The organism is Chitinophaga sp. (genome assembly GCF_039596455.1).
Lineage (GTDB): Bacteria > Bacteroidota > Bacteroidia > Chitinophagales > Chitinophagaceae > Chitinophaga.
On sequence record NZ_JBCNJR010000001.1, the window covers coordinates 115,344 to 173,014 of the forward strand.

General features: G+C 53.7%; 40 protein-coding genes (2 of these 40 cut by a window edge). 11 read left to right on the forward strand and 29 right to left on the reverse strand.

Features of this window, described 5'->3' with window-relative positions:
• Nucleotides 1–1,028: the 5' portion of a Fic family protein gene (locus ABDW36_RS00445; protein WP_343699911.1), read on the reverse strand. It extends 73 nt beyond the left edge of the window; 1,028 of the gene's 1,101 nt are visible here — the first part of the coding sequence; it begins with the start codon at nt 1,026–1,028; the stop codon falls past the left edge of the window.
• A 108-nt stretch (nt 1,029–1,136) separates the two neighbouring features.
• On the opposite strand from ABDW36_RS00445, the gene ABDW36_RS00450 reads away from it, so the two are divergent.
• The gene (locus ABDW36_RS00450) at nt 1,137–1,547 is read left to right on the forward strand and encodes a hypothetical protein (protein WP_343699912.1); all 411 of its coding nucleotides are present in this window, start codon (nt 1,137–1,139) and stop codon (nt 1,545–1,547) included.
• A 1-nt stretch (nt 1,548) separates the two neighbouring features.
• On the opposite strand, the gene ABDW36_RS00455 is transcribed toward ABDW36_RS00450, so the two are convergent.
• Nucleotides 1,549–3,999 carry a gliding motility-associated C-terminal domain-containing protein gene (locus ABDW36_RS00455; protein WP_343699913.1) on the reverse strand — a complete coding sequence of 817 codons (2,451 nt, stop codon included), beginning with the start codon at nt 3,997–3,999 and terminating at the stop codon, nt 1,549–1,551.
• A 340-nt stretch (nt 4,000–4,339) separates the two neighbouring features.
• A complete protein-coding gene (locus tag ABDW36_RS00460; protein WP_343699914.1) occupies nt 4,340–5,416 on the reverse strand; it encodes a Tat pathway signal protein in 1,077 nt (358 codons plus the stop codon).
• 135 nt (nt 5,417–5,551) lie between these two features.
• Here ABDW36_RS00460 and pncB point away from each other — a divergent pair, with 135 nt between their 5' ends.
• Nucleotides 5,552–6,727 carry a nicotinate phosphoribosyltransferase gene (pncB, locus tag ABDW36_RS00465; protein WP_343699915.1) on the forward strand — a complete coding sequence of 392 codons (1,176 nt, stop codon included), beginning with the start codon at nt 5,552–5,554 and terminating at the stop codon, nt 6,725–6,727.
• Between the two features lie 56 nt (nt 6,728–6,783).
• Here pncB and ABDW36_RS00470 read toward each other — a convergent pair whose 3' ends face one another.
• The 6 genes from ABDW36_RS00470 to ABDW36_RS00495 all read right to left on the reverse strand — a co-directional run bounded on the left by ABDW36_RS00470 (nt 6,784) and on the right by ABDW36_RS00495 (nt 19,378).
• Nucleotides 6,784–9,843, reverse strand: a complete 3,060-nt coding sequence (locus ABDW36_RS00470) for a glycosyl hydrolase (RefSeq protein WP_343699916.1) — start codon at nt 9,841–9,843, stop codon at nt 6,784–6,786.
• Nucleotides 9,844–9,850: 7 nt separating this feature from the next.
• Nucleotides 9,851–12,133, reverse strand: a complete 2,283-nt coding sequence (locus tag ABDW36_RS00475) for a family 78 glycoside hydrolase catalytic domain (RefSeq protein WP_343699917.1) — start codon at nt 12,131–12,133, stop codon at nt 9,851–9,853.
• Between the two features lie 75 nt (nt 12,134–12,208).
• Complete coding sequence (locus ABDW36_RS00480; RefSeq protein ID WP_343699918.1) at nt 12,209–13,924, reverse strand: RagB/SusD family nutrient uptake outer membrane protein; 1,716 nt, start codon at nt 13,922–13,924, stop codon at nt 12,209–12,211.
• A gap of 18 nt (nt 13,925–13,942) precedes the next feature.
• Complete coding sequence (locus tag ABDW36_RS00485) at nt 13,943–17,263, reverse strand: TonB-dependent receptor (protein WP_343699919.1); 3,321 nt, start codon at nt 17,261–17,263, stop codon at nt 13,943–13,945.
• Nucleotides 17,264–17,533: 270 nt separating this feature from the next.
• Nucleotides 17,534–18,721, reverse strand: coding sequence for a FecR family protein (locus ABDW36_RS00490; protein WP_343699920.1), 1,188 nt, complete (start codon nt 18,719–18,721; stop codon nt 17,534–17,536).
• A 72-nt stretch (nt 18,722–18,793) separates the two neighbouring features.
• Entirely contained in the window at nt 18,794–19,378 is a 585-nt protein-coding gene (locus ABDW36_RS00495) for a sigma-70 family RNA polymerase sigma factor (protein WP_343699921.1), read from the reverse strand.
• A 266-nt stretch (nt 19,379–19,644) separates the two neighbouring features.
• Between ABDW36_RS00495 and cfa the strand changes: the two genes are divergently transcribed.
• Complete coding sequence (cfa, locus tag ABDW36_RS00500; protein WP_343699922.1) at nt 19,645–20,754, forward strand: cyclopropane fatty acyl phospholipid synthase; 1,110 nt, start codon at nt 19,645–19,647, stop codon at nt 20,752–20,754.
• 118 nt (nt 20,755–20,872) lie between these two features.
• Here cfa and ABDW36_RS00505 read toward each other — a convergent pair whose 3' ends face one another.
• The 6 genes from ABDW36_RS00505 to ABDW36_RS00530 form a co-directional block, all read right to left on the reverse strand.
• Nucleotides 20,873–21,463: a hypothetical protein gene (locus tag ABDW36_RS00505; RefSeq protein ID WP_343699923.1), complete on the reverse strand. Its 591-nt coding sequence runs from the start codon at nt 21,461–21,463 to the stop codon at nt 20,873–20,875.
• 46 nt (nt 21,464–21,509) lie between these two features.
• Nucleotides 21,510–22,826: a DUF4302 domain-containing protein gene (locus tag ABDW36_RS00510; protein WP_343699924.1), complete on the reverse strand. Its 1,317-nt coding sequence runs from the start codon at nt 22,824–22,826 to the stop codon at nt 21,510–21,512.
• A gap of 18 nt (nt 22,827–22,844) precedes the next feature.
• A complete protein-coding gene (locus ABDW36_RS00515) occupies nt 22,845–23,753 on the reverse strand; it encodes a putative zinc-binding metallopeptidase (RefSeq protein ID WP_343699925.1) in 909 nt (302 codons plus the stop codon).
• 16 nt (nt 23,754–23,769) lie between these two features.
• The gene (locus ABDW36_RS00520) at nt 23,770–25,221 is read right to left on the reverse strand and encodes a RagB/SusD family nutrient uptake outer membrane protein (protein WP_343699926.1); all 1,452 of its coding nucleotides are present in this window, start codon (nt 25,219–25,221) and stop codon (nt 23,770–23,772) included.
• Nucleotides 25,222–25,232: 11 nt separating this feature from the next.
• A complete protein-coding gene (locus ABDW36_RS00525; RefSeq protein ID WP_343699927.1) occupies nt 25,233–28,625 on the reverse strand; it encodes a SusC/RagA family TonB-linked outer membrane protein in 3,393 nt (1,130 codons plus the stop codon).
• 316 nt (nt 28,626–28,941) lie between these two features.
• Nucleotides 28,942–29,367, reverse strand: coding sequence for an SRPBCC family protein (locus tag ABDW36_RS00530; RefSeq protein ID WP_343699928.1), 426 nt, complete (start codon nt 29,365–29,367; stop codon nt 28,942–28,944).
• A gap of 173 nt (nt 29,368–29,540) precedes the next feature.
• Between ABDW36_RS00530 and ABDW36_RS00535 the strand changes: the two genes are divergently transcribed.
• Nucleotides 29,541–30,437 (forward strand): glutamate--tRNA ligase family protein, encoded by an 897-nt coding sequence (locus ABDW36_RS00535; protein WP_343699929.1) that lies wholly within the window; start codon nt 29,541–29,543, stop codon nt 30,435–30,437.
• 10 nt (nt 30,438–30,447) lie between these two features.
• Here the strand turns inward: ABDW36_RS00535 and ABDW36_RS00540 are convergent, their stop codons facing one another.
• The 5 genes from ABDW36_RS00540 to ABDW36_RS00560 form a co-directional block, all read right to left on the reverse strand.
• On the reverse strand, nt 30,448–31,779 hold the full coding sequence (locus tag ABDW36_RS00540) for a HAMP domain-containing sensor histidine kinase (protein ID WP_343699930.1): 1,332 nt from the start codon (nt 31,777–31,779) through the stop codon (nt 30,448–30,450).
• 2 nt (nt 31,780–31,781) lie between these two features.
• Nucleotides 31,782–32,456 carry a response regulator transcription factor gene (locus ABDW36_RS00545; RefSeq protein ID WP_343699931.1) on the reverse strand — a complete coding sequence of 225 codons (675 nt, stop codon included), beginning with the start codon at nt 32,454–32,456 and terminating at the stop codon, nt 31,782–31,784.
• A 4-nt stretch (nt 32,457–32,460) separates the two neighbouring features.
• The gene (locus tag ABDW36_RS00550; protein WP_343699932.1) at nt 32,461–33,312 is read right to left on the reverse strand and encodes a hypothetical protein; all 852 of its coding nucleotides are present in this window, start codon (nt 33,310–33,312) and stop codon (nt 32,461–32,463) included.
• A 22-nt stretch (nt 33,313–33,334) separates the two neighbouring features.
• Nucleotides 33,335–33,628: a hypothetical protein gene (locus tag ABDW36_RS00555; RefSeq protein WP_343699933.1), complete on the reverse strand. Its 294-nt coding sequence runs from the start codon at nt 33,626–33,628 to the stop codon at nt 33,335–33,337.
• A 63-nt stretch (nt 33,629–33,691) separates the two neighbouring features.
• Nucleotides 33,692–34,480 carry a hypothetical protein gene (locus tag ABDW36_RS00560; RefSeq protein WP_343699934.1) on the reverse strand — a complete coding sequence of 263 codons (789 nt, stop codon included), beginning with the start codon at nt 34,478–34,480 and terminating at the stop codon, nt 33,692–33,694.
• Between the two features lie 139 nt (nt 34,481–34,619).
• Here ABDW36_RS00560 and ABDW36_RS00565 point away from each other — a divergent pair, with 139 nt between their 5' ends.
• Nucleotides 34,620–37,532, forward strand: coding sequence for a VIT domain-containing protein (locus tag ABDW36_RS00565; protein ID WP_343699935.1), 2,913 nt, complete (start codon nt 34,620–34,622; stop codon nt 37,530–37,532).
• Between the two features lie 68 nt (nt 37,533–37,600).
• Here the strand turns inward: ABDW36_RS00565 and ABDW36_RS00570 are convergent, their stop codons facing one another.
• From ABDW36_RS00570 to ABDW36_RS00595, 6 genes are all read right to left on the reverse strand, one after another.
• Nucleotides 37,601–39,364 carry a redoxin family protein gene (locus ABDW36_RS00570; RefSeq protein ID WP_343699936.1) on the reverse strand — a complete coding sequence of 588 codons (1,764 nt, stop codon included), beginning with the start codon at nt 39,362–39,364 and terminating at the stop codon, nt 37,601–37,603.
• Nucleotides 39,364–40,764, reverse strand: a complete 1,401-nt coding sequence (locus ABDW36_RS00575; RefSeq protein WP_343699937.1) for a RagB/SusD family nutrient uptake outer membrane protein — start codon at nt 40,762–40,764, stop codon at nt 39,364–39,366. Before ABDW36_RS00575 ends, ABDW36_RS00570 begins: the two co-directional genes overlap by 1 nt.
• Before the next feature lie 19 nt (nt 40,765–40,783).
• Nucleotides 40,784–43,978, reverse strand: coding sequence for a TonB-dependent receptor (locus ABDW36_RS00580; RefSeq protein ID WP_343699938.1), 3,195 nt, complete (start codon nt 43,976–43,978; stop codon nt 40,784–40,786).
• Nucleotides 43,979–44,159: 181 nt separating this feature from the next.
• Nucleotides 44,160–45,293, reverse strand: a complete 1,134-nt coding sequence (locus tag ABDW36_RS00585) for a FecR domain-containing protein (RefSeq protein WP_343699939.1) — start codon at nt 45,291–45,293, stop codon at nt 44,160–44,162.
• Between the two features lie 143 nt (nt 45,294–45,436).
• Nucleotides 45,437–46,036 carry an RNA polymerase sigma-70 factor gene (locus ABDW36_RS00590; protein WP_343699940.1) on the reverse strand — a complete coding sequence of 200 codons (600 nt, stop codon included), beginning with the start codon at nt 46,034–46,036 and terminating at the stop codon, nt 45,437–45,439.
• A gap of 58 nt (nt 46,037–46,094) precedes the next feature.
• Nucleotides 46,095–47,060: a D-glycerate dehydrogenase gene (locus ABDW36_RS00595; protein ID WP_343699941.1), complete on the reverse strand. Its 966-nt coding sequence runs from the start codon at nt 47,058–47,060 to the stop codon at nt 46,095–46,097.
• A gap of 38 nt (nt 47,061–47,098) precedes the next feature.
• Here ABDW36_RS00595 and ABDW36_RS00600 point away from each other — a divergent pair, with 38 nt between their 5' ends.
• Nucleotides 47,099–48,049, forward strand: coding sequence for an aldo/keto reductase (locus tag ABDW36_RS00600; protein ID WP_343699942.1), 951 nt, complete (start codon nt 47,099–47,101; stop codon nt 48,047–48,049).
• Between the two features lie 29 nt (nt 48,050–48,078).
• Here the strand turns inward: ABDW36_RS00600 and ABDW36_RS00605 are convergent, their stop codons facing one another.
• The 3 genes from ABDW36_RS00605 to ABDW36_RS00615 form a co-directional block, all read right to left on the reverse strand.
• Nucleotides 48,079–49,590: a sulfatase gene (locus ABDW36_RS00605; protein WP_343699943.1), complete on the reverse strand. Its 1,512-nt coding sequence runs from the start codon at nt 49,588–49,590 to the stop codon at nt 48,079–48,081.
• A gap of 18 nt (nt 49,591–49,608) precedes the next feature.
• Nucleotides 49,609–51,126: a sulfatase-like hydrolase/transferase gene (locus tag ABDW36_RS00610; protein WP_343699944.1), complete on the reverse strand. Its 1,518-nt coding sequence runs from the start codon at nt 51,124–51,126 to the stop codon at nt 49,609–49,611.
• A gap of 74 nt (nt 51,127–51,200) precedes the next feature.
• On the reverse strand, nt 51,201–51,377 hold the full coding sequence (locus tag ABDW36_RS00615; RefSeq protein WP_343699945.1) for a hypothetical protein: 177 nt from the start codon (nt 51,375–51,377) through the stop codon (nt 51,201–51,203).
• A 172-nt stretch (nt 51,378–51,549) separates the two neighbouring features.
• Between ABDW36_RS00615 and ABDW36_RS00620 the strand changes: the two genes are divergently transcribed.
• The 5 genes from ABDW36_RS00620 to ABDW36_RS00640 all read left to right on the forward strand — a co-directional run.
• The gene (locus ABDW36_RS00620) at nt 51,550–51,945 is read left to right on the forward strand and encodes a response regulator (RefSeq protein WP_343699946.1); all 396 of its coding nucleotides are present in this window, start codon (nt 51,550–51,552) and stop codon (nt 51,943–51,945) included.
• A gap of 86 nt (nt 51,946–52,031) precedes the next feature.
• Nucleotides 52,032–54,683: a T9SS type B sorting domain-containing protein gene (locus ABDW36_RS00625; protein WP_343699947.1), complete on the forward strand. Its 2,652-nt coding sequence runs from the start codon at nt 52,032–52,034 to the stop codon at nt 54,681–54,683.
• Between the two features lie 31 nt (nt 54,684–54,714).
• Entirely contained in the window at nt 54,715–55,041 is a 327-nt protein-coding gene (locus tag ABDW36_RS00630; RefSeq protein WP_343699948.1) for an ankyrin repeat domain-containing protein, read from the forward strand.
• Between the two features lie 173 nt (nt 55,042–55,214).
• Entirely contained in the window at nt 55,215–56,948 is a 1,734-nt protein-coding gene (locus tag ABDW36_RS00635; RefSeq protein WP_343699949.1) for a hybrid sensor histidine kinase/response regulator, read from the forward strand.
• Nucleotides 56,949–57,062: 114 nt separating this feature from the next.
• Nucleotides 57,063–57,671, forward strand: partial view of an ATP/GTP-binding protein gene (locus ABDW36_RS00640; RefSeq protein ID WP_343699950.1) — the 5' portion only. 249 nt of this gene lie beyond the right edge of the window; the window shows 609 of its 858 coding nt (coding positions 1–609); the start codon lies at nt 57,063–57,065; the stop codon falls past the right edge of the window.

The window sequence follows — 57,671 nt, forward strand, 5'->3', positions numbered from 1 at the left end:
CTCAGGTCTCGTGTAGCGGTTGCTTTGGCTACTTTTGTAATAGACATATATTTCTGGGCGGTCATCCCGCCTTTAAACCCTTCCGGCCCGGCATCCAGCATCTTCATAACCGCCTTTAGCCGGCGATTGTCCAGTTGCTCTTTATAACGGTCAAGGAACTTTGCTTTTTTCAGCGTAAAGTCTATGCGTTCTCCGGCATCTTTTTGGGCCTGAATAACGGCGCCAACAAAGTAGTTGATCCAGGGAGTGATTTCATTGTTTTTCTGTGACCTTTCAAGTGCAGCGTAATAAGCGGCCTTACCGGCCTCTATTGTACGTGACAGGCTGAGTAAAACCGGGCGGCCAACGGTTTGTGACAACGCTTTTTCCGCAATAGCCCGGCCGATACGGCCGTTACCGTCTTCAAAAGGGTGAATGGATTCAAAATACAAGTGGGCTATGGCAGCCCTGACGGGAGCTTTTTTAATTTCATGGCTGCCGCCGGGGCCGGATTCATTAAACCATGCAATAAACCGGCTCATTTCTGCCGGTACTTTTGCCGAAGGAGGCGCTTCAAAATGCACTCTTTCTTTCCCCGGCCGCCCGGAAATTACCTGCATTGGGGCCCTGCCCTTCCGCCAATGGCCGGCCTTTATGCCTTTACTCCCTTTCATCAGCAAACGGTGCCATTCAAACAGGTGCTGCTCCGTCAACCATTCCGCAAATGTGTTACGCACATCTACCATCAGCTCTCCCGCCCCTTGCGATCTTTTATCTTTCACCTTGTCTGCATGCGTATTGAGCCCCAGTTTATTGCGGATAGAAGAAATTACGTCCTGCCTGCTCAGGAACTCACCTTCAATGGCAGACGTCTTAATAGCTTCTGCCACCATAGTGCTGACTATAGCTTCCCACTGTGTGTTTTCCGGCAGTGCTTTCAATATACCGCTGATATGCCCGGTTTCTTCTGCAAATGCATACAGGTCCTCCTCAACAGTTTCCAGCGAATACTTAAAATCCGGCCAGTCAGGTAATTGCCAATTATACATATGAGCCGATTATTTAGGCTATTCGGCTCAAATATACGTAAAAAATGAGCCGAATAAGCCCGATATTCGGCTCATGACCAAATTCTGCTATTTTTACAACTGCTGACTATGATAGAAGAAACAGACATCCGCATCGGCAACATGGTTTGGTATTATGACTACAACATGATTGAAACGGTATTCCGGGTAGAGGGGATAGCGGAGGGCTTCGTATACAACTCAGGCCTCCCCAAAAGCAAGCTGCCGCTGGAAAAGGTGCACCCCCTTGCCCTGGAGGCAGATCATTTGCTGAAATTCGGGTTTCTGCCGGGAGAGGTGGAGTATGGCGAAGACCCGGATACTTACAGTTATAAATACAACCGTGCAGATAGTGTGTACATCCGGGAAACGAACGGCGGCTTTCAACCGCTGGCCGCGTCCAAAAACGGGCTGGTGCCTTATGGGCGGCCGCTGCATCATGTTCACCAGCTGCAGAACCTGTTTTATGATCTTACGCGGGACGATGTATTTACCGGGTAACTTACCGCACGATCATCACCTTTCCCCGCATCACTATCACTACACCGCTCTGTACCTTTACACGCGCCATATAGGCATAAACGCCCATGGGCAGCGCACGCCCGTCTACAGTGCCATCCCATCCCTCGCTCCAGTCTTTTGACACATATACCCGCTGCCCCAACATATTATAAACATGCATTTCTACCGCAACAACGGTGCTGCCGTATACTTTCAGGAGATCGTTCCGGCCATCTCCATTGGGCGAGAACGCTTCAGGGATATAAATCGGTTCTCCCCCAGGGTTGGCCGTGATGCCGGTAACAGCGGCAGACAATTCGCTGTGCTGGCAGCTGTTTTCACCCAGGGCCCTCACCTGCAGGGCTACCGACTGGATGGGCGCCAGGTTGGCAACCGTGTGAGTGGTGCCTGTAGCGCCCGAACTGGGAGGCAGGAATGTTTGACCATTGTTCAGGCTCACTTCATAACCGGTTGCGCCTGCTACGCTGTTCCATTGGAATGTAATGGAAAATTCGGTAGCAGCAGCTACGCTGGCGCCGGGCGCGGACAATTGCGGCAACACACCGGCTATTACCGTACTGCGGCCGGTGCTGGTGCATCCAGTGGCGGTCACAGCATCTACATAATAATTTTTGACGGCGGTAACCGGCGGTGTGGTATAACTGTTGCCGGAATACAGCACAGGCCCGCCGGAGACGGTTTCATACCACCTGTAAATAATGCCGGGCACAGGATCTTTGATCTTCAATTCCGCTGGCTGCCCGCTGCAAACGGCGGTACCTTCCAGTTCAGGAGCGGCCGGGGAGGCCGTTACCGCAGCGGAGGCAACGGAGCGGGTATTGCCAACACAGCCATTTTCGCTAACAGCCTCTACGTAGTAATTTGCCGTTGCCGCTAATGCGGGCGTGGTAAGATCAGGGCCTGTATGAAGAACCTGTCCCCCTGTTTCCTGGCTGTACCAGCGGTACGTATAACCGGCAGCCGGAGAGGCAACGCTGAAAGTGGCAGTATTGCCGGCGCATAGCGTTACCGTTTCATGCTGCAATGCAGGCGCAGCCGGGGCGTTGTGAATAGTTACGCTGGCAGTATTGCGCGCGCTGGTGCAGCCATTCTCATTCACGGCTTCCACGTAATAACTGACGGGATTAGCTAGAGCGGGAGTGACGTAGCTGGTACCGCTGTGGAACGGGGCGCCGTTTGCCTGAACGTTATACCAGTTATACACATGGCCCGCTACCGGGTCTTTCACCTTCAATTCCGTACTGCTACCGGCGCATACCGCCGCGGCATCTATTTGCGGAGCGGCGGGCGGCGCCAGCACCTCCCCTTTGGCTATTGTGCGCGTTGCACTTGTACAACCATCCGCGCTCATCGTCTCTGCATAAAACGTAGTATCTGCGGTTAGGGCGGAAATGGTTAACGATGTGCCGGTAAATAACAACGTACCGGCGGATGCGGCATTATACCAGTGATATACGGCTCCCGCAACAGGATTTTGTATGCTGAATGAAGCGCTGCCACCGCTGCAAACCTGTATGCTGCCGGTTGCAAGCGCAGGAGCAGCAGGAAGGGCCATTACTGTTACCTCAGATTTTGCACGGGTGCTGCTGGTGCAGCCGCTAACCGTTGCTTCCACATAATACTCGTATGTTCCCGCTGCAAGCGGCGTTACATCCACAGTAGCACCATTGCCTACAATAGTACCTGCAGAGGCTGCGTCAAACCAGGTGTAGGTATAACCTGCTTGCGGCGCCGCTACAGACAGCTGCGCAGCTGCACCCAGGCACACCTGCGGGGCGGTACTGACCGTAACAGGTACTGCCGGCAACGGCGCCCCTGTTACGGTAACCGGTTCACGGCTGGTATTTGCGCAGCCATTGCGGGAAGATTCAATATAAAAGGTGGAGCCCGGAGGCTGGATGGCCGGGGTATTGAAAGTTTCGCCGGTAAAGAGTTCGTTGCCGCCGGCAGGCGCATCGTACCACTTCACCACAATGCCCGTTGTATTGATGGCCGTCAGCGTTGCAATGGCGCCCTCACACACCTGCACTGCTGCAGAAGCCGGCCTGGCTTTCCGTACTATCAGCTCTGCATAATAGACATCAAGGGTAATAAGCGCGGTAAGTGAGCCTCCCAATGCCACCAGTATGGCATCTGCCCCTGCTGTCACCGGCATGACGGCCTCAAACTGATTGCCACCAACCAGCTCCAGCCTTACCGTACTGCTGTTCAGGAGCACCGGCCCGTCAACAGGGTTACCGCTCCCGTAAAGCTGCAAACGCACAGCGGCCAGCAGGGCAGCATCACTAAGGCCACCAGGCAAGGCTAACCGCAGGCGGATACTGTCTCCCGCTAACGCCCCCTGCTGCAGTGCCAGCAACTGACCAATGAACCCCTCTCCTATATGGGCCCTGATCCTGGACGCAGTGCTCACATCACCGTCAACGGCCATGTCCGGATCTGTAACCCCGCAAAGCAGGCATACGTTTATCGGGGAGACGTATATCGGGCTTTGCTGCTTATTAGCGTATTGGCAACCAGGCGTCTGAGCATGGGCAATACCTGTACACAGGCAGGTGAATGCAAGGCATAAAGGCATATACCACTTGGCAAGAAGACGGGGCAGGTGCATCGGTAATACAGGTTTGGTTACGCTATCATCCCTGATAGTCTTTCATAGCGATCACATGATTTTCCGGATACGGGGGACACAAGGCAGCCAGTTACATGAAGGATAACAGGATGATGCATAAAATTATACGATTTGGCGGAGCTTTCAAAACCGGGACCGGCTACACCATTTCCCGCAACACCGCCAGCACCTCCGGCGTCACCTTCCCGAATATCGATACGCCCGCGGCGCCGTTACTCATAGCCAGCTTCATGCCCTCTTTCAGCTGGCCCATATCTCCCTTGAAAGCGGGCAGAAAAAGCCCGGCATACAGCGGACAGCTGCCATGCAGCGCCTTCACTCCCTCCGCTACGGCATCTCCTATCCACTGCACACTTTCCTTGTAAAAGCTGTGATATATCATAGGGCATACGGCATTCAGCGGCCAGTTCACCCAATCCTGCCGCACTATGCGTCTGGCTATTTCAGGTGTGGGGAATACGGCGGCGGTGATGGGCTTCTGATGCCGGCGGGCTACTTCGGCCATATTGCTCACTACGTTGGTAATGCTGTTGTACCGGAACGTTCGCCAGGAAGGGCTTTGGTCTGGGTGCGGCATCTCGAGCGGGTCTGTTCCGTATGCTGCCTTGTATTGCTCGCGGCAGCTGCTGCAATAACAAAAGTCATATTCGGGCAGCTCGCTGCTCTGGTCTATATTGTATTTGCTCCAGAGGTTCACGGGCAGTATCACATCTACAAACCGGATAAAGTCCAGCTGGATACCATCTACATAGTCTTTTGTCAATATCTCTTCCGCCTGCCCGCGCAGGTATGCTACCACCTCCGTTTTGTTGGGGCATAAAAAACGGTAATGGTCTACATAAGGCGGACGGGTAGCGCAGGACTCTCCTTTGCGGTTTTGTGAATACCATTCCGGATGCCGGGCCAGCAGCTCCCTGTCAACCCGGTTCATGGTCCAGAACCAGCGGTGGGCTTCCATGCCGGCGTCTTTGGCGGTTTTGAAATGAAGGGGGCTGTCTTCCTCAAAATACACCACGCCAATGCCTGCCGCTTTGTAAGCGGCGTAACGCTGCTCCAGATCGGCGGCAGTGTCCTGGTGGTTGGGGGTGACCCATACGCGGTGCTGCGCGGCGGCCGGGGCGGCGGGTTTCAGGGCTGCGGCTTTGGTGATGAGAGAGGGTCCCATCATAGCCAGGCTGCCCAGGCCGAGTGATTTGATAAAGTGACGTTTATTCATGACGCGGGATGGTTTGCGGGTTCGTGATCGGGTACCATGATGCGCCGGCGGCATCACAGTTTCTGCAGCCGCACGCCCTGCGAAAATACGTTATCCCTGCTTCACAGATGTTGCGGATAATCATTAACTTCCGTTATGCACCGGAACCTCCTGACCTCCATACTGGATAATGACTTTTACAAATTCACCATGCAGCAGGGCGTGATACGCCTCTTTCCTTACGCCAAAGCGCGCTACCAGTTCATTAACCGCGGCGGGCACGCCTTTCCTCCCGGCTTTGCCCAGGCCCTGCGCGAAGCGGTGAACGGCATGGCGGAATTACAGCTGCGGCGGGAAGAAAAACATTTCCTGCAACGTACCTGCCCCTACCTTGACCCGGTGTACCTGGACTTCCTGGAGGGCTACCGCTACAACCCCGAAGAAGTGCATATTGAACAAAAAGGTAGCGAGCTGCTGGTACGGGCGGAAGGCCTGTGGTACCGTACCATTCTGTGGGAAGTGCCGCTGATGTCACTCATTTGCGAGCTGTATTACCAGCTGGCAGACCCGGCAAGGGAAAATGATGAGGAGGTGATGCGCAGAACGAAAGAAAAGATTGAAAAATACCGTGCGCTGGGCGTGACCGTTGCGGAATTCGGTACCCGCAGGCGGCACTCCTACGCGGTACACCGCGTGGTGATGCGCGCCCTGAAAGAATACGGCACGGGAGCTTTCATTGGCAGCAGCAATGTGCACATGGCCATGCTGCACCAGACCAAGCCCATCGGCACGCACGCGCATGAGTGGTTCATGTTCCATGCCGCGCGGTACGGCTTTAAAATGTCTAACGCGCTGGGCCTGGAACACTGGGTGCAGGTGTACCGCGGAGACCTGGGCATTGCGCTCTCTGATACTTATACCACCGATGTTTTCTTCCGGCAGTTCGACAAAATGTTTTCCAAGCTGTTTGACGGCGTGCGGCATGACAGCGGTGACCCGCTGCTGTTTGCAGACAAGGTGATAGCCCATTACCAGCAGATGGGCATAGACCCGCGCAGCAAAACCATTATTTTCTCTGACGGGCTGAACTATGAGAAGGTAGCCCGCATTGCAGAGCACTGCCGGCACCGTATCGGCATGTCTTTCGGCATCGGCACCAACCTCACTAACGACGCGGGCCCCACAGCCATGAACATCGTGATCAAGATGACGGAGGCCTGCCCGCAAAACGGGGAATGGACGCCGGTTGTGAAACTGTCTGACGAGCCGGGCAAATACACGGGCAGTGAAAAAATGATCCACCTTGCCAAAACGATCCTTGAAATAGACTAACCTTTCTCATGATTATAAACAACAAGGGCTGCTCCTGATCAGAGCAGCCCTTGCTATTATTCTGTTTCATACCACCAGAGCTTCACCGGCCCGATGAGGCCCGATTTACGCAGCGGGTAATCCTTATCGAATTTCTTGACATTGGTTTTGGTGAAACGTTCGTTCTCCGGCAGGTGCTGGTCACCAATAATACGGTTGGGCCAGAGGTTCACCACTTTTACTTCCAGGCTGTTCTCCCCTTCTTTCACCCACTCCGAAACGTTGGCGCGGAAAGGCGGTTGCCACCACACGCCGGTATGATGACCGTTCACCGTTACCTCTGCCACGTTGTACATCTCTCCAAGGTCCAGCCACACCTGTTTATTTTTAAGTTGCTCCGCGGTTACCCGGAAGGTTTTACGGTACACGGCCGTGCCCGAGTAATATTTGATGCCCGGCTCAGGCCGCTCCGTCCAGGAAATGAGCTGGTCAAACTGAACATGCTCCGGCCCGCCCCACTTTTTGTCAAAGCTCACTGCCCAGGGGCCATCTACAGCGGTAGTTTGCGGCGCTGCCACTTCCAGCGTGCGGCTGGCGCCGCCCTGTTGTTTCAATGTATACTTACCTGCCGCGTCAAAGATCATTTGGCCGCCGGGCAGTATGGTGAAAGGCGCCAGTGAGAAAGTATCTTGCGGCAATTCAGGGAAAAGGCTTTCCCCGTTCTGCGCAAGCGAACTGAAATGCTTGCCGGCAGCGGTTTTGCGGAACACCACAAAGGTAGAGCCGAAGGGCTCCAGGAACAGCGGCACGTCTACCCGGCCGTCTGCAATATTGTAAAGCGGCTGCGGGGTGATGCTGCCGGTAATGGGGTCCCACACCTCAGGGGCCTTGCCGGCTGCGCGGAAGGAACCATTGATATATTCCGGCCGCTCATTGCGGTTTACGATGTAGTATATTTCCGCATCCCCTGTGCTGCGGTGAATGTAGTCAATATAGGCATCGCTCTTACGGCTGCGATACGTGAAATCAGGCGCAATCCCTTTTTCCTGCAGCACCTGCCGTACCGCCTTGCCGTATATCACCTTGCCTTTTCCGTAAGTGCGTTCCTTCACGGTAGTGCCGTCTACCTTCCCCCATACCAGTTCCGCCAACTGGCGTACCCTGGCATCTGCCGCCGCGCCCTTCTTCAAACCGGCCGCGGAAACGGGCCTGGGGCCAACAATGGTAGCGCCGGCCTTTACCAGCTGTTCCAGTTTGGCCAGCACGTCTACATTCACTTCCTTCCACTCCGGCAGCACCAGCACGTGATAGCTCATGCCATCGGGCAGCACTATTTTCCCGTTCTTCACCTGCATGCGGGTGAGTATCACTTCCGAATTGCACACATCATCGTCATACCCTTCTCCCAGCCCCTGCCGTACATGTTTCAGGGGTACCTGGTTAGGCACGTTGTCGCCATAATAATAAACTACGTCACCAACAAACAAGCCACGTGACAGCATATACGAAATGCGGCTGTTCCATTCCAGGAAGGCAGGCGCCTGGTCCCACCAGGTAACGTTGGGGTTGAAGTGGGTGCCCGCAAAGTATTCGTTGCCGGGCTTACCGGCGCTTTTGGGAGAATGCGTGTAGGTGTGGATAACGAGGCGGTTCAGGCCTTCGCAATACACCCTGTCCAGCGTAGGTTTCATGAACGCAAAATCTTCTTCCCAATGCGGGCCTATGCTGGTAGGCCCTTCCGCCTGCACAAAACGTTTGCCGTAGATGTGCGCGGCGGAGGCGGACTGTTTTACATAAATACGGCGATGCGCGTCTACACGGTGGGTTTTGGCCCTTATCCAGAACTCGCCCATGGGAATGGCGTTGAGGCCCAGGTTCTTCAGCGCGTCTATTGGCGCGGGGTGCGGGCCGCCGCTTTCCGAGTGAATGCCCATGCCGTCTTTCGCGGCCAGTTCCGCAAAACGTTTGTAGTGCCGGTCGTGGATCAGGTCTGCAATAGTGCGGCGGAAATCATAGAGGAAACGGTTGGAGGCGCTTCTGCTTTCTATGATGCGGCCGGTGAGCACGGGCAGGTACTTTTTAATATCATAACCGTTCAGCTGCCGGAAGGCCTGCACAAAATCGTTCGTCCAGTTGGAGGCTCCCAGTTCCCAGCTATCGTCATGCAAATATTTGAGGCTGTTGCTTTTGCGGGGGTGTACCAGCGGCGTTACCACTTTGTTGTATTGCAGGTCCATAGCGGCGCGGTTCATGTAGTCAATAGCCAGCCCGCCGCCGCCGGGGCTGTGGGTAGACACCTTGATACCGGTGCCGGTGTAGCCAAAACGTATAATAGCGAACCGGCCCGCCGGCGCCTGCCAGTTGAGGTTCCCCTTCGCGTCTACACGGTTGCTGATATCAATAACGTTGCGGAGAAAGGCATGCGCCTCTCCCGGTTTGGAGGCCTCTTCTTTCATGAACAGGCCCCAGTTATAGCCCAGACCATTTGGCGTAAAGGGAATGGAATAAATGGCGTGTACGGCCTTGATGTCCATATTTTCCAGCGGACGGATGTTTTCGCTATCAGGGTTCAGCTGCACGGCCAGCACCACCACGGGCTCATAATAAGGCAGACCGGTGCTTTGATCTGTCAATAATTTGCCCGGCATGGCCAATTGCATGTTGATATGGCGGCCACCTTGTACCACGGTATCCGTCCATACCAGTTTTTTGGAAGCCAGCTGCGGGGTCACCCACGGGCCGCCATCGTTCCAGCCGCTGCCAATATTAAGGCTGAGCTCCAGGTCAAGGCTGTCTGCCACATGAGTAGCGTAGTGAAAAAGCTTTTGCCATTCCGGGCCCAGGTATACGGGGCCGTTTTGCGTTCTCTCCATCTTGTTATAAGAGGAAGAGCCCGCATCGAAGATGATGGCGCCTTTAATGCCGGCGGCCTTCATGGCCACAAGGTCTTCCCGGATGCCTTCAGTGGTCTGGTACCCTTCCAGCCACCACCAGAACACCCTGGGTTTGGCTTCATCAGGCGGGCGGAGGAAGCCGGCTTCCAGTGAGGTGTCTGCAAAGGTGGCGGTTGTCGTAATATCTGCAGGTTTATAACTCAGGCATATGGCCGCTAACGCGGTGCAAAAAATCCATTTCATGTTTCCTTCATTTTGACGTAATCACAATCTCATGTTCCCCGCCGGCCACATTGGGCAAATACCAGTTGCCTGGCTTGCCGGCGGCCTTTACGGGTTGCTGGTTTACCGTAACGGCAAATCCTTTCTTTGTATATTTTTCAGGCAGCGCTATACGTGCAGTAGTGTTGTAAGGTACACTCACCTGCATGCGGAAGCGGCCGGGGGCCTGCTCATATGCTACGCTCACTTCACCCTTGATAGTGGGGAGGCGCAACTTTGCCCAGGGCAGACTGCCCAGCTGCGGACGTATACTGAAAGAAGACCAGCCGGGTGCCAGCGGCTCCACGCCCATCAGCTTGCGGGGTATGATGTTGGCCGGTACCGCGCCCCAGGCGTGGTTCCAGTCCTGGTTAGGCTTATATTTATTGTCCCACGCTTCCATGGCAATAGTGCTGCCGGCGCGTATCATATTATACCAGCTCCGCTCCTGCCGGGACGCCAGCAATGACAGGCCATATTCATCGTCTCCGGCATCGTACACCGCATCCATCAGAAACTGGCTGCCATATACACTGCAGGCCATGCCGCGGGAACGGATAAAATCCGCCACTGCTTTATGATGTGCCGGTTCTACCAGGCCAAAGGCCATAGCGAACATATTGGCGTGCAGGGAGGCGTGTTGGGTACTGTCCCCATCCCGGAACACCTTGCGTTTACCGTCCCAAAAAACTTTGCGGTAGCTGGTTTTTACTTTTTCCGCACGGGCGGCAAAACGCCGGGCATCTTCCGTTTTGCCCAGGCCGGAAGCCAGCGCTTCCATAGCCAGCAGCGCTTTGTAATAATAAGCGTTGACCACGGCGTTGTAATTATTGAATATAAAGCCGTCCGTTTCACCGCCTTCGGCCTTTCCAAGCCCCAGGATGCCGGTATGCGGCCAGTCTACAATGTCCCGCAGGGCATTGCCGTTGAAATGAACGGATTCCAGCAAGGCCTTGCTCTGCGGGGCGGCTTTGGTGCTGATGAGGCCGTTAGGCCCTTCCAGCGGCATGAGGAGCTTGGCCTGCAGGTCTGTGTAGAAGTGACGGGCGGAGCGGATGTCTCCCGTATAGAGGTAATCATGCCAGGCCATGAGCACAGATTGCAGAATCCACTCTGTGGGCCAGGTGGCGTGGTGCAACAGGTACTCGTGGGAGTAACGGGCCAGGCTGAACTCCCGGTCTGTAGCGTAGTGGCCGAGCTGGTTAATGTAAGCATCCGCTTCATAGGGAATGCGCTCCCGGTCTCCATCTACATACACTCCGGCAAAGGAAGTGGCTTTCATGGTGTATTTGCACAGTTCCCATACGGCGTTCAGCGTAGTGTCAGGGCTTTCGAAATGCGCCGCCTCGTCATTGAACAGGTAATGCACCGCGGCCCTTGTTACCTGCTGCGAGGTCAATTCCCCGTCATACCCCTCTACTTCACAATACCTGAACGGCAACACTTCACCCGTATACGCGGGCATTTTGATGGCCTGCGGGCCGGTGTTGCGCCTGTCTGGCCGTATGTTGACCTGGTAGGTATGCGTACCGGCCAGCAGCGGCAGGCGGTAAGCCTGGTAGCGGATGGTGCCGCCCGGCTGGCGGTTGATGCTGCCGTCTGCGTTGATGGCCTCACCCAGGTGAACGGTAACTGTGTCACCATCTGCGCGGGCATGTAGCTGCAGCTTCAACTGGCCGAAAGCGGCCTTGCCGAAATCTATGCGGTAGCTGCCGCCGGACTTGCGGCAAACCTGCGGCGCCTGGTCTGTTTTCTGCAAAGGGTAACGGGGCGTGGCATATTCTACCAGCACGCTGTCTGTAAAAAAAGCGACCGGTGCGGAGAACTGACCGGCATTTCCGGCGCCGTCCCACAACTGCACCTGCCAGGTATACACGGTGAGCGGTTGCAGGGGCTTGCCCGCGTATTCAATAGCGCCAGATACCGCGGAAGGTACTTTGCCGGAATCCCAGAGGGTATCCTGCTGGCCGCGTACAATTACCCTGTAAGCGCTTTGCACCGTACCCGCCAGGCCGTTCACAGACCAGCTGAAAGCAGGGCGGCGGTTGGCTATCCGTACGGATTGCCCTGCCTGGAAAGCCGTGGCCATCAACACCGGCTGTACGGGGTAGCCATTGCTCCACTGCCGGCCGGTATGGGCCAGCAGGTCACAAAGGAGGCCTTCGGCGGTGATGCCGGATGTTTGCGTGCCGGAGCCCTGCGTAACATGCTGTGCCTTGCTATACCATGCTGTTGAGATCAGTGCCGAAAGGAGCAGGGTTTTCTTCCACATGCTTAAAGATTTGTAAAAAGGAGGCCGGGAGCTTAAGCCCGGCCCCTCTTGTTTTTTATTGATTGTTGATTAGTGTTAACGGTCCCAGCCTTCGTTCTGCGCCAGCGGCTCATCTTTATTGGTGTCTATCACCGTTTGGGGGATGGGCCACAGGTTGTAGTTGAAAGACAGGGTGGCGGCGGCTTCCGGCCAGTAGGCATACTTGCGGATGCGGTCTACGGCAATGGTGCCGCCCATGCGCAGCAGGGTGTTCCAGCGGCATTCTTCGTATACCAGCTCACGCGCCCGCTCATCAAGGATGGTGTTGAATTTGTCATCCATATCTGCGGCCGTTACCATGTACCCGCACTGTGCTCTTTCCCGCAGCAGGTTTACGTCTGCGGCCGCGCCCGCCTTATCTCCGCTACGCTGTTTGGCTTCCGCGCGCAGCAGGATGGTTTCGCTGAGGCGGATGAAATAATCGTCACGGAAAAGGTTGCTCATATTTTCGCCGTCTGCGAGGCCGGTGTATTTGTCTGTAGCTATTTTGCAAGACACTGGGTAGCACAGGCTGCGGTTGTTCATGTTAGTAGTGGCATCTGCGCTGCCGTTGTACATCACAGACCAGGGAACGGGCTGCCCGAAGTAGGGAGAGCTGGGTACGTTGCCTTTAAAAATACGGCGGAACACGATGTCTGAATTACGCATATCGTTGGCCCACACGCCGGCATAGATCTCGTCACGGGTGTACATGGTAGGCATGATCTGTGAAATACCGCGGCCCCCCACATCTTCCGCAGTGCCGGTGAGGTGGTCTTTGGCCCCGTCCCGGAATACCGGGCTGTAGGTGCGGGAGTAAGGCAGCTTGGACTTGCCGTCTTCCGCGCGGTAGGCGGCATAATCTATTTGCAGGGCCCAGATGCATTCCTTATTGCCATCCTGGTAGTTCACGTTCCTTTCCTGGAAGAGGTCCCAATACACGTTGCCTTGTGCTTCCGTAGCCCTGGAGCCGAAGCGGTTTTTCATCAGTGAATAGGTACCGCCGTCTATCACCTTGTTGCCAAATTCTATGGATTTAACGAAGGCTGCATTGGCCTCAGCAGTTTTGTTTTCTGCTGCCAGCTGCGTACCCAGGGCCAGGTACAGCTCGCAGAGGTTGTGCTGCGCGGCGCCCCTTACCAGGCGGCCGCCCTGGGCTGTGGTAACCGGCAGGTCGTTCTCGATGGCCAGCAGCTCATCTATGGCAAACTGGTAGGTTTCCACGCGGGTAGTTCTTTTGAAATTGAACTGCGGTGTGGTTGACGGCTGGGTCACAATGGGCACGCCGCCGAATATTTCACCCAGGTTGCGGTAGGCAAAAGCCCTGAAAAAGCGGGCCTGCGCAACTGCGTAAGCCTTTTCAGCGGGAGAAGACCAGGCTATGTGCGGCAGCTCGGCACTCCACAACGCCAGGTTAGCTTTACCGATCAGCTGGTACCAGGTGCTATAGAAGTTATTGAAGGTGCCATTATCAGGGTTGATGTTGCCGTAGTTGTTGAACGAATTGCCCCTGCGGATGCTGGGTACGTCAAACATATCCGTGCCATTGCCACGGAATACGAATATCCAGCCTTCTTCACTGGGGTTGGCCCAGAGGTCTCTCAACTGGGAGTAGATGGCCACCAGCTCCTGGTCTATTTGCGCGGAAGATGAAAACGCATTGTCTACCGTATAAAAAGTGGCCGGTTTTTCCGTCAGGAAATCCATGTCCGATTTACAGCCGGGCATTATCAAAACTGACAGCAGCGCACAAAAGATATATGTATGTTTCATGATCGTACTTTTAATGGGTTAGAAACTCACGTTCAGGCCAAAGGAATAGGTGGTGGGCACCGGGAAAGTATTCTCCCGCACCGGCGTACCGGTTTCAGGGTCACCGCCAAACCAGTTGGTAATAGTGGCCAGGTTTTTACCGCTCAGGAACACCCGCGCGCTGTTCACATGTATCCTGCTCAGGAGCTGCTGGTCTACGCGGTAAGACAGCGTAACGTCTTGCAGCCTCACAAAGCCGCGTGACTGCAGCCCCAGGAAGCGGCCGTCTCCCGCAAAGTAAGCGGAAGGATATACGTTGCTCCTGTTTTCAGGCGTCCAGTAGGGTTTGGAAGTCATGTTATCGTTAAAGCGGCCGGTGCCTGCCGTAAGGTAGGCATTGGCATTGCTTTTCAGGAAATAACCATTGCCACCGAAAGTGCCGGTGAGCATCACATAAAGATCAAAGTTCCTGTAATTGAAATTATTGGCGAGGCTCAACCTGAAGTTGTCACCGGTGTAACCCAATACTTTACGGTCTGCAGCGCTGATGCCAGGCTGCTTGTCCAGGTCACGGTACATGGGCGCGCCCGGTGCGGCGCCTGTAAGGCGGATGTAAGCCGTATCGCTTTCCTGTACAATACCTATCTGCTCGTAGCCGTAAATCACACCCAGCGGATGGCCTATAAAGCGGCTGTTGGCAATATCATCATCTTCTTTGCCGTCACCGTCCCTGTCCTCACCATACAATCTCACCAGTTTGTTCCTGTTCAGCCAGAAAGTAACGGTGCTGTTCCATCCCCATGTTCTGTGCTTAACATTCACAGAACGTACGGACACTTCAACACCTTTGTTGTCTACCTGGCCCATGGAGGTTTTGATAGTTTTGAACCCGGTCATTACCGGTATGTTACGGGTGAATATCTGGTCTGTGGTTTGACCGGCATAAACATCCACATCTACAAACAGCCTTTCGTTCAACCAGGCAGACTCGAAACCGGCGTTCCAGGATTCCGTAGCTTCCCAGCCCAGGTCTGCATTACCCAGCGCATTCTGGTACAGGCCGTAAAAAACGGCGCCCGGAGTGTTGGAAAACTGGTACCTTACCCCGCCGCTGGTGCCGTTTTGTATGGTAGACAGGGTGCCGTAAGGCCCTATGCCCTGGTTACCGTTCTGGCCCCAGGAAAATTTGAGCTTCAGGCTGTTGAGCGGGCGGATGCCTTTCATAAACGCTTCATTGGATATTTTCCAGGCAACGCCTGCCGCGCCGAAGTGCGCCCATTTGTTGTTGGCGCCGAACACGGAAGCGCCATCACGGCGGATGGAGCCGGTGAAGAAGTACTTGTCATCGAAGGAATACATGGCACGCGCCAGGTAACCAATATTGGCCCGCTCCCAGATGTTCTGGTCCACCCGCTGCACCGCTGCTTTATGCAGCCCGTTCATACCCAGCACCGTATTGCCATTAGCCGCAAAATCAGAAGCGTACATACTGTCCTGCCTGAACTTCATGTAATCCCTGGTTGCCACGAGGGTTACGTCTACCCCGTGTTTCCCGAACTGCTGCTTGTAATTCAAAATATTATCTACCACATAGCTGTAGTTGCTGTTATTCTTGAAATTGCCGTTGGCGCGGGCCAGGAAGCCCTGTACAGTTGCAGGCGAATATCTTGCCAGCCCCTCTCCTTCTGCAATGTAATAGTCCTGGTATGTGAAATTACCTATCTCGCCTTTTTCAAGATTGATCATGTAGTTGAGACGGTAGCTGAGCCCTTTCACCCAGGGCACCTTTACCAAAGCATGCGCGTTCATACGGTAGTTCTGCCTGATATCCCGGTTATCCCGCGTACCGTCCTGCACGCCCCACAGCGGGTTGATGGCGGATTGGGTGTAGGGATACTTTTCGAGGTTGCCCTGGTCGTCCCGGAACATTACGCCATAGGGAGACATGGTTTGCGCTTCGCCAATATTGGCTTCGTAGCCGGAATAGTCGCGGCGGGAGAAACTTCCGTCTACTCCAACTTCCAGCCAGGAGGTAATGTTGGTTTTCAGTTTGGCCAGTACGGAAATTCTTTCAAAATCGTCTCCCACTACAATGCCCTGGTTATTGTCGTATGTAGATGAAAGGTAGTAGTTCACATTAGAGGTAGCGCCGGAAACAGCGGCCTGGTAGCTTTGAATGATGCCTGTGCGGGTCACTTCATCCAGCCAGTTAGTTTCTTTACCTGCGTCCCGGTTGGCTATTTCTCCCGCTCTCAGCCAGTTGGTGGAGCCGGGGGTGTATTTGTTACGGGCATTCACCACGCTCAGCCATTCCTCCCCTTTCATCATCACCGGCCGGTTTTGCCAGGTCTGGAAACCGGTAGAGGTATTGAAGGTAATGGAGGGTTTCCCGATGCGGCCTTTTTTGGTAGTGATGGCTATTACGCCGTTGGCCGAACGCGAGCCGTATGCGGCGGCGGAAGTAGCGTCTTTCAGCACGTCAAAGCTGGCAATGTCATTCGGGTTAATGTCGCTGATGCTGCCCATGTATATCACCCCATCCAGCACAATCAGCGGATTGTTGTCTCCGCTGATGGAGTTCTCACCCCTGATCATCATGCTGGGCTGGCCGCCGGGCCGGTTGCTGGCGCCTATGCTCAGGCCACCCACGTTGCCTTTCAAAGCTTCCAGCGCGTTGAGGTTAGGCATATTGGCTACAGGGGAGCCTTCCATTTTCACAGAGGCTACAGAACCGGTGAAGTCTTGCCGGCGGGTAGTACCGTAACCGATCACCACAAAATTCTCCAGCGTGGTAGATTCTTCTTCCAGCACCACGCTCACATTGCCGGGGCTGGCAGGTGTTACCGTAACATTCTTGTAGCCGATCATAGACAGCTCCAGCACCACTTCCGTACCATCCGGCACGGTAAAGGAAAACTCGCCTTTGGCATCCGTAGTGGCGCCCTTGGTGCTGTTCCTCAGCCTTACGCTCACCCCTATCATCGGCTCCCCTTTTGAATTGGTGACTTTACCTTTCACCGAAATGTCCAGCGGGGCTATTGTTGTAAACGGCAGGGGGAGCGGCTCGTCTTTCTTCCGCACCACCACCGTCTGGTTAACGATCACATAATTGAAGGGCTGATTGGCAAAACATGCGTCCAGCGCCTCTTTCAACGAAACATCTTTCAGGTCAAGGGAAATTCTCCTGGCATCTTTCAGCAGGCGTTGGTTGAAAAAGAAATGATGGCCGCTTTGTTTCCCGATCTGTGAGAACACTTTTTCCAGCGGCGCATTTTTGATGCTGAGGGAAATCTGTTGGCTGTACCCCTCAGCGCTCACCTGCAGGCATACGGCCAGCAGTAAAATGGCAGTTAGCTTCATAAACAAAAGCGTTTTTCCGGAGGGCCGCCATGTGGATGTGCATGCGTTGAACAGGCCTCCGGGCCTTGTGGAATTCGTAAATGTTAATTTCATAACTTAGTGGTTTGTTTGGGTGTTTTACCAGTTACTATAGTTAGCGAATTGTATAACAGGGTGGCTCCCAGACTTCCGCCGGCAGTATTACCAGTACTTCCGGCTTTTTTCTGGGCCCCGTCTTTTCATGTATGGGGCCATCAACGGATGGACGAAAGCAGTTGTTAAACGTTCGTTTTAAGGAGTGATGGTGACGGTTCTTTCTTTAATGCTGGCATTTACATCGCTATACGCAAGTATCTCCAGGAACTGCAGCAGGTCTACGCCGCGGGACAATGTGCCGCTAAAGCGGTCTGACGGTATTCCCTCAGGATACTCCACAGTAATGTTGTACCATCTTTCGGCCTGTCTCATCATGGCCTGTATATCTGTTTGGTTGAATACAAAATATCCGTTTTTCCAGGCTGTCACCGCTTCCAGGTTGTCTGGCCTCGCCACTTCCACGGTACCCGCTATACTGGCCTGCTGCCCCGGGTGCAGGGATACATAGGCTTCACCCGTTTTCCTCACCTTCACGGCCCCTTCCAGCAAGGTGGTCTTTACCGCGGACTCGTTATCATAGGCATTGATATTGAAGTGGGTACCCAGTACGGCCACTTCGCCCTTCACTTCCCCTGTACCGGTCATGATCTCCACGCGGAAAGGCGTACCGCCGGCCTGTTTGGCCACTTCAAAATATACTTCGCCCGTTACCTTCACCACTCTTTCATTTCCCGTAAACGCCGTAGGGTATGTAATGGACGATGCGGCATTGAGCCATGCGCTGGTACCATCCGGCAGGGTAATGCGGTACTGCCCGCCGCGGGGCGTGCGCATGGTATTGTACATTACTTCCGCAGCGCCCTGCCCGTCTGCCGTATAGGCAATGTTGCCGTTGGCAAGCTTCACCACGCGGGCGTTGCCCTGCCGGCCCAGGGTACCGTTGGCCGCACTGTCCAGCTCAATCACCGTACCGTCTCCCAGCGTGAGCACGGCCTTGTTGCCGCCGGGCAATATGACGGGCGCCGCGGGCGCCTGGGCAATGGGGGCGGCAACTGGCGCCTGATCATTATTCCTGGTCAGGAAAAATGCACTTGCCAGTAGCCCGGCCACACAGGCGGCTGCCAGCCAACGCATGCTAACCGGCACGAAAGGGCGGCGACGCTCCCTGATCTGCGGCAGCAGGTTCTGCAAGCCGGCACGCCGGGCCGTTTCGCTGGCCAGGTGGCGGTGAGCCGGACTATCCCAGGTTTCCCGGATAAATTCCAGCCAGGTATCTTTCAGCGCAGGATCGGACAGGGTGCCCCACATACGCTCAAACTCCGTTGCAGATAATTTATGCTCCAGGTACTTTTGTAATAATTGCTTCAGGGCTTCCTGCGTCATAAATAAATAATCGGTCTGTTAATATGAAGATGCATGAAACGGCGGTAAGGAAGTGCCGGCAGAAAAATTTTTTTATTTCAGCCCGGAAAGAAACGCTAACAGGAACAAGGCATGCTCCCTGAGGTATTTACGCAGGAAAGTGATAGACCGTACAATATAGTCTTTTACAGCGCCGCGGCTTACGCCCATGTGCAGGCTGATCTCTTCATGGCTCAGCCCCTTCTCCCGGCTGAGGCGGAAAGCCTTTTGCTGCTGCGGCGGCAGGCGGCAGATGCCGGACTCTACAATATGCTGCAGCTCTTTCAGCTCCGCGGGAGAGCCGGCGTCATTCACCTCTTCTTCAAACTGCGCGGAGAGGTAATGCTGGTAGGCGTCTTCCAGCTTCAAGCGGCTGAGCTTGCGGAAAATAAGATTGCGGGCGGTGATGAACAGGAAACCGTCCAGCTTCTCTATGCCGGCGGCCTTGTGGCGGTATTGCCACAGCTGCAGGAACACCTCCTGCGCTATGTCCTGCGCTATTTGCGCAGACTTGGTAATGACCATGGCCGTTGAGAACACCCTGTTCCAATACCGGTCAAACAACGTGCAGAAAGCGGCTTCGCTTCCTGCCGCCATTTCCTGGAGCAGTAATTGATCTGTAGTTGGATGCACGGACATGCAGACATGGAATTTATTACCGTAAACATAGGAAAAATAAATGAACGAAATTTCTTTCCGGCACTACTTACAACTAAAATAAATTTCGCCTGTACAGTTCTTTTGCAAACCGGCAGAACCTTTGCCCCTGAAAGGATTGCGTTATATTTAGTGTAGCAAATACACCAGGCAGCACAGTGCAGGATGGAGCAGGACAGTGCAGGATGGCCATGCAACTTTTAAGGCCGCCGCGTGTTAACATATGTACAATATATACATCAACGCAAGTGAACGCTAAAGATATTATCACCCAGCTATTTGCCTCCGCAGGCATTACGGTAAACGGCCACAACTCCTGGGACATACAGGTGCACAATGAACATTTTTACCCCCAGGTGCTGGCCGCAGGCTCCCTGGGCCTGGGAGAATCTTATATGAGCAACTGGTGGGACAGCCCGCGGCTGGACGAGTTTTTTCACCGCCTGCTGCGCGGCGAGCTGGACAAAAAAGCCCGCAAAAGCCTTGCCATTAAAGGAGAAATATTGATTTCCAGGCTCTTTAACCGCCAGAACCCCGCCAAGGCATACAGCAACGCGGTACGGCATTATGACCTGGGCAATGATCTTTTTTCACAGATGCTTGACCAGCGCATGGTGTATACCTGCGGTTTCTGGAGAAATGCTCAAACCCTCAACGAAGCGCAGGAATACAAGCTTGACCTGACCTGCAGGAAACTGCAGTTAAAACCCGGCATGCATGTGCTGGACATTGGCTGCGGCTGGGGCAGCTTTGCCAAATATGCCGCGGAAAAATACCAGGTAAAGGTTACCGGCATCACCCTCTCCAAAGAGCAGGCGGAGCTGGGCAGGCAGCTTTGCAAGGGCCTGCCGGTAGATATACAGCTGATGGATTACCGGCAGCTCAGACAGCAGTATGATGCCATTGCTTCCCTGGGCATGTTTGAGCATGTAGGCTTGAAGAACTACCGTGTGTACATGCAAACAGTATTCAACTGCCTCAAGGAAGAAGGGCTTTTCCTGCTGCATACCATCGGCTCCAACAATTCCACCGCTTACATAGACCCCTGGATCAACAAATACATCTTCCCTCATTCCCTGCTGCCTTCTATCAGGCAGATAGGCAAAGCCATTGAAGGACTGTTTGTGATGGAGCACTGGGAAAACTTCAGCGTAGATTATGACAAAACGCTGAGCGCCTGGTTTGAGAACTTCTCTTCAAACTGGAATAAACTGAAAGCCAGGTATGACGATACTTTTTACCGCATGTGGAAGTACTACCTGCTTTCCTGCGCGGGCTCTTTCCGGGCCAGGAAAAACCAGCTATGGCAGCTGGTATTGTCAAAGAAGGGCGTGGAAGGAGGTTACCGGTTTGGCTGAAAACCATGAAGGCTGACAGTTGCATGCATTTGCCGGCTTCAACAGGCAAATGCGAAAAAGGAAGAGGCCGTGCTCAATGCTGAACACGGCCTCTTTTTATGTGCGATAAAATACCTGTTTAGTCTTTCAGGCCGAGGTATTGCTGAACGGCCTTGTAATTCCGCCAGTCTATGCCGCTATCTGCCTTTCTGGCGGCTGTGCCGCCGGGGATGAGGATGTAGCGGTACTGGATACGCTTAACTCCGTTATTGTCTGTGAAGGAGCTTGCATTAAAATTCGCATACAGGAATATTCCACCTTCTTCGAATGTGGCGGTAATATTGAGCCCGCTATAAATATCGAGGTACGGCAAATGTTCAATTACCGGGTCAGTGGGAGTATTCAGATTGATATACATCCTGACATCACCGGTATTCAAAATCTCTTTGGTGAGCTTGGTAGCGGCAACTTGGCCGTAGAAGCCCAGTGTGTCTCCGGCTTGAGTGGTATCTACCTTAAAACCAACATCCAGCCAGTTGGAGTAAATCACATTGGCAGTGCCAGGGGCGCCATTGGGGCCGGGAGGGCCAGCAGGGCCGCCGGGGCCGGGAGCGCCTTGTGCACCGGGCTCGCCTGCGGGGCCGGCGGGGCCTTCCTTGGAGCATGAGGAAATAAACACGGCCGCGGCCATCAGGGAAACGTATACAATCCGGGTTGCAATCCTTTTCATAGAGTAAAAATTTTGTAGTTATTAAATAGTTCAGGGTTTGACAGATTTATCGGAGCCAGGTAATCCATGCCTTGGCATCCGTAGCGCTCACCATATCGTAACTGGTTTCACTGGTTTGCACCAGGTAGAAACCGCTTGTGCTGTTGAGCAGTGAAGCTGTATTGATGTATTTTTCTTCATGCTCAGGAGGCACATCCCCCAGCGTACCAAAATACCGGAAAATAACACGGCCATCCGTGGTAAATACAGGTGGCCGGAAAGCCGCGCCAAACAAGAGGTTGAGGTTGCTGCCCGAAACGCTGGTAAAAGCTGCCAGATCATAAATAACGCCTTGCTCGCTGCCAAACCTGGGTACAAACACAAGGGCGTAGAGGCCGGGGATGCTTCTTATTTTGAAAGCATCATCCACCCCGTTTACATGGAAGCCGAAAAACGAAGTCCAGAAATATTCCCTGTCTGCCATGTACTGCCACCAGCGGGTGGGGGCGTTCAGGTCCGGGATCATGGGCGCTATGGCGCCGGCTATACTGGCCGCCTGCGTTCCGTTTACGTTCACCTGGAAGCTGGAAGTGCCTGCATTCCAGCTCAGGTTGCTGAGCGTGCTGATGGTAGTGCCCCCGTCTGTTAAAGGTGTATCAAGCTGTACGTTGTTACCGGAAAAGCTGTAGGTGGTTGTATGCTGCCGTGGTATACCGCCACCGTCTCTCCAGGTAAAGGTGATTTCCCTCCGTGCTGCATTCAGGGATATTTCGTAGGCTTTGCCGCCTACATTGAGGCGTTTAAAATAATTGAGGATGAGTGCAGAAATGCTTTCGAACAACAACGCATTTTTCCACTGCCCGTTCTGCCAGGCCTGCAGGTCTTGCGCGGAAGCCTTCCGCAATATCATTTTGCTGCCGTTAAAGCGCCCGGTAAGTTTGATGCTGTCTGCCGCCAGCGTATCCAGTGAAAATTCAAAATCCGAAGAAAGCCCCAGCCCGAACTCGCCGCCGTTTACCGTTGCATCCGGGTCTGCCAGTATATGAACATAGGAATAGGTGTCAAACAGGAGGGCCGGCTGCTGCAGGGCTTTGAGCCTGAAGCTGCTCTCCTTGCGCACAGAGGCGGTAAGGGTGTCAAAATCTGCATACATCTGCACCCGGTTGGCATCGTTAAACCCGAAGTGAAAATGGTACAGGCTGCCGTTGGCCGTTCTCAGTTCGGCATTCCAGCCGTTGGGCGCCCCGGCCAGCGCGGCCTGGTATTCCGCCAGCACCTTGTTCAGGCGTACGTCCGGCGACTCATCAAATACGGGATCGTCTTTTTTGCTGCAGGAGGCCAGCACCAAAAACGCCGCCATGGTATATAATAAAACTCTTTTCATGCTACTCGGTGTTTTATGTTACCTGATCAGCGCTTCTACTGAAGCCCTGGTGCGGGTTTGCAGGTTGTAAAAATCTATTTTCCAGGTATCGGCAAAGTACTTCACCACCATGGCCTCTTTCTGGCGCAGAATGGCGCGCGCCTGCTCCGGCGTGGTGCCGTTGGGGCCATTGCCGGTAATGTTGTCAAGAATGTGGTTGATGCCCTGTTTGCCTTCTACCAGCATGGTAGCTATCATTTCCACAAAATCCTCATCCGGTGCGGACATGGCATAGGCGGTAATAAACCCGTCACGCCGCGCGTCTTCATCAGACACGTTGTTCCAGTTGGAGGTATAGCGGCCTACTGAAATGCGTTTGTACTCCAGCGGGTACATCACGTTCTGGTGCAGGATGTGGCCAAACTCGTGCTCTATGGTATGGAACATCTCTTTTACCGTGGCGGAATCTTCCGGTACATAACCGGGCATGTTTTTGGTGCGGAAACCATTCAGATCGTACAGTACAATGCGGCGGCCACCTTCCGCGGTGCCTAAAATAACGGTACCGTCCGGGTTCCAGCTGGCGCTGCCTACCAGCACAAAAAACTTGGGGCAATACTTTCTCATAAAATATTCGCCGGCTACCAGATCATAGTTTTTGATCCACACCTGTTTGATGGTGCTCAATACGGGAATCACCTTTTCCTCCCGCGGCGGTACCAGCGTTTTGTTGAGCTCCAGCTCGCCCTGGTCCCATTTATATTTTACGGCAACATTCAGTGGCGTGGTGAGGCTGTCATTGATCCATACGTCTATAGGGCCCGGCGGCCAGGTATCTCCGCCCAGGCCGGGAATATTATCAGGGTTCTCCAGCGCGTCCTCACTTTTGCAGGCAGCCAGGGTAAGCAGCAGCAGGGAAAAAATTATATGGTATGCTTTCATATGCATGTGTCTTCTTTTGTTATTACCGGGGATTAGGTTCTACGCCTGACTGGGAGGCAGCTTGCGGTATCTGGAACAACCTGCGGGGATCGTCTCCGGCAAGCACCTGCGGCGCTTCGTCCGTAAACGTATGGGTAACCGGTATCCGGTACCGCAGAATGTCAAACCAGCGCATGCCCTCCTGTACATACTCTGCGCGTTTAAAATCCAGTATGGTGCGCAGGATGGCCGTTTGCGGATCGTTAATGCCGTAAAACAGCCTTGCCCTGTTAGCTGTAATGGTATGGGCGGCAGCATCGTAATCATCTATGCGCGTGGAGGCATAGGCGTTCAGGTCAGCCAGCGCGGCAGCGGTGTTGTTGAGGTATACGTAGGCTTCCGCGCGGTTAAACAATACTTCTTCCGCAGTGAACAGCGGCACCACCACATAACCGGTACCAATGTTGGCATTCACGGAGCTCCGCACAAAATGTTCATTCACTTTGGGCAGCATGTAGTTCAATACGCCTTGTGTGTACACATGGTTGCGGAACGCCCAGGGGCCGCCTGTTACGTTGTTCCCCAGTATCTGGTCCCGCTTGGCGGATGTAAGGCCATAACGGTTCGGCACGTAGTTACGCCCCCACCAGGAAACGGTTTCCACCAGCAGCAGGTTAGCCGGTTCTGTGGCTTTGGCATAAAGCGCCCACATCTCCTGGTAGGTTTTGGTTTTGTATACGGTATTCCAGGGGCGCAGCAGGTTCACTACATTACCGGCGGCAAACACCTGGTTAGCATATTCAACGGTTTTGGTGTAATCTCTCTTGAACAGGTAAAAACGGGCCGCAAAGGCATGGGTGGCTACCCGGGTGAAATGATAGGAAGGTATCTTGTACTTCGTGTCATCTATCAACGGGAGCCCCGCCAGCAGGTCTTTTTCAATCATTTCATATACATAGGCTACCGTTTTGCGCTCATACTGCCGGATCACTACTTTTTCAGGCGTGGTAACGTATGGTATACCGGGTTCAGACGCGGCCGTAGCGGGATCATATGTTTCCGCAAAAAAATTGACAAGCATAAAATGCGCATAAGCCCGTGCTACCAGCGCTTCTCCTTTCTGTGCAGCATAGGCTTGCTGGTTGGCGGCCTTGTCTATGGTTTCCAGCGCCAGGTTGGCCACAGCAATGGCGGCATAACAGGCGTACCAGTAATTTTCCGGGCTGTCCTGCTCGTCTTCCCGCACATCCCTGAAATGGTAAGGGTCTGACACGGTGAGGTCCATGTCACCGGTTCCCTTGTCTGCCACGTTATCTGAAGCGGATTCGGCAAAGGCCATGTAATTCCCCTGCGGGTAAGCGGTACCCAGCAGCTGGGATACCTGCTCCGGCGTGTTCAGCTCCGCCCTGTTATCTGGCGGCTGCTCCAGGAATTTTTTACAGCTCCCGGCCGTGAGCGTTAAACCTGCTATGATGTATATAAACAGTTTCTTCATGGTATAAATCATTAAATGCCCACTTTCAGGGAAAGCGTGAATTGTTTTTGGATGGGCAGGGCTACCCCGCCGGAGTTAAAAAATTCCGGGTCCTGGCCCTTCAGCTTCGGGTCTGCGTAAATGAGCCAGGGGTTAGTGGCGGCAGCCGTGATGCTGACGCTGTTCATCCTGATCCGGTTCAGCAGCGAAGGGGAAAGCTGGTAGCTGAGAGATACGGTCTTCAGCCTGATAAAGTCTCCTTTTGCCACCCGCTCTGTAGAATAATTGTAATTGTTGTAGGGATAGGCCCCGTCCAGCCGGCTTTGCTCAAAAGCGCCCAGGATGGAGGGCACGTTGGTGTACTTTTCGTCTCCCGGCATTACCCAGCGGTCAAAAAATTCTTTGGGCATGGCGTCAAGGTCTGTGTAAGAAGTGCGGAAGGCGGGGTACAGGCGGATCTTGTTGCCGGCCTGGTAGGTAATGAAAATATTCAGTGAAAAGGCTTTGTAGTTGAAGGTATTGGAGAAACCACCGGTAATGGTGGGGTCTACGGGGCCTTCATATACCAGGTGATCTATATTAAAATCCTGCAGGAACACGGCGCTGGATTGTTTGCCTGTTTCGTCCACGAACAGGGGTACGCCCGTGTTGTGGTCCAGCCCCTTGAAATCCAGCGAGAACAGGCTGCGTACGGGGTAGCCCTGCCGGTTGCCGCCTTCGGCCACCACCAGGTCAAAAATACGGGGGCGGTTGCGGGCGTTGGTGATCTGGTTCTCGTTATACCCGAAGGTAAGATTGGTCCTCCAGCCCCAGTCCCGGCGCTTGATCACCTGCCCGCCAATCAGCACTTCCGCACCATAAGATTCCATGTCTGCATAGTTGGCGGCCTTTTCCGGCTCGCCGCCAATGCCGGACGTGCGGATGAGGCTGATGAGATCAAAGCCCTTGCGCTGGTAAAGATCCAGGCTCAGGTTCACTTTTGATTTGAACAGGCCCGCATCCAGGCCAACGTTGGCGGTATAGGATTTTTCCCAGGTCAGCTCGGAGTTTTCCAGGTTGGCCAGCTGTATCACTGACTCCACTTCTGTCAGGAAAGGCCTGTTGGTGTTGATGTTGCGCAACACAATGCTGGAGTTGGTAGCCGGCCCCATACTGGCGGTAAGCCCGTAAGAAGCCCGCAGCGTCAGGTAATCCATCCAGGTAAGGTTTTGCATGAACGGTTCGGCGTCTACGTTCCAGGAACCGGCCAGGCTCCAGGTAGGCAGCCAGCGGGCATTGCGGGATTTGCCCAGGCGGTTGGAGCCATCGTACCGCACCGTACCTGTGAAGTTGTATTTGCTGTTGTAAGTATAACCGGCGGAGCCATAGAACGCCACAAATCTGTCGTAATCCTTGCTCATACCATAATACGGGAAATTGCGCTCAATGGTTTGCTTCAGTATGCGGTAGTCTACGAAGGGGACGCCGCCATTATTATACTGATAGCCATACCCTGTGCTGGAAAAATTCTGCCGGTCTGCGGACTTTACCTGCATGCCGCCCAGCAGGTTGAGGGCGTGCACGCTGTTGAAGGTTTTTACAAAGCTGAGGCTGTTGCGGAAATCATAGTTCACCAGCTGGTCTTCCGTTCTGTTATAAAAACCGCCCTGCGGCAGCACTACCTCCGGTTCTGCTTCGGGGTTCTCCGGGTCGCGGTAAAGGAACTTGTTATTGTTCCTGATAGTGGAGTTGCCGGCGGCGCGGTAGGCATTGGCCATATTGGCGTTTTCAGTGATCTGGTGCTCGCGGGAAGATTTTACGTAACGCAGCGCACCGGTAAACTCGTACTTCAGCGAATTGGTGATCTTGTAAGCCAGCTCACCCTGCAGGCGCAGGTCAGCCACGTTGATGTCCAGGTAATTATTTTCCAGCTCCGTCAAAATATTGAAAGGGGCGAAGTTGCGGCGGAAAAACTCCCGCCGGCCGCGCTCGTCGTAAGCAGTAAGCGTGCGACTGGTGTTCAGGGCATAACTGAAGGGGTTGATGTCAAAATCCCTGTCATACCGGCCTTCTACCGGGTTGGTTTGCCTGCCCAGGGAGCCGGGCGCCCTTTGCTGGCGCACGGAGGCCAGGGTAGAGAACCCTACGGTGAGGCGGTCCGAGAACTTGTAGGTATTGCGGAAGTTGAGGGTATAGCGGTTTACCCGGTCTGCCACCGTCCACCCGTTATCACCGAAGTAGCTGGTGGAGAAGTAGGACTGTGACTTGTCTGTACCGAAAGAAACGGCCAGGGAATGCTCCTGCATGAAATTGTTGCGGAACAGCAGGTCAAACCAGTCTGTATTGGCCAGTGCGTAGCGTTTCAGGAAGGCCGCGCGGCCCTCCGGCGTGTTGGGAACGGGGTAATTGCCGGTAGCGTCCGGCAGGGTGCTTTCATACATCTTGCCGAACACCCCGTTGTCTGCGCGGTCCAGTATACTGGGGTTCAGCTCCCCCTTGCGGTACAGTTCCGCCAGCACGGACATTTGCTGGGAGGAGTTCATGATATTGTACTCCCTGTAGTTAGGTTTGAGCTGGGTACTGAAATTGCCGGTATAGGTTACCAGCGGTTTGCCCACCCGTCCTTTCTTGGTGGTGATCACCACTACCCCGTTCATGGCGCGGGCGCCGTAGAGGGCGGTGGCGGCAGCGTCTTTCAATATGGCGAAGCTTTCAATGTCGTTGGCGTTGAGGCCGGCTACGGCGGAGCCCAGCAGCGTGGTGGGGTCTCCGCTGGAAAGCTGGTCGTTAGAGATGTTGATGATATCTTCCAGCACTACGTTATCTACCACCCACAAAGGTTTATTGTCCCCGTTAATGGAGGTGGCTCCCCTTACGCGCAGTTTGGGCGCGGCCCCGAAGGAGCCTGACACGTTCTGTACAGACACACCGGCGGCGCGCCCTTCCAGCATGCGGCTCAGGTCTACCACGCCGTCCATTTTCACGTCATCCGCCTTGAGGGTAACGGCGGCGCCGGCAAACTTTCGTTTATCAACGTCCTGGAAGCCGGTAACCACTACTTCAGACAGCTGCCCTTCCTGGCGGGCCAGGCGGATGTTCATTTCCTGGCCCCTGAAAACGGCTACCAGCGGCTTTTTGCCGATGTACGAAAAACGGATACTGTCGCCGGAGCTGGCGTCCAGCGTAAAATTGCCCGATGCATCGGTCAATATCCCTTTCCGGTTTACAAGATTTTCAACCGTTACCCCTGGCAGCGGGGTACCATCATCCGCATCAATTACCCGGCCGCGGGCCTGTGATTGCCGCTGGCTTTCCTGGAAGGTGACGGTTTCCGTTGCAGCATGGGTGTCAGAAGATGTCAGGGTAAGTGCAGGCAACAGGATAAACATCACCGGGAACCTGGAAAGCCACCCCCGGACGGAATAGGTGTGTAGCATTAAATGCATGGGCATACATGTGTTATATGTGTTACGATCTGGTTGACAGGTCAGCAGCTCAAACAATCATCGACGAAGCTGATTCTACACATTGAGTTTAACAGACAATTTGAGCTGATGCGTGAGGCACCTTAAACGGTAATTAAGTTACACAATTAAAATCATTGTTTTTTCTTTTGGGGCCTGTTTTTTATGAGCGGGCAGCCGCAAGGGGGCTAACTTTCCGTCCGGGAGCATGCATGGTTATAATTGTTAATAGGAGCGGAATCAAAAGGGGCCATCCCTTTTTTGAGACGGCCCCAGGCGGAAGAAAAGTTTCCGTTTATTATTTCGTTTCTGTATGCTTTTTGAAGTTGTTGAGGATGGTCTGCCATCCTTCACGCTGCATTTCAACGGGGTTCTGATCTTCCGCATCGAAAGTCTGCACCACTTTTACACCGTTGCCTTCCGGGGCAAAGGTCACTTTCACCTTGCGGCCGTCTCCCATTTCGTAAGCAATGAGCTTGTGCTGCTCCACTTCGGAGTAAATGCCCCCAAAATCAAAGCTGAAGCTGCCGTCTTTAGCGGCCATGGTGGTACTGAACTTGCCGCCGGGGCGCAGGTCGTTGCTGGAAGCGGGTGCATGCCAGTCGTCAGACGCAAAGGCCCACTGCTTGATATGTTCAGGTTCATTATAATATTCCCATACTTTTTCTACAGGCGCCTGTACCAGCGCTTCAATGGTGATTGCTGTTCTTTTTTTAGTTTCCATTGTTGACGTTATTAGTGTGTGAATGAGTGTTTGTTACTGACCATACAAATGTAGACGCTTTGTTCCGGAAGGGTAATGTGTGAATACGACAAAATAGAGGGCATTTTCCGCCAGCTGCTTGCGCCGGGCACTACTACTGCTGATTTTCACCCTGAAAATGTATTTTGCGAACAATGGAGCAGCAACGGACTTTTTCAAAAACGAGAATAGCCCCCACGCCCAGCGGCTTCCTGCACCTGGGCAATGTATTCTCTTTTGCCGTCACCGCGGCGCTGGCACAGCAAACAAATGCCGCCACCCTGTTGAGGATAGACGATCTTGACCAGGAGCGGGCGGAGAAAGACTATGTGGAAGATATTTTTGATACCCTCCGTTTTCTTGACATTCCGTGGACGGAAGGCCCTGCCGGTCCTGACGAGTTCCGCTCCCGCTACTCGCAGCTTCACCGCCTGCCCTTGTACAACGCCGCGCTGGAGCATCTGGCAGCACACGTGTTTGCCTGCAACTGCTCCAGAACGCAAATTGCGCGCGCCAGTACGGATGGCGGTTACCCCGGCACCTGCCGCCACAAGAACATTCCGCTCAATACGCCCGGTGCGGCCTGGCGGCTGCGCACGGAGCATGAAGTACCGCTGCAGGTGCGCACCATTTCCGGCGCCCTTGTACAAGCAACCCTGCCGCCCGACATGAGAGATTTTGTAGTAAGGAAGAAAGATGGTTTCCCCGCGTACCAGCTGGCTTCTGTGGTAGATGACCAGCATTTTGGTGTAGACCTGGTGATACGTGGCCAGGACCTCTGGCCGTCTACGCTGGCGCAATTATACCTCTCTGCCCTCCTGCCCGGCAACCGTTTCGCAGATACCGTGTTTTACCATCACCCCCTGCTGCTGGATGCGGCGGAACAGAAAATGTCCAAATCCGCGGGCGCCACCTCTGTACAATATTGGAGGAAACAGGGGAAAACGCCGCGGGACATTTATACCATGATTGCGGGGCGGCTGCGGCCGGGGGCGGTAGCGAGCAGTTTCAGTGACCTGGCGCCACTGCTGCCGGGAGGGATCGGCCCATAATTGCCGGCATTCAGTTACCCGCCATCGTTTCTTCGGGGAATACCAGCGTAAACTCCGTGCCCACCCCTTCTTCAGACACCACCTCCACACCAATGCCATGGTACTGGGCAATGGTATTTACAATAGAGAGGCCCAGGCCGTAACCTTCGTTCTCGTTCTTTACCACTTTTTTAAAGCGGTTAAAAATAGCGTCTTGCTCTGCTGCGGGAATGCCAATGCCCGTATCTGCAATAGTAAGCCGGTAGGGGCTTCCCGGCGTATACCGGTCATACACGGTAATGCTGCCGCCGGGCTTGTTGTACCGGATGGCATTGTTGATGAGGTTGTATACCAGTTGAAAAATAAGATCGCGGTTAAGCTGCTGCAGGGTAATGCCTGCCGTTATGCGTATGCTGGATTGCAGGGCTTTCTCTTCCTGCCGGTGGCCCAGCTCGTCCATCACTTCCTGCACCAGCTCTTTCATCAGGAAGCGGTCAGATTTGGAGAACTGGTCGTTTTCAATACGGGAGATCAGCAGCAGCGAGTGCACTATTTTTTTCAGGCGGCCAAGGGTTTTCATCATTCCCATGATCTTTTGCTGCAGCTCCTCCCCCAGTTCCCCGTCTACCATCAGGTTTTCCATTTTGTTCTGCAGGATGCCGATGGGCGTCATCAGCTCGTGGGAGGCATTGGAGGTGAACTCCCGCTCCTTTTCAAACGCTTCGCGTACTTTGCCCATCAGCTCTACGAGCGATTCGTCAAGGTACCGGAAGTCTGCCGTAGTGGTGCGGATGGGCGGGCTGTTATCTCTGAAAGGGAAACGCCGGTGCAGCAAGCGGTTCCTGATAATGGTGCCCAGGGGGCGCAGCAGGAGCCTGGTATACACCAGGTCTATGAGTATAGTGCTGACTATCAGCCCGATCAGCACGTACAGCGCCATTTTCTGCAGGGGCTTGTTGTACTGCCCGATGGTAGCTGTAGTTTTGCCCACCTCCAGCATGTAGCGGCGGCCTCCGTAGTCAAACACATGGCTCAGCACGCGGTAGGTAAGCGTATCTTCTTCCACCACCCGCCGCAGGGTGGCAATGGTATCAGGCAACATAACCTTCCCGGCCGGCTCCAGGGAAATATATTCTTCTTTCAGCATCGTATACCCGCCGTAGTTGTCCTCCCCTTGCAGGTAAGTCTCAATGCCGTTTCTGGCAATTACGTGCAGCACCTTTTTTTTCTGTTCCCGGAGATAAAAATCGTTATACTGGTAGGCAATGGTATTTACCAGGAAAGGCAGCAGCAGTACGAACAGCACCACTATTGCCAGTTTGGACAGCGTGATGAAAAGAGTGAGTTTGGTAAACAGTTTCACGCTCAGAGCTTTATTTTATAACCGATGCTGCGGAGGGTTTGCAACCATTCCACAGAAGAGAAGGCAGACAGCTTCTTGCGGATGTTCTTGATGTGCACATCTATATAATTGGAATCATAATCGTCATCCGCAAAGCTGCCCCAGATGTGCTCGCTCAACTGCATGCGGGTAAGCGGCCTGTTCTTGTGCAACAGCATGTAACTGAGCAGGTCAAACTCCTTCTTTGACAGTTCTATTTCCGTTCCTTCGAACAACACCAGCCGTTTGTTCAGGTCTACCCTGAAGTCTCCCAGGGGAACAGTATCTTCCCGCAAGCCGAACTTTCTGCGGGAAACGGCCTGCATGCGGGATTGCAGCTCCAGCAGGGAAAAGGGTTTGGGCAGGTAATCATCCGCGCCGAGGTCCAGCCCCCTGATGCGGTCTTCCAGCTGGCCGCGGGCGGAAAGAATAATGCAGGAAGCATCAGGACAGTTTTTGCGGGCGCTTTGCAGCAACTGCAAACCGTCCAGGTCCGGCAGGCCCAGGTCCAGCAAAATAAAGTCATACGCACTGTCTTCCATTTTTTCCAGGCCCTGCCGGGCTGTGAACGCAAGGTCACATATATAAAAAGACCGCTTCAGAAATGCTTCCATTTCCAAAGCCATAGACCTTTCATCTTCTATTATCAGCACTTTCATACTATCAGAACTGGTAATAAACACTAAGATTAAAAAAAGAATTGGCAGTACCGCCGCCTGTTTCCGCATTTTTATCCAGTACGGAAAGCTGGTAAGCGGCCTCTATCATATAATGAGCGCGATTGTAGGCCAGTGGTACCCGCAGGTTGTAGGAAAGCATATTGAAGCGGGACGCCTCCCTGGTGGTGGTTTCCGTACCACCCGGCAGGTTCAGCACCGGTGGCAGTGGCACGCCCAGCAAGCTGTCTCTCCACCTTTTCTCTGTTATGTACGTTTCATAAAAGTGCTGGGTACCGGCCGTTACGTCAATAGAAGGTGTCAACGTTACCAGGTCTTTCCCTTTGGCCAGGCTGAACAGGCTGATCATCTTTTCGGTGCTGAGCGTAACAAAGGCATCCTGTTGCTTGCCGAAATTATAGTCCAGGTTCAGCCCGGTGGTCATCCAGTATTCGTACTGCAGGGAGGCGCCGGCGCTGTGCGGGCTGGCTGCCTGCAGGAAAGGCGAATTGGAAGGGTAAAAGGTGTAGCTGTAACTCAGGTCTGCCACCAGCTTTTTAGACAGGTTAAAGGCAATGCCCGCCCCTGCGCTGCCGGCGGATGCTACTGCTCCTGAATCTTTCAGGAGGCGGTATGCCACCCCTGTGAAATATATACCGGAGCGGAACCGGAGCGCCGCACTGGCCGCCACGTAAGGCATTTTTTCCTCCGCCTTCTGCCCGTAATAATTGGCATTATTGGCATATACGGCGCCAAGGGTGAAAGTGGTTTTGTTTTCGGAGGCCTGCGCACTGTCTGTCTGTGCATAGGCCGAAATAGTGCATGCCCATAGCATGGACAATGTCAGGACATATCTCATGTCAGTAATTCATTAATATGGTTTAACCGATCAAACCAACGGTGCGTTTGATAATTTTCGGTTTGATGATCTTGATCGGCTTCACCGGCAAAGGCGCCGGTACGGCAATAGGTTTTATTTTGCGTCTCGATTTCGGTACTTCCTTGATGATATCAGGCGGTTTAACGTCTTGCCGCTTTTCAACAGGTTTAGCCGGAGGCGGCGGTATGGAATCCATTACCGGCGCCGGCACATGAATACGCTCACCCGCAAGGGCGGGCCTGGCCGCTGCAATGGCCAGCAATACAACCAACTGATATAATACACTTTTCCCCATCCGGTATAAAAATAGCAGATTTTTGCCGGTGTTTACCGGCAAAAATCCGTCCAGGTTTTAATGTCAGAATAAACTGAGGCCTGCGGCGCTGATCACGCGGGTGTTGATCTTCACCGGCATGGCCTTGATCTTTAACGTATTATTGACCGTGGCATTCAGGCTGGCGGCGGCACTTTTGCCCGCTGCGCCGGTTTTTATTAACCCGTCGTTAACAGTTTGCAGTTGCTGCGTTGCATTAGCCGTGGCTTCAGCGCCTGCGGCGGTGCCGGTCTGGAGCTGCTGGGTGAGGGTGGCTTCTGTGTTGGATTGCAAATGCTGGGCTGCATTAGCCGTGGCTTCAGCGCCTGCGGCGGTGCCGGTCTGGAGCTGCTGGGTGAGGGCGGCTTCTGTGTTGGATTGCAAGTGCTGGGCTGCATTGGCCGTGGCTTCAGCGCCTGCGGCGGTGCCGGTCTGGACCTGCTGGGTGAGGGCGGCTTCTGTGTTGGATTGCAAGTGCTGCATGAGAGCAGCCTCACCATTGGTCGCGGCTTCTGAAGATACTACAGGCACAACAAGTGTTTGCATAGCGGCATTTGAGCCTTGCTGCGAGGCCCCGTTGCCCGCTGCCCCGGTGTTCACGGCCACCGTTCCCTGCCCGGAAGCGGAAGCGCTGCCCGTATGCTGGCCGCCTTGGGCAGTATTCGTGTTGCCTTCCACTTTACTGTCTGACTGAGCCTCGGCCTGCGCTGACGCAGATCTTACCTGCACTTTGCTTTCTGCTTTCACAGATTGCTCCTGCTTTACGGTTACCTGCTGCCCGAAGGCGGCGCCTGAAATGATCAGGGCAATGAACATGCATCCTTTCGTTTTCATAATTCTCGATTGATGGTTAATAATTTTTTATTGACGAAACAAAACTATTACCCGAAGATGAAGCGAACATGAAAACGAAAAAAAACACCCGGTTTTATGGAACCCGGCCACTTTTTGCATCCTGAGGGAAAATAGTCTTATGATCAGCGCTCTCCGACTGGCCGCACTGATGCTGCTGGCAACCCTGCCGGCCATGGCGCAGATGCCGGTATTAAAAGTAAAGGAACCCGCTTCCGCCAATGCGGTTACCCTGCAATCCCTGAAAGTAGACGTGCAGGTAACAGGCAATATAGCTACTACGGTGATGACCATGCAGTTCCGCAACAATGGCAGCAAAGTGCTGGAAGGCGAACTGTCTTTCCCCCTGCCGGAAGGCGTTACCGTTAGCCGTTACGCACTGGACATTAACGGTCACATGAGGGAAGCCGTGCCGGTAGAAAAGCGGAAAGCCACCGAAACCTTCGAGAGCATTGAGCAGCGGCGGGTAGACCCCGGCCTGCTGGAAAAAACGGAGGGCAATAATTTTCGCACCCGCATTTATCCCTTTCTCCCCAACGGCACACGCACCATATTGATAGGGTATGAGGAAGAGCTGAAGGGCCAGCGCTACCACCTGCCGCTGGATTACCGGCAGGCCATTCCCTCCTTCAGCCTGAAAGCCACGGTGTGGGAAACCCTCACCAAACCGGAGCTGGAGGAACAACCCGACGGCAGCTTTTCCTTCCGCGGCAACGGTAATACCTATATTGCGGAAATCAATAAAAGCAACTACCAACCCAATAAGCCGCTCACCATTCATTTGCCTAAGAAGACAACCATGCCGGAAGCTTTATTGCAAAAGGCCGGCAACAGCCACTACTTCCTGGTGAACGCCTACCCCAAGGCGCAGAGCCGGCCGCGCCAGCTGGGTAACCGCATCGGGCTGATATGGGACGTGTCTCTCAGCGGGCTTAAAAGGGACATCAAGAAAGAAATGGAATTGCTGGGCAAACTCATCCAGGGAAAACAACAACTCACCATAGAACTGTTTTTGCTGAACAACCGCCTCACCAAAGCCGGCAGCTTCACCATCACCAACGGTAACTGGACGGCCCTGCAAAAAGTACTGCAGAACGTTGTGTATGACGGCGGCACCAGCTTTGCCGCCCTGCGGCCCGCCGCGGTAGACGAATATCTTTTCTTTACGGACGGCCTCTCCACCTTCAGCGCGCCAGACGTAAAGCTGCACAAACCCGTTCATTGCATTACCACCGCTCCGCGGGCAGATTACAGCCAGCTCAGGTGGGTGGCCGCGCAAACGGGCGGGCAGTTCATCAACCTGCAAACACTTTCCGTTAAAGATGCGGCGCGGCAGCTGGAGCAGGAGGTGCTGCACTTCATTGGCATTAAAAAGAACGATGCGGTGCGCGAAGTATATCCTTCCCTGCCCACGCCGGTAAACGGCGCTGTTTCCGTGGCCGGTATTACAGATGATGCCGCCGCTTCTATCACCCTCCAGTATGGCTACCGGCCGGGCGCGGTGGTCATGGAGCAAAGCGTGCAACTGAAGCCGGGAGCGGCCACCATGGTCAATGTACACCGCATCTGGGCGCAGAAGAAAATTGCGGAAATGGACATCCGGTATGAAGAGCATAAAGAAGAGATCGGCCTTTTATCCCGCCAGTTTGGCATTGTAACCCGCAACACCAGCCTGCTGGTGCTGGAAACCGCCTGGGATTATGTGCGGTACGGCATTCCCCCGCCGCCCGACCTGCAGCAGGAATATGACCGCATTGCCAAGCAGCAGTGGGCGCAGCAGGAAACGCATGTGAACGGCTTCCTGGAGAAAGCGGTGGCCAAAACGGCGGAACTGAAGAAGTGGTGGAACGAAGTGTTCAAACCGAAGAAACACTTTCCCCGGCCAGATTCTGCAGTGATAGCCGGTAACGCCCCACGGCCGGCCACGCGCATGCCTGCAGACGCATCTGCCAATACCATGCGCCGTACCGCGCCTATGCGGGAGTCTGTTGAAATAAAAGACAGGGCAGTGGCAAGGATGGTATTGGCTGATGCTCCAAAAGCCGAAGAAGAAATAATGATACGCGGCGTAGCTTCTATTGCTGCACCCGCCGCCAAATCCCGGCCGGTGCAGCAAGTAACCATCGAAACCGCCCAATTCAAAAGCGACCAGGCGTACATGAAAGGTCTCGAAGGCGCCACCCCGGCAGCAGCGTACCAGCATTACCTGGCGCAGAGAAAAGAATACGCCGCCACCCCGCTGTTCTATTTCGACATCGCATCCTGGTTTTACCACGCGCAACAGAAAGACACCGCGCTCACCATTCTCAGCAGCATTGCGGAGCTTGACCAGGAAAACGCCGAGCTGTACAAACTGATGGCCTACAAGCTGAAAGAGAACAAACAGTATGAGCAGGAGATATTTGTGACGAAGAAAATACTGGAATGGCGCCCCATGGACCCGCAAAGCTACCGAGACTATGCGCTGGCGCTGGAAGACGGCTGCTTTTACCAGCAGGCATTGGACACGCTGTACAGCGCCCTGCTGCAATCCTACACCCGCGAAGCGGCCTTCAGGGATGATGGTATTGAAGAGATCATCATCACGGAGATCAATCACCTCATCAGCCTGTACAAACACCGCCTCAACACCTCCAAAATAGACAAACGGTTGATAGCGGCCATGCCCGTAGAGGTACGCGTGGTGATCAACTGGAACAAAAAGAACACGGACATAGACCTGTGGGTAACAGACCCGAACGGTGAAAAATGTTTTTACAGCCACCCCAGAACATCCGCGGGCGGGCGTATCAGCAACGACTTTACAGATGGCTACGGGCCAGAGCAGTTCCTGCTCAAAAAGGCCGTAAAAGGCAAATACAAAATAGAAGTGAACTTTTTTGGTGAGAGCCAGGTAACCATTACCGGCCCTACCACCGTGATGGCGGAAATATACACCCGCTACGCCACCGGGCAGGAAAACAGGGAGGTGATCTGCATGCAGATGCCCAAAGCGGGTAAGGAAGGCGTATTCATTGGGGCTTTCAGTTTCTGATGTAGTGCAGGTGGATAAGAAAAGGGCCCCGGTACCACCGGAGCCCTTTCTACATTTATTGATAACACCTAGTTTTTCAGAAGCGTTTCAATCTGCAGCCTCAGCTTCGTTTCCACTTCAGGCCCTTCATAGCCGATGTTACTGAACTGGATGTTCCCGTCTTTCCCGATCACGTAGGTAGCGGGAATGATGTTGAACTTGAACTTCTCGCCCACATTGGGGTCTGTATTGTAGTATACCGGGAAAGTATATTTTTTGTTGCCGCTCCAGCCCTGCGCGTCTGCCAGGGTATTGCGGGCGCCGCTGTTCACTACCATGAACACTACATCATCGTTGTTACGGTACTGGTCATACAGCTTTTGCAGGTAAGGCATTTCTTCCATGCAGGGAATACACCAGGTGGCCCAGAAGTCTATTACCACCACCTTGTTTTTCAGTGTGGCCGGGTTTACCGGCTTCCCCTTCAGGTCTGTGAACTGCATTACCGGCGCCGGACGGGAGCTGCGCATGGCGGCTACCCTGGCCTGCATGGCCTTTTCACGCAGCGCCTGCAGCTCCTTCAGGCGGGCGGCGTTGCCGCTTTTGTTGAAAAAGAGCGCCACATTGTCAAGCGTTTCCTTGTCAGAAGACGTTTGCATAGCCTCCGTCATACGGGCATCTGCTGCCTGCAGGCGGCCCTGCTGCATATCTATCAGGCCAAGAATAGCGAGCATATTGCCTTTTGCTTTGGCAGTAACCGCTTTGCGGGTACTGTCATCTACATGCGGGAAAATATAACCCGTTTCCGGGAAGAAGCGGATCACGCCTGCGGGAAACTTGTCTGCCATGGCCAATGCTTCGGTAGCGTAAGCCCGGGCCGTATCCAGCATAATGCCGTTGTTGAGCAGGGTTTCGGCAATGCCTTTCAGCGCAGTGGGTTTGTAAGGGCTTTCATCCTGCTCAATTACCCGGCGGGCATGGTATACGGCTTTGGGGCCGTTCTTTTGCGCGGCGTAGTATTCAAACAGTTTGTCGTGAATGGCGGTGAAACCACCGGCAGTTTGCGGCGTTTCTTTTTTCAGCGCTTTTTCAAACAGCGCAATTTGCCGGGCGGTATCTTTCCCTTTTGCCACAAAACCGGCCCAGAGATCGCGGCCCAGTTCAGACTCAGGGTAGCGCTCTGCCACCACTTTACGGATGGAATCCAGGCGGCTGTTTTCACCAATGATCAAATAGCCCATAGTCACCTTGTTCATATTGCCGGCTACGGTAGGCGCTGAATTGAACCTGTCTGCAATAACCTTGTGAGCCTCCGCACGGAGCCGTTCTTTTTCACTGCCAGACGCCTTGCTCATTTTGTATTGCAGCAGGCGCAGTTTGGCTTCGTAATTGTCCGGGAAGCGGCGCAGCTCCTCTTCATACTGCGCTGCCTGCCTGGCGCCCAGCTGCGGGGATTTCCCCATTTGCGCGCCCAGGCTGTAGCCTTTGTAAAGGCTGCCGTTTTCAACAGGTACCTTGTTATTGTACACCGCCACTTCGTAGTGTTTATCTGCTGCCGGTTTTACGATAGAATCTCCCATTTGCAGGTAGAAGGTGGCAAAGGTGGCAAAATTGGCGAGCTTGAAAGACGTAACCCACTGGTTGCCCTGCTGCTCCATGTTCATTTTCCACGGGAGGTCGTAAAAATTGGAATAGGTGAACACCAGCGTAACGGGGCCGGGTTGCGGCTTTGAAGGGCTGTAAGTAACCGTTACGGTCTGCCCCCTTTCCGGGTATTGCGGAGAAATGTTCACCTGCGCCTGTGCGGCGGTGCAGGTGAACAAAATGATCAAAACAGCGGATATTCTCTTCATCAGTTATAACCCAGGTTTTGTGTCAGGTGAATATTGGTAGAGCGTGCTGCCGCAGGAATAGGATACAGTACGTCCGTATCCTGCCATTTGTCTCCCTTGATGGGCTTCAGCACCACGGGTGCACGGCCCGTACGTTTCAGGTCAAACCAGCGGTGGCCCCATTCTGCAAACAGTTCCAGCTGCCTTTCTTTTTCGGTGGCCAGCAGCAACGCCGGCTTGTCAAGCGACGTGGGCAGGGCGGTGAGGCCGGCACGGAGGCGGATAGAATCCAGGTCTGAACGGCCTTCGGTCAGTTTGTTCTGCTGGATACGGGCTTCCGCGCGGATGAGGAATTGCTCGGCAAGGCGCAGTACCATGGAGTTTTCCGTAACGGTGGAAGACGTGCTGGTGCGAACTTTGTACTTGTAAGGAAAATAGTAGGCAATGTTACCGGTAGCTGCGGCTTTACGGTTATCTACCCATCTTTTGAAACGGAGGTCTTTGGTGGTGTCGAACTTGTGGATCAGGTTTACGGAATCCAGGCGGAAAATAGCGGTACCGGTAGCGGTGGCCGGCACCGTGGCAAAACCTTCCCAGGTGTTGCGGCCGCCGGAAACGTTGACAGATTGCAACTGCCAGAGCGCTTCCCGGCTTTCTGCCAGAAACACGCTGTTCAGGTCTTTCAGCAGGGAATAGCGGCCATTGGTCAATACAGCATTGGCGGCGGCTTCTGCTTCAGCCCATTTGCCGGTGTACAGGTAAGCACGGGCCAGCAATGCGGTAGCAGTGGCCTTGTTGGGGCGTATACGTTTACCGGTTGGATAATTTTCTCCCATCAGGCTTTCTGCTTTTTTCAGATCACTGATAATGGTGTCGTACACCACTTCTGTCCTCTCCCTGGGTTTCACGTTATTAACCTTGTAGTCTGTTGAAACAATCAGGGGTACATCTCCATACATGTTCACCAGGTAAAAGTGCATGAATGCCCGTACAAAATAGGCTTCGCCCAATAATTGAGAGCGAACGGAAGGGGTCAGGCTCTGCGCCCCGGTAATCCCCTCTATGCAGGAATTAGCCTGGTAAATATAACGGTACTGATCGCCCCACATGCTTTCAACGTACTGGCTGCTGGGCAGCAGCTCATTCAGTTTGAATACATCATAGCTGGCAAAATTGGCAAAGTAATATACCTCGCCTGCCATCATGCCATTCAGGTAGCTCATCAGCACATTAGCGTACTGGTAGTTCAAGGCATTCATGTTGGAATAAATGCCGGTCACCGCGGCAGTAGCAGATTTATCATCAGTGAATACAAGGCTGCTCACCAGTTCATTCTTGGGTACAGGGGTGTCTACGAACTTTTTGCAAGCAGCGGCTGATACAAGCAATGCCCCTACTAATAATATATGAATGTTCTTCATGTCAATTCTTTTAATTCAGTTATAAAGTCAGTTTCAGCCCGGCGGTAATTGTTTTCATCGGCGGCATGCGCAGGCCCTGGGTTTCAGGGTCGAAGCCGTCGTAGCTGGTGATGGTCAGCAGGTTCTGGCCAGACAACACCACGCTCAGGTTGTTCACTTTATAGCGGCTTAGCAGTTTGGATAAATTGTAACGCAGGGCTACATTCTTGAGACGGATAAAAGACGCGTCTCCCCATACTGCAGAAGACAGGCGATAGTAATCGTAGAGCACATTGCCTCCGGAGGTAGTGGCCATGGGAATACCAACCTGGTCGCCTTTTTGACGCCAACGGCCGAGGGCGCTGATGTCTTTGTTGTACATGGTGCCATAGGCCCTTGACAGATAGCCATGGTTCAACAGCGGGCCTTCCTGCTTTACAAACTGGAACAGTACATCCAGCTCCAGGCCTTTATAACTGAAGGTATTTTGCAAACCCCCAAAGAAATCAGGCATGGTTTTACCCAGTACCACCAGGTCATCCGGGTCTTGCGGAGGGTTGTTGCCGTTGGACGAGTTCAGGATAGCCTCGCCGGTTTCAGGATCTATGCCGCCGAACTGGAAACCTTTTTCAATGGAAAGAGATTTACCTACCACATATACGTCCTTATAAGTGGAGGATTCAATACCCGGGTACTCCATCAGCTCATTTTTATTGAAGGAGATGTTAAACATCGTTCTCCATTCAAAATCTTTCTTCCGGATGTTGACAGAAGTAATATCAAACTCCCAGCCGGTGTTCAGCACTTTAGCCGGGAAGTTATCTGTAATCTCTTCAAACCCTACCTGGGGAGACAGCATGAAGTCTACCAGCATATTGCTGGACACATTACGATAAAAGTTGGTATTAAACAGCAGCCTGTCTTGCAGAAACCCCAGCTCTAGCGCTGCTTCCAGCTTTTTGGTTTCCTCCCAGCGGTAAGTGGGGTTGGGCAGGCGCGCGGGGGTAAGGCCGGGCACGCCATCGTAGGGATAAGTAGTGCTTTGCCAGCTTTCAAGGAACTCATTGTTACCAATACGATCGTTACCGGTAATGCCTGCGCTCGCTCTCAATTTGCCATAACTTAACACCCTGTTGTCACGCAGGAAACTTTCCTCAGAGAACACCCAGGCGGCACCTACCGCGCCAAAATTACCGAAGCGGTTGTCCGGACCAAAGCGCGTAGAACCGTCGCGGCGGAAGCTGGCATTTACAATATATTTACCTTCCCAGTTGTAGTTGATACGTCCAAAACCGGAAGTATAACGGTAAAAGCTGTAAGTAGAAGAAATCGGTATAAGCCGGCCGGCAGATTTAATGTCTTCGAGCAATCCGTCGTTCACAAAGTTCTCCGCATTAATGCGTTCACCCTGTAACAAGTCACCCTGCCAGGTGGCCCCTGCAAGCAACTGCAGTTCACCTTTGCTGATCTGGCGCGTGTAGTCAATTTGGGGTTCCACTATCCAGGAAGCCAGGTCTGAATTTCCAAAATAGCTGAAGCTGCCGGTAGTATTGTTAGGGTCTTGTGATATAAGCGGATAAGTCTGCACCTGTTTCATGTCTCTTTTCGTATAACCAAGGCTCACTTTTGCGTTGAGGCCGGGTAATATGCTATACCGCAACATGCTATTGGCAATCAGGGCATTGGTACGGGAATTTGACGTTCTGTGCAGCATGGCCATCGGGTTCAGAAGATAGTTATTACGCCAGAAGTATTTACCGGTAGAGTCATAGATGGGATAGTTAGGCGCCAGATCATAATAACCCGTGATGTCTGTGGCGATAGACTTGTCCTGAATAAAATTGTAGTTGACAGACAAAGTTGCCTGGAACTTGCCATCCAGTCCTGTATGGTCAAGGCTGAAGTGAGAGCCTGCCTTTTTGAAAGGCAGACTGTTGGGCATTACAGTTGTCTGGTGGTCATACGTGCCGCTGAACAGGAAACGCGTTTGCTCCGTACCGCCTGAAATGGAGGCAGACACATTGGTAAAATTGGCCGTATTGCCGATCATCTTCTTTTGCCAGTTGTTATATGTGTGCTGATCCCATACGGTGAGATCAGGTGCATTGTCTTCATCCGGCGTTTTGCCGTCATTGGCAAAAGCTTCCCTGCGCATTTCAAGATATTGCTGGGTATTGAGCATGTCAAGCAGGTTCACGACTTTGCTGCCGCCGCTGGTTACGTTCAGGTTAAAGCGGGTTTGGCCGGCTTTCCCTTTTTTGGTGGTAATGAGTATTACCCCGTTAGCAGCACGGGAACCGTAAATAGCAGTAGCGTCCGCGTCTTTCAGAATGTCTATACGGTCAATATCATCAGGGTTGATGCTGGCCAGCGGGCTCTGGTTGCCATTGGCGGAGGAGAACTGATTAAGCGGGTCAGACACAAAAGGTACCCCGTCTACAATATACAGTGGGTCAGTCGCCCCCAATATGGAATTCCTGCCGCGCAGCATCACGTTGAAGCTGGAACCGGGCAGACCATTAGATGATGTGATCATCAGGCCCGGCACCCTGCCCTGCAAAGCCGCCAGCGGGTCCAGCACCGGCTGGTCAGTAATGTCTTTGCTTTGCACGGTAGAAATGCTGCCGGTGTTCTTGCGGCGGATGGTAGTGCCATAACCGATAATTACCGCTTCATCCAGCGCGCTTACGGCAGGTTTCATCACCAGCGTAAGCGGGCCCTGGTTGGCTACCTGCACTTCGTATGGCTCAAAGCCAATGTAGCTGAGCACCAGCACGTCACCAGGCCCGGCATTGATGCTGAATTTGCCGTTAACGTCCGTTACCACGCCTTTGGTGGTGCCCTTCACTTTGACGCTTACGCCAATGAGCACCTGCCCTTCCTGGTCTTTTACCGTGCCGGTCAGCGGCTGCGCCTGCTGCGGCGTTTCCAATGCGGCCACCGGTTTCCTTTTCAGGAAGATCGTTTTGTCTTTAATGGTATAGTCCAGCGGCTGGTTGCTGAACACGGCGGCCAGAAAATCTGTAAGGGCCTGGTTCTTTGCCTTGATGGTAACCGGCTTGGTAGCTGCCAGCATATCACGGTCATAAAAGAACAGGAAACCTGTTTGCTGCTTGACCGTGGCAAAAACTTCTTCCAGCGGCACGTTCTTCAGCGATGCGGATACGGATTGCGCGTAACTGGCCGCGGAAACCCGCAAGCAGCCTGCAATAATCAGCAATACCGTTAGTCTCATAATTCGTACGATTTTGGTTCGCAGAAACGTTAGTTTGGTTGGTGGCAGCCCCGGTATAGATGAGGCCTGCACATGACAATTCAATTGCATAGATTTGCATTGTTTGGATAGAGAATACTGATATATCAAAAAAACATCCAGACGTTATGCCGGGGGCGGGTCCAAGCGCCTCCGGTTTTTTTTATTGGATGACAATTTTCCTTCCTTCAAGGGTAAAGCGGATGCCCGTTGTCTGCAGACCTTCCAGTACATCGTTCAGGGGGAGGTTACGCTGAATTTCGCCCTGGAAACGGCTGCCGGGCACCGCGCCCTTGTATTCCACTTCTACATCGTACCATCTTGACAGTTGCCGCATCACGGTTTTCACGTCCGCATTCCGGAAGTTGAATATTTCGTTCTTCCAGGCAACGGCCTGTTCCGTATCTGCCTGTGCCACTGTAATGCCCGCGGCCGTTACCTGCGCCTGCTGGCCGGGCTGCAGCACGCGGCTCTGGCTGCCGGCAGTTACCTGCACGGAGCCTTCCAGCAGCGTTGTATTGATGCTGGCCTCATCTGCATAGGCGTTCACGTTAAAACGTGTGCCCAGCACCGTAATGGTGTTTTCTTCGCTGATCTTTACCCGGAAGGGCTTTGCGGCATTCTTCGCCACTTCAAAATAGGCTTCGCCGCTTACTTCCACCGTTCTGTGGTTTTCCGTAAAGGCGGTGGGATAGCGGAGGGAGGAAGCAGCATTGAGCCAAACCCGTGTACCGTCTCCCAGGGTGATCTTGAACTGACCGCCCCGGGGAGTGCGCAGGGTATTGAACCCAACCGCCGCATTTTCCCCATCCTTGTATTCCAATAGACCACCCTGCTGGCGAATGGCGGTGCCAGCCTGCATGATCACCTGATTACCTGCACTGTCTAACGTAACGGCAGAACCGTCTGCCAGCGTCAATACCGCTTTGTTGCCGCCCGGCAATACCACGGCCGCCTGTTGTGCGGCTTCCGGTACAACAGGAGCAGGCCGCAACAAATACGCGGCGGCGCCTGCAAGCAGCACCAGTACCGCGGCAGCGGCCCACCAGCGGTTCCGGTTTTTCACTACGCGCATTTTTTCAGGGAGGCGCGCTCCCGCAAACTTTTCCCAGGCCGCCGTTTCATCAAAAGCCGCATACCGCTGGAGTTTTCCAAGCAAATGCTCATCCTGCGTGCATTCTTCGAAAAAACGCCGGTTATCAGCAGAAGCATTGACCCAGGCCTGCAGCTCTTCCTGCTCGGCCGCCGTCAGCTCCTCCCGCAAATGCCGGAGTATGAGAAAAGATATCCTTTGCAATTTTGATGATTTACTATAGAAACACCAATTTGTTTGTTTCGATGAAAGGAAACAGGTATTTTTTTGAAAAAATCTTACCCAAAACGAAGGAGACGGGTAAAGCGCTTATATTCAGCGGATTGGGAAAAAGAAAGACAAATGGTTCAGCGCATGTTCATTAAAGCCATGTACAGCATAAAGGCCGGCAGCAGGTCCTTTTTCAGGAGAGAGGCCCGTATGAGCTTGAGAGCACGGAGTTTTTGGGTACGTACAGTGTTATAGGAAATACCCAGCTGGCTGGCAATTTCTTCGTTTTTCCGCCCTTCCAGGTAACTCATGGTAAAAACGCGGCGGCATTGGGGCGGCAATTGTTCTATTTCTGCATACAATTCTCCAATGATCTCCACTTCGGCCATGAGCGGGTCAAAATCTGCCGGCGCTTCTTCCTGGAGGTATGAAAATTCTTTCTCCTTCTCCGTTTGCCGGTGCTTATGGCGAACATAGTTCAGGCAGGCATTTTTAGTGCTGATATAAAGAAAAGCCTTGATAGCGGTGGTGGTGGGGAAATCTGCCCGTTTGTTCCAGAGTTTGGAAAAAGTTTCCTGCACAAGGTCTTCCGCCTCCTGCGCATCTTGTGTAATAGATGCGGCAAAGTAGCACAATGCCTGATAGTGCCGGCGAAATATTACCCGGAATGCCTCCTGGTTTCCCCTGGCAATACGCTCCAACAGTTCATCTTCCGTTATGTTCTCAGCAATTCCCAAATAAGCAGCCTCCCTTAAGTGAGCCTAAAAATACGAAAAGGGCCGCACAATTGCTGCTTTAGCCCTTTACGGCAAAGGGCAGCGGCTCTCCTTTCAGGCCGGCAATGAGGTTTTGGGCGGCCATTACGGCCATGCCGTTGCGCGCTTCCATGGTTGCGGAGCCAATATGGGGGAGCACGGCCACATTGGGCATGTTCAGCAGCGGGTTCTCAGGGTCCATCGGCTCGGGGTTGGTCACGTCCAGCCCGGCGCCCCATATCTGCCCTTCCTGCAACGCGCGCAGCAGGTGCTGCTCATTGTGCATGGCGCCGCGGGCGGTATTGATGAAAATAGCAGACGGTTTCATTTTGCCAAAGGCCGCCTCATCAAACAACCCCTTTGTTTCCGGCGTAAGGGCCGCGTGGAGGGACAAAACGTCACTTTCCCGCAGCAGTTCGTCAAACGGTACCCAGCGCGCGCCCAGCTCCCGCTCCGCCGCCTCGTTGCGGCCGCGGTTATGATAAATCAGCGGCATATCATATGCTCCGCTGCACTTACGCGCCAGGGCCATACCTATCTTACCCAGCCCAAACACGCCCAGGGTTTTGCCGTTCAGCTCCATACCCAGGTTTTTGGTGGGCTCAAAAAAGCCCCATTCCCCGCGGGCTATAGTGTTGTGCAGGTAAAAGGCCTTCCGCGCCACTGCCATCATCAGCAGAAATGCCGCATCTGCCGTGGCGTTGCTCAATACGCCGGGCGTATGACCGACGGGTATGCCCAGTTCCCTGGCCGCAGCTACATCCACATTATCATACCCGGCAGACATCAGGGAAACTACTTTTAAATGGCTGCAGGCGTTGAGGAACACCATATCTATTTTATTGGCGCCGCCAACGCTCAGCAATGCATCGTGCTGCAGGCAGGCGGCAATCAGCTCTTCCTGCGCAAGCTCCCGCTTTTCGGTGTGTGCCGTTACTTCAATGCCTGCCGCGCGTAACAATTGTAATCCAACGTCTGGTATCTTCCGGGTGATGAATGCTTTCATGCTTTGAAATTACACAATTAAATGCCGACTTTTGTTACATGGAAATGAGACCACTGGGTAATTCCGGATTAACCATTGCCCCGCTGATGTTTGGCGGGAACGTATTTGGATGGACAGCGAATGAAGAAATGTCTTTCCGCTTGCTGGACGCCTTTACAGATGCGGGTTTTAACGCGGTAGACACCGCTGATATCTATACGGTGCGGGTGCCCGGCAATACCGGCGGAGACTCCGAAAGAATAATCGGCAAGTGGCTGAAACAAACGGGCAAGCGGCATAAAATAATGCTGGCCACCAAAGTAGGCGGCGTGTTCAGCGAAGAAAAAAAAGGGCTGCGCAAAAAGTACATCCTGCAGTCTATTGACGACTCCCTGGCCCGCCTGCAAACGGATTATGTAGACCTGTACCAGTCTCATTACGATGATCTCCATACTCCCATAGAAGAAACCCTGGAAGCCTATGCGGAAGTGATACGCGCCGGCAAGGTGCGCGCCATCGGCACCTCCAACATGAGCGTGGAAAGAATACAGGAATCCCTTAAAATAAGCCGGAATGCGGGTTTCCCCGCCTACCAGTCGCTGCAGCCGGAATACAACCTGTATGACCGCCAGCAGTATGAAACTACCTACGCCCCGCTGGCGGCAGCGGAAAACCTGGGTGTCATTCCCTACTTTGCCCTGGCCAGCGGTTTTCTCACCGGCAAATACCGCTCTGAGGCAGACCTGTCCGGCAGCAGCCGTACCAGGTACGTATCAAAGTACCTGAGCCCAAGAGGGTATGCCATATTGGCCGCGCTTGACGCCGTGGCCGCCAAACATCAAAGCAAACCCGCTACGGTGGCCGTAGCCTGGCTGATGCACCGCCCCGGCATTACAGCGCCCATTGCCAGCGCTACCAACATGGCGCAATTGCAGGGCTTGTTTGATGCGGTGCAGTTGCAGCTGGATGCGGAAGATCTGCGGCAGCTGGAAGAGGCAAGCGGGTACTGACAGTTTCGTACTGCTGTTACTGTGCGTCATTACTGGGCTACCAGCTTCAGCGCCTCTTGATCATCATATTCCTTTATCAGCCTGGTCAATTCCTTTTTCAGACCGGCCGTTATTTTTTCATAGCCCTTTTTACCGTAAAGATTTTTCATTTCGGAAGGGTCTTGCTGCAGGTCAAACAGTTCCCAATTATTAGCACCCTGGTAAAAGCGGATGAGCTTGTACCGCCCCGTGCGCACGCCGAAATGGGGTATCACGGAATGTTCTCCGCTTTCATAATAATGATAGTACAATGATTTGCGCCACGGGGCAGCCGGCTGTTTCAGTAGCGGCAGAAAAGATCTCCCCTGCACGTCAGCCGGTATGGGTACGCCCGCCGCATCCAGGCAGGTGGGCGCAATGTCAAGATTCATCACCAGGCCGTTGATAACGCTGCCGGGCTTCAATACACCGGGGTAGCGCACTACCATGGGCGTGCGGAAAGATTCTTCGTACATAAAACGTTTATCGAACCAGCCGTGCTCGCCCATATAAAAGCCCTGGTCAGATAAGTAGATCACCATGGTGTTGCTGCTGAGATGATGCGCATCCAGGTAGTTGAGCACGCGGGCAATGTTACGGTCAAGAGAGGCCGCGGTGGCCAGGTAGTCTTTCATATAACGCTGGTACTTCCATTCCGTCAGTTCTTTTCCGCTCAGCTTCCGCGCCTCCAGGTCTGCGGCAATGGGTTTGTAGTAGGCGTCAAACTTTGCGCGCTGCGCGGGGTTCAGCCGTATGTAGCCCTCCTTTCCGAAGCCCGTGTCTGGCATCATTTTCAGGTCGTAGCCAAGGCGCATGGTGTGTGCAATGCTCATGTCCTGGTGCGCGGCGGCATAGCGCCCTTCATAATTATCGTAAAAATTGGCGGGGAGGGGGAAGGTACGCCCGTCATACAGCCCGAGGTCTGCGGTATCCGGTATCCAGGTGCGGTGGGTGGCCTTGTGGCCAATCACAAGGCAGAAGGGGCGTGTGGTGTCCCTTCCGCTCATCCACTGCTCCGCATCGTCTGTGATCAGGTTGGTCACATATCCTTCCTTGCGAACGGTTTTCCCGTTCATGGTCAGGAAATCGGGATTATAATAATGACCCTGGCCGGGAAGTATCTGCCAATAGTCGAAGCCCTGCGGTTTTGACTCCAGGTGCCACTTGCCTATCCACGCGGTCTGGTAACCTGCGCTGCGCAATCTTTTCACAAACTGGTCTTGCCCGGCATTGAAAGTGGAGTGATTGTCTTTGAAACCGTTTTTATGGCTGTACTTGCCGGTGAGAATAACTGCCCTGCTGGGGCCGCAGATAGAATTGGTCACATAGGCGCGGTTGAATACGGCGCCTTCCCTGGCCAGGCGGTCTATGCCCGGCGTTTGCATCAGGTTGCCGCCATAGGCGCTGATGGCCTGAAAGGCGTGATCGTCCGATACAATAATAATGATATTCGGCTTTGCGCCTGACTGCGCATGCAATACGCCGTTCAGGCACAACAGCGTCAGTAATAAAACATAACGCACAGTAATATTTTTTAAATGTTATTTTCTTGTTTTGCTTGCGGCCTTCAGGCGTTCCAGCTCGGCCGCCATTTCTTTTACTTTTTCGGGATGCTGTGCAGCAATGTTATGCTGTTCTCCGATGTCTTTGCCCAGGTCATACAATTGCGGCTCCGTATCCCTGCCGGTTTCTATGTTCACGAGTTTGGCAAGCTTGGGGCCATCTGCGGGAGTGATGTATTTGAGGTTGCCCTGTACCAGCGAGAGCGGGCCTCCCTGCAAAATCAGCCAGGGGCGGCCTTTCAGGTCTTTACCGGTCAAAGCGTCCAGCATGTTGAAACTGTCCGGCGCATCATCTGCGCCCAGCTGCTGGCCTGTAAGCCGGGCCAAGCTGGCATACAGGTCTATCTGGCTGATGAGCGCGCCGGAGGTTTGACCGCCCTTAATGCCGGCCGGCCATCGTACGATCCAGGGTACGCGGGTACCGCCTTCAAAGGCGCTGTATTTGCCGCCGCGCAGGGGGCCGGCCTGTTTGTGGCCGTTGATCATGGTAACGGCTTCGTCTTCATACCCATCGTCCAGCACCGGGCCATTGTCACTGGAAAAAATAACAATGGTGTTTTTCTCCAGCCCTAACTGGCGCAGCTTCTGGGTAATGCGGCCTACCGTCCAGTCCATTTGCAGGATAGCGTCTCCCCGGTAGCCCAGGCCGCTTTTGCCTTTGAACGAGGTGGCGGGCATGCGCGGCACGTGTATGTCACTCAGGGCAAAGTACAGGAAGAAGGGGCGCTGCCGGTTGTCTTCAATAAATTTTTCCGCCCTTTCCGTAAAGGCATATGCCAGCTCTTCATCCGTCCAGCGGGCCTTGTGGCCACCTTTCATAAACCCGATGCGGCCAATGCCGTTCACGATGGTGTTATTATGCCCATGGTTGGGGGAAGAGGCCATTTTCAGCAACTCCGGATTTTCTTTGCCCGTGGGGTCGTTGCCCACCTTTTCTTTATAGTTCACCTCAATGGGATCCTTCTTATCCAGGCCCAGCACGGTATGGTTCTCGAGGAAAACGGTGGGCACCCGGTCTGCCGTGGCGGGAAAACAGAAGGAGTAGTTAAAGCCCACTTCATTGGGGCCGGGCTTCACATCCCGGTTCCAGTCAATAGTGCCGCCGTCTCCCAGGCCCAGGTGCCATTTGCCTACCAGCGCGGTCATGTAGCCGGCTTTCTGCATCATGGTGGCCAGAGAAGGCTTGTCTGTGGGGATGATCATGGTAGCGTCTCCGGGCAGCACGCCGGTGCCGCTTTTGCGCCAGGGGTAGCGCCCCATGAGCAGCCCGAAGCGGGAAGGCGTACAGGTGGCGGAAGTAGTGTGGCCATTGGTAAAACGGATGCCCTCCTTCGCCAGCTGGTCAATATGCGGTGTCTGTATTTTGGTGGCGCCGTAACAGCTCAGGTCCCCGTACCCCAGATCGTCTGCATAGATAATAACAACATTGGGCTTTTGCTGTGCATACAAACACTGGCCGGCAACAAGTGCCAGTGCCACAAAGAGTAACTTTTTCATACTACGGTAGATGTTTTATATCAACTGTAGTACAATATAGAAAACATACCGCATACTGTGGAGCCATTTGCCCGCTATTTCTTTTTTGTGCGGGGCGTTTTCTGGGCTTTTTTGTTGTGGGTCACGTCATCTCCCTTCAGGTCTTGCTCTTCGTTCTTGCGGCTGTCAAGGTTATCCCTTATTTCCGGGCGGGGCGTATGTACCATGCCTTGTTTGGACTGCTTGTTCTGCTGGCTTCTGGATGTTTTCATGGCCTTTGTTTTTAAAAAGTACCAAAAAAAACATGCCACCCGGAAAATCTCGTTGAAATTGACTAAATTAACAGTAGTGAGTTACCCTGAAAAGTAGGCACACAAACAGATACAAGTTTTTCATAATTCATTTTCAGCCAAAATTTTCACAGATTTACACACCGTTTTAAGCATGATAACAACGCCTTCGATATTGCTGATTGAAGATGATGTTGACGATCAGGAAATCTTCACATCAGCACTTGCATTTATAGACAGTGGAATAGTCTGTTCCATTGCCGCCAACGGTTATGAGGCCATTATGCATCTGAATGAGGCGGTGGCATTGCCTGACCTGATATTCCTGGACCTGAACATGCCCATGATGAACGGAGTGCAGTTTCTGCGGGAAGTAAAAGCCGGTCATAAGGCTAAAGACGTACCGGTGATCGTATTTTCCACTGCATCAGATATTAAGATCATACAGGAAGCGAAGCTGCTGGGCGCTGATCAGTTCATCACCAAGCCGGAAAAATTTTCGGAGCTGGTGGGCGTATTGCATGGCCTGTTGTTCCCTGCCACCAAATAACTGTTTTTCCAACCTGACATATGCCTGCAGAGCAACCGGTACACCGGGGTTTCCGTAAACACCCTGAATAGTACAAACACATCTGCATGAAGCGAGTTCTGTTGCTGATTCTTGTGGCGGTTGCCTTCTCCGCCAGGGCCGATCATATTACCGGCGGGGAGATGTATTATACCTACACGGGTTTTTCCAACGGCCGCCACAATTACCGGGTAACGCTCAAACAATTCAGGAGCTGCTTCACCGCCAACAGGCAATTTGCGAACCCCACCTATATCGGCATTTTCAACCGCAATACCGGCGAAAAGATCCAGGACATGCAGGTACCCCTTTCCCGGGAGGAAGAATTGAGCACCACCAGTACAGACCCCTGCATTACCCGCGCACCGTTTATCTGCTACCTGGTGGGTTACTGGGAATTTAATGTGTCCCTCCCGCCGTCAGCAGACGGGTATACGCTCACATCACAGGTCACCAACCGGGTAGATGCCATCAACAACCTGGAGCCGGGTTACGGGCGAATTGGCGCTACCTACACCGCAGAAATACCGGGTACACCGGCCGTTACCAACAGCAGCGCGTATTTTACGGGCAGTGACCTGGTGACCATTTGCGCAGAAAACGCTTTCTCCTACAGCTTTGCAGCAGAAGACCCTGACCGTGACCAGCTGCGGTATTACTTCTGCGAAGCTTACCAGACCATTGGCTACTCCGGCGGTGGCGGGGGAGGCGGTGGCGGCGGTGGTGGCGGAGGAGGAGGCGTTGGCGGCAACAACAGCCAGCCGCCTGTATCTCCCCCGTATTATGCCGTGCCTTACGGCGACGGCTTCAGCGGCGGAGCGCCGCTGGGCAACCGCGTTCACATAGACCCGAATACCGGCCTCATTACCGGCATTGCGCCCGGCACAGGTATTTACGTAGTAACTGTTTGCGTACAGGAGATCCGCAACGGCGTGGCCATTGCCACCCAGCGAAAAGACCTGCAGATCAATATTACCGGCTGCACCGTGGCCGCCGCTACCCTGCAGCCGGAATACATGCTGTGCCGCAACTCTACACAGCTAACGGTAGGCAACCTTTCCAACAGTCCGCTCATTGCCTCCTACTTCTGGGAGTTCACCAACAGCGCGGGCAATGTGGTATACACCTCCACCAATGCCGTGGCAGACCATACCTTTACCTCGCCCGGTACTTATACCATCAAACTGGCCACCAACAGGGGCCTGCAATGCCCGGACTCTACGGAGGCCAAAGCGCTGGTATACCCCGGTTTCATACCGGCGTTCAGCAGCACGGGCGCCTGCATCAACAGGCCGGTGTTGTTTCATGATGAAACCACCACCGTTACCGGTACGGTCAATTTCTGGGACTGGGATTTCGGCGAACCTTCCCTGCAAACAGATTTTTCCGCAGATCAGCACCCCGCTTACACATACCCGGTGATGGGCAATAAAAATGTCCGCCTCATTGTGCACAACACGGACGGTTGCAAGGATACGCTTTTCAGGCCGGTAGATATTCTTGACAAACCACCCGTAGGCCTCCGCTTCCGGGATACGCTCATTTGCCCGCCAGACCGGCTGCAGCTGCAGGCTACAGGCACGGGCGCATTCAGCTGGACGCCGGCGGCGCAGATCACAGGCGCCAACACGGCAGCCCCGTACGTATCTCCTGTAACAGACACGAAATATTATGTAGACCTCGACCAGAACGGCTGCCTCAACCGCGATTCCGTATTGGTGCGTGTAGTGGACCACGTTAGCCTGCAACTACCGGCAGACACGGTGATCTGCCAGGGAGATGCCATTCAGCTGCGGCCATCTACCAATGGCCTGCTATTTACATGGACGCCCGCACAACTCCTCAACTTTCCTGATGTAAGAAACCCCACGGCCACCGTTACACAAACCACCACCTTTTCCGTAACGGCCAGCATCAGCCAGTGCAGGGCCACGGCAGACATGACGGTTACCACCGTGCCCTACCCGCGCGCATCCGCCGGAGCAGATACGGTGATCTGTTTCGAGAACGCCGCGCAGCTGCACGGCGCTACGGATGGCAGTACTTACACCTGGCAAACCACAGACGCCAATGGCGTACCCGCCGCTTCACTGGAGCCGGTAGTACGCCCCGCCGCCACCGCTGCATACATTTTCACGGCCACAGACAACAGGGGCTGCCCCAAACCCGTGCGGGACACGGTGGTGGTACGCGTGCTGCCGCAAATAAACGCCTTTGCCGGGCGGGATACGGCCATTGTATTGGGCCAGCCGCTGCAGCTGAACGCTTCTGGCGGCACGCGCTACACATGGTCTCCGGCGCAAGGGCTGTCCTCCACCTCCATTCCCAACCCGGTGGCCCTGTTCAACTCCCCTACCCGCGCCTTCCAATACAAGGTAATAGTGCAGAACGAAGCAGGCTGCGCAGATTCCGCCTTCATGAACGTAAAGGTGTACAACACCCTGCCGCAGGTATTTGTACCCACCGCCTTCACACCCAACAATGACGGGCTGAACGATCAGCTGCGCCCCATTGCCGTGGGCATACAGGAAATAGAGTTCTTTATGGTGTACAACCGCTGGGGCCAGCTGGTATACAGCGGCCGGCAAAACGGCATGGGCTGGAACGGGCGCATCAATGGGGAGCTGCAGCACACCGGGGTGTACGTGTGGCAGGTAAAGGCGAAAGATTACCTGGGGTACGACTTTTATCTAACGGGCACGGCTACCCTGTTAAGGTAACAAGCCCCCGGTCATATTTCGTACTTTCGTTTTGTACCATTTTTATATTATCAGCAAAGGCGGCGGCTCCGCGCTGATACCCGCCTGCAAGCATGCCCATGTGGAAGTAGTAGCCGCCCTGCTGTCTGACAAAAACTTTCCTGTTGACCATATTAACCGCCTGGGCTGGACCGGCCTGCTGGAAGCCATCATATTGGGCAATGGCAGCGCGGCCCATGTGCAGGTAGTAAAAATGCTCATTGCCGCGGGCGCCAATGTGAATATTGCGGACAAAGACGGCGTGAGCCCGCTGGCACATGCCAAAAGAAAAGGACAAACCGCTATTGCCAACCTGCTGCAACAGGCTGGCGCCAAATAAGTGTTTGGGGGCTAATAGAAGGAAGAATGGCAAAAAGCCGTTCCGTGGAGCGGCTTTTCTATTCCGGCAAACTTGTTTGCACCGATCTATTTTGCAGGCACGATCCTATTGCTTACTTTTATGGAACACATCCCGTAAAAAAAATTTATACCGCCCTGTGTAAGACCAATATCATGAAACTATTCCAACCCCTGGCTGAGATAATTTCCTTTGGCTCCCAAAACCTGGCAGAAGAACAACAGCAGAGAATACGGATCATTAACACATTGAGCCTGGTCACTGCCCTGCTGGCCATCAGCATGGGCCCTGTTTTCTACTTCATGACCGGCAAGCTGCAGATCCTCATCCCCGCCCTGGCAGAAGGTCTTAGTTTCTTTTTCGTGATCTGGCTCAACCGCCGGCACCGGTTTGAGACGGCCAGCATCTGCATGATGTGCTTTCAGGCGGTGTGGGCCTTATACTTTGGCGTACTGCTGGGCACGGCCATCGAAATTACACTGGTATTGCTGTTCATGATCAGCGCCACCTTCCTGGTGTATAAAAAAAGAAGGTCTATCCTGATCTGTCTTTCCGTTACCGTTGGCGGCCTGGCGGTAACCGAGGCGTTTTATTTTGGAGGCTGGGTAGAACCGCTTGTTTTTGAGCACACTACCACCTTCATCATCCGCTGGTGCTTCATACTCGTTATTCTCAGCCTCAACACCATCTGCATCATCTTTTATAAAAAAATGACCAACGGGCTCATGCTCACGCTGAAGGCCCGCACTACGGAGCTGGAAAAGGCCAACCAGTCAAGGAAAGTGTTCCTGCAGGAAACCAGTCACGAGCTGCGCAACCCGCTCAACGCCATTTTCGGCATTGTACAACTGATGCAGATGGACCTTAAAAGCGGGAAAATAAGCACCTCCCTGCCCGCACTGGTAGACAGCCTCTACTCCGCCAGCTTCAACATGCGGGAGATCATCAACAACGTGCTGGAGCTTTCCCGCATAGAAGCGGGCCATCTGGACGAAGTACGGTACAGGAAGATGGACGTGCGCAAAACGCTCTGCAACATTGCCAATATCTATGAATATGTGGCCAACACCAAAGCGGTACACATCGACCTTATTTTTTCGGAAGCCCTGCCGGAAAAGGTGATGACAGACGAAACCAAGTTCTCCCAGATCATCAACAACCTGCTGATGAACGCTATCAAATTCACCCGGCCCAAAAGCGACATTGCCATCAGGGCCGGCGTGCAGGGCGGGGAATGGTACGTGAGCGTAACAGACCAGGGCGGCGGCATTGAACAAGACAAACTGGTACGGATCTTTGAGCCTTTTGTGGGAGAAAAAAGCTCCTTCATAGAAGGCACCGGGCTGGGCCTGCACATCTCCAAACATTTTGCGGAGCTGCTGGAAGGGAACATTACGGTAGAATGCCTGGAAAATACGAGCACCACCTTTACCGTGTACTTCCCCCTCTCCGGCGCTGACGCCGCCCTGCAGCAGGCCTTGCAGGCACAGCCGCATGAGAAGATGTTTGGCAGCAAAACAGTACTGGTAATAGAAGACGACAAGATGAACCAGGTGATCCTCAAAAACTTCCTCCTGAACAACGGGGTAAGAGTACTCACGGCCAACAACGGGGTGGAGGGGCTGGCCACGGCCCGCAAGCAGGCGCCTGACCTTATCATCCTGGACTCCCACATGCCCAAAATGAACGGCCGTGAAACCCTGCAGCACCTGAAAAACGACCCCGGCCTGCGCCGTATTCCCGTCATTATAGCCTCCGGTGATGCTTTCACTGAAACCGCCGCCGGTTTCATGCGGGAAGGCGCCAGCGATTATGTGACCAAACCGATTGAATTTACGGCGCTGCGGCTGGTGCTGGAAAAACACCTCACCGGCGTGGAATCCGACTAATCTCCCATAGCGGTATAATAATTGTACGGTTTGCCCGGAGCACTTGAAAAATAAGGGCAAAAAGCCCCCGGACGTACAATATTTATTAAATTTATTCTCTAATCTTGTCTCGTTATGAAACTACAATCTGCTATCCTCTGCATGCTGTGCGCCGCGCTGCCACTGGCCCGCGCCGTTGCCCAACAGCCTACCCTGGAAAAACAATGGACCACAGATACTACGCTGCGGGTACCTGAATCCGTTTATTTTGACGCCAAAAGGAACGTACTCTACGTGGCCAACATAGACGGCGCCCCCTGGGGGAAAGACGGGAAAGGCTTCATTTCCCAGGTGTCTCTGGACGGGAAGGTAACCAACCTGAAATGGGTAGACGGCTTTGATGCTCCCAAAGGCATGGGCGTACATGGCAACCACCTGTACGTGGCAGACCTCAACACCATTGTGGTGATAGACATCAGCAAGGGCGCCGTTGTTACCCGCCATACCGTTGAAGGCGCGGAAAACCTGAACGATGTTACAGTGAGCCCCAAGGGCACGGTATATGTATCCGACTCCCGCAAAAAAACCGTTCACACCTTTGAGAACGGTAAATCCACCCTGCTGCTGGACAGTGCGCGCAGCGGCCTGAGAGGCCCCAATGGCCTGCTTTTCAGCCAGGGCCAGCTGCTGGTGCTGGATGCCGGCGCCGTGAAACGTGCGGAAAAAGACAATACGCTCACCAAG

Excerpts from the sequence above, each read along its gene's own strand:
- ABDW36_RS00450 (WP_343699912.1), top strand. The coding sequence starts at position 1,137 with ATGATAGAAGAAACAGACATCCGCATCGGCAACATGGTTTGGTATTAT.
- ABDW36_RS00455 (WP_343699913.1), bottom strand. The coding sequence starts at position 3,999 with ATGGCCGTTGACGGTGATGTGAGCACTGCGTCCAGGATCAGGGCCCAT.
- ABDW36_RS00460 (WP_343699914.1), bottom strand. The coding sequence starts at position 5,416 with ATGAATAAACGTCACTTTATCAAATCACTCGGCCTGGGCAGCCTGGCT.
- pncB (WP_343699915.1), top strand. The coding sequence starts at position 5,552 with ATGCACCGGAACCTCCTGACCTCCATACTGGATAATGACTTTTACAAA.
- ABDW36_RS00470 (WP_343699916.1), bottom strand. The coding sequence starts at position 9,843 with ATGAAATGGATTTTTTGCACCGCGTTAGCGGCCATATGCCTGAGTTAT.
- ABDW36_RS00475 (WP_343699917.1), bottom strand. The coding sequence starts at position 12,133 with ATGTGGAAGAAAACCCTGCTCCTTTCGGCACTGATCTCAACAGCATGG.
- ABDW36_RS00480 (WP_343699918.1), bottom strand. The coding sequence starts at position 13,924 with ATGAAACATACATATATCTTTTGTGCGCTGCTGTCAGTTTTGATAATG.
- ABDW36_RS00485 (WP_343699919.1), bottom strand. The coding sequence starts at position 17,263 with ATGAAGCTAACTGCCATTTTACTGCTGGCCGTATGCCTGCAGGTGAGC.
- ABDW36_RS00490 (WP_343699920.1), bottom strand. The coding sequence starts at position 18,721 with ATGACGCAGGAAGCCCTGAAGCAATTATTACAAAAGTACCTGGAGCAT.
- ABDW36_RS00495 (WP_343699921.1), bottom strand. The coding sequence starts at position 19,378 with ATGTCCGTGCATCCAACTACAGATCAATTACTGCTCCAGGAAATGGCG.
- ABDW36_RS00505 (WP_343699923.1), bottom strand. The coding sequence starts at position 21,463 with ATGAAAAGGATTGCAACCCGGATTGTATACGTTTCCCTGATGGCCGCG.
- ABDW36_RS00510 (WP_343699924.1), bottom strand. The coding sequence starts at position 22,826 with ATGAAAAGAGTTTTATTATATACCATGGCGGCGTTTTTGGTGCTGGCC.
- ABDW36_RS00515 (WP_343699925.1), bottom strand. The coding sequence starts at position 23,753 with ATGCATATGAAAGCATACCATATAATTTTTTCCCTGCTGCTGCTTACC.
- ABDW36_RS00520 (WP_343699926.1), bottom strand. The coding sequence starts at position 25,221 with ATGAAGAAACTGTTTATATACATCATAGCAGGTTTAACGCTCACGGCC.
- ABDW36_RS00525 (WP_343699927.1), bottom strand. The coding sequence starts at position 28,625 with ATGCATTTAATGCTACACACCTATTCCGTCCGGGGGTGGCTTTCCAGG.
- ABDW36_RS00530 (WP_343699928.1), bottom strand. The coding sequence starts at position 29,367 with ATGGAAACTAAAAAAAGAACAGCAATCACCATTGAAGCGCTGGTACAG.
- ABDW36_RS00535 (WP_343699929.1), top strand. The coding sequence starts at position 29,541 with ATGGAGCAGCAACGGACTTTTTCAAAAACGAGAATAGCCCCCACGCCC.
- ABDW36_RS00545 (WP_343699931.1), bottom strand. The coding sequence starts at position 32,456 with ATGAAAGTGCTGATAATAGAAGATGAAAGGTCTATGGCTTTGGAAATG.
- ABDW36_RS00550 (WP_343699932.1), bottom strand. The coding sequence starts at position 33,312 with ATGAGATATGTCCTGACATTGTCCATGCTATGGGCATGCACTATTTCG.
- ABDW36_RS00555 (WP_343699933.1), bottom strand. The coding sequence starts at position 33,628 with ATGGGGAAAAGTGTATTATATCAGTTGGTTGTATTGCTGGCCATTGCA.
- ABDW36_RS00560 (WP_343699934.1), bottom strand. The coding sequence starts at position 34,480 with ATGAAAACGAAAGGATGCATGTTCATTGCCCTGATCATTTCAGGCGCC.
- ABDW36_RS00565 (WP_343699935.1), top strand. The coding sequence starts at position 34,620 with ATGATCAGCGCTCTCCGACTGGCCGCACTGATGCTGCTGGCAACCCTG.
- ABDW36_RS00570 (WP_343699936.1), bottom strand. The coding sequence starts at position 39,364 with ATGAAGAGAATATCCGCTGTTTTGATCATTTTGTTCACCTGCACCGCC.
- ABDW36_RS00575 (WP_343699937.1), bottom strand. The coding sequence starts at position 40,764 with ATGAAGAACATTCATATATTATTAGTAGGGGCATTGCTTGTATCAGCC.
- ABDW36_RS00580 (WP_343699938.1), bottom strand. The coding sequence starts at position 43,978 with ATGAGACTAACGGTATTGCTGATTATTGCAGGCTGCTTGCGGGTTTCC.
- ABDW36_RS00595 (WP_343699941.1), bottom strand. The coding sequence starts at position 47,060 with ATGAAAGCATTCATCACCCGGAAGATACCAGACGTTGGATTACAATTG.
- ABDW36_RS00600 (WP_343699942.1), top strand. The coding sequence starts at position 47,099 with ATGGAAATGAGACCACTGGGTAATTCCGGATTAACCATTGCCCCGCTG.
- ABDW36_RS00610 (WP_343699944.1), bottom strand. The coding sequence starts at position 51,126 with ATGAAAAAGTTACTCTTTGTGGCACTGGCACTTGTTGCCGGCCAGTGT.
- ABDW36_RS00615 (WP_343699945.1), bottom strand. The coding sequence starts at position 51,377 with ATGAAAACATCCAGAAGCCAGCAGAACAAGCAGTCCAAACAAGGCATG.
- ABDW36_RS00620 (WP_343699946.1), top strand. The coding sequence starts at position 51,550 with ATGATAACAACGCCTTCGATATTGCTGATTGAAGATGATGTTGACGAT.
- ABDW36_RS00625 (WP_343699947.1), top strand. The coding sequence starts at position 52,032 with ATGAAGCGAGTTCTGTTGCTGATTCTTGTGGCGGTTGCCTTCTCCGCC.
- ABDW36_RS00635 (WP_343699949.1), top strand. The coding sequence starts at position 55,215 with ATGAAACTATTCCAACCCCTGGCTGAGATAATTTCCTTTGGCTCCCAA.